This window comes from Bradyrhizobium jicamae (assembly GCF_018130695.1).
GTDB classification, from domain to species: Bacteria; Pseudomonadota; Alphaproteobacteria; order Rhizobiales; family Xanthobacteraceae; genus Bradyrhizobium; species Bradyrhizobium jicamae_B.
The window spans coordinates 113710-168790 of record NZ_JAFCJX010000010.1; the positions used below are offsets into that span (position 1 = coordinate 113710).

57 protein-coding genes and 2 tRNA genes (1 of these 59 cut by a window edge) are annotated in these 55081 nt (G+C 64.6%); 22 read left to right on the forward strand and 37 right to left on the reverse strand.

What is annotated here, in order from left to right:
- On the forward strand, nucleotides 1-3 hold the final stretch of the coding sequence (locus JQ604_RS16390; protein WP_212358447.1) for an AAA family ATPase. 1266 nt of this gene lie to the left of the window's left edge; only the last 3 of its 1269 coding nucleotides appear in the window; the start codon falls outside the window, past its left edge; the stop codon is at nucleotides 1-3.
- An 89-nt stretch (nucleotides 4-92) separates the two neighbouring features.
- On the opposite strand, the gene JQ604_RS16395 is transcribed toward JQ604_RS16390, so the two are convergent.
- Nucleotides 93-911 (reverse strand): tetratricopeptide repeat protein, encoded by an 819-nt coding sequence (locus JQ604_RS16395; RefSeq protein WP_212358448.1) that lies wholly within the window; start codon nucleotides 909-911, stop codon nucleotides 93-95.
- Nucleotides 912-1079: 168 nt separating this feature from the next.
- Nucleotides 1080-1328, reverse strand: coding sequence for a PilZ domain-containing protein (locus JQ604_RS16400; protein ID WP_212358449.1), 249 nt, complete (start codon nucleotides 1326-1328; stop codon nucleotides 1080-1082).
- A gap of 259 nt (nucleotides 1329-1587) precedes the next feature.
- Between JQ604_RS16400 and JQ604_RS16405 the strand changes: the two genes are divergently transcribed.
- Nucleotides 1588-3276 (forward strand): Na/Pi cotransporter family protein, encoded by a 1689-nt coding sequence (locus JQ604_RS16405; protein ID WP_212358450.1) that lies wholly within the window; start codon nucleotides 1588-1590, stop codon nucleotides 3274-3276.
- A 2-nt stretch (nucleotides 3277-3278) separates the two neighbouring features.
- On the opposite strand, the gene JQ604_RS16410 is transcribed toward JQ604_RS16405, so the two are convergent.
- The 11 genes from JQ604_RS16410 to JQ604_RS16460 all read right to left on the reverse strand — a co-directional run bounded on the left by JQ604_RS16410 (nucleotide 3279) and on the right by JQ604_RS16460 (nucleotide 19818).
- Entirely contained in the window at nucleotides 3279-4190 is a 912-nt protein-coding gene (locus JQ604_RS16410; RefSeq protein ID WP_212358650.1) for a carbohydrate ABC transporter permease, read from the reverse strand.
- 49 nt (nucleotides 4191-4239) lie between these two features.
- Nucleotides 4240-5358 (reverse strand): carbohydrate ABC transporter permease, encoded by a 1119-nt coding sequence (locus JQ604_RS16415; protein ID WP_212358451.1) that lies wholly within the window; start codon nucleotides 5356-5358, stop codon nucleotides 4240-4242.
- Nucleotides 5359-5451: 93 nt separating this feature from the next.
- On the reverse strand, nucleotides 5452-7098 hold the full coding sequence (locus JQ604_RS16420) for an extracellular solute-binding protein (protein WP_212358452.1): 1647 nt from the start codon (nucleotides 7096-7098) through the stop codon (nucleotides 5452-5454).
- A gap of 275 nt (nucleotides 7099-7373) precedes the next feature.
- The gene (locus JQ604_RS16425) at nucleotides 7374-7829 is read right to left on the reverse strand and encodes an RbsD/FucU family protein (protein ID WP_212358453.1); all 456 of its coding nucleotides are present in this window, start codon (nucleotides 7827-7829) and stop codon (nucleotides 7374-7376) included.
- A gap of 46 nt (nucleotides 7830-7875) precedes the next feature.
- Nucleotides 7876-8214 (reverse strand): lipid-A-disaccharide synthase N-terminal domain-containing protein, encoded by a 339-nt coding sequence (locus tag JQ604_RS16430; RefSeq protein ID WP_212358454.1) that lies wholly within the window; start codon nucleotides 8212-8214, stop codon nucleotides 7876-7878.
- Nucleotides 8214-9011, reverse strand: coding sequence for a glycosyltransferase family 2 protein (locus JQ604_RS16435; RefSeq protein WP_212358455.1), 798 nt, complete (start codon nucleotides 9009-9011; stop codon nucleotides 8214-8216). The genes JQ604_RS16430 and JQ604_RS16435 overlap by 1 nt, the downstream gene beginning before the upstream one ends.
- A 69-nt stretch (nucleotides 9012-9080) precedes the next feature.
- Complete coding sequence (locus tag JQ604_RS16440; protein WP_212358456.1) at nucleotides 9081-9926, reverse strand: phosphatase PAP2 family protein; 846 nt, start codon at nucleotides 9924-9926, stop codon at nucleotides 9081-9083.
- Complete coding sequence (locus tag JQ604_RS16445) at nucleotides 9926-11662, reverse strand: ArnT family glycosyltransferase (protein WP_212358457.1); 1737 nt, start codon at nucleotides 11660-11662, stop codon at nucleotides 9926-9928. The genes JQ604_RS16440 and JQ604_RS16445 overlap by 1 nt, the downstream gene beginning before the upstream one ends.
- A 64-nt stretch (nucleotides 11663-11726) precedes the next feature.
- Nucleotides 11727-13748 carry a penicillin-binding protein 1C gene (pbpC, locus tag JQ604_RS16450; protein ID WP_249158299.1) on the reverse strand — a complete coding sequence of 674 codons (2022 nt, stop codon included), beginning with the start codon at nucleotides 13746-13748 and terminating at the stop codon, nucleotides 11727-11729.
- Between the two features lie 89 nt (nucleotides 13749-13837).
- Nucleotides 13838-19057 (reverse strand): alpha-2-macroglobulin family protein, encoded by a 5220-nt coding sequence (locus JQ604_RS16455; protein ID WP_212358459.1) that lies wholly within the window; start codon nucleotides 19055-19057, stop codon nucleotides 13838-13840.
- Nucleotides 19058-19446: 389 nt separating this feature from the next.
- Nucleotides 19447-19818, reverse strand: coding sequence for a hypothetical protein (locus JQ604_RS16460; RefSeq protein WP_212358460.1), 372 nt, complete (start codon nucleotides 19816-19818; stop codon nucleotides 19447-19449).
- A 300-nt stretch (nucleotides 19819-20118) separates the two neighbouring features.
- On the opposite strand from JQ604_RS16460, the gene JQ604_RS16465 reads away from it, so the two are divergent.
- Nucleotides 20119-20195: transfer RNA gene (locus JQ604_RS16465), tRNA-Arg, on the forward strand.
- 454 nt (nucleotides 20196-20649) lie between these two features.
- On the opposite strand, the gene JQ604_RS41535 is transcribed toward JQ604_RS16465, so the two are convergent.
- Nucleotides 20650-21171 (reverse strand): hypothetical protein, encoded by a 522-nt coding sequence (locus tag JQ604_RS41535; RefSeq protein WP_249158300.1) that lies wholly within the window; start codon nucleotides 21169-21171, stop codon nucleotides 20650-20652.
- A gap of 617 nt (nucleotides 21172-21788) precedes the next feature.
- Between JQ604_RS41535 and JQ604_RS16475 the strand changes: the two genes are divergently transcribed.
- Both JQ604_RS16475 and JQ604_RS16480 read left to right on the forward strand, forming a co-directional pair.
- Nucleotides 21789-22094 carry a hypothetical protein gene (locus JQ604_RS16475; protein WP_212358461.1) on the forward strand — a complete coding sequence of 102 codons (306 nt, stop codon included), beginning with the start codon at nucleotides 21789-21791 and terminating at the stop codon, nucleotides 22092-22094.
- 150 nt (nucleotides 22095-22244) lie between these two features.
- Nucleotides 22245-22454 (forward strand): hypothetical protein, encoded by a 210-nt coding sequence (locus tag JQ604_RS16480; protein ID WP_212358462.1) that lies wholly within the window; start codon nucleotides 22245-22247, stop codon nucleotides 22452-22454.
- Nucleotides 22455-22495: 41 nt separating this feature from the next.
- Here the strand turns inward: JQ604_RS16480 and JQ604_RS16485 are convergent, their stop codons facing one another.
- Complete coding sequence (locus JQ604_RS16485; RefSeq protein ID WP_212358463.1) at nucleotides 22496-23131, reverse strand: 2-dehydro-3-deoxy-6-phosphogalactonate aldolase; 636 nt, start codon at nucleotides 23129-23131, stop codon at nucleotides 22496-22498.
- 12 nt (nucleotides 23132-23143) lie between these two features.
- Entirely contained in the window at nucleotides 23144-24055 is a 912-nt protein-coding gene (locus JQ604_RS16490; protein WP_212358464.1) for a 2-dehydro-3-deoxygalactonokinase, read from the reverse strand.
- Nucleotides 24056-24169: 114 nt separating this feature from the next.
- Here JQ604_RS16490 and JQ604_RS16495 point away from each other — a divergent pair, with 114 nt between their 5' ends.
- Entirely contained in the window at nucleotides 24170-24556 is a 387-nt protein-coding gene (locus JQ604_RS16495; RefSeq protein WP_212358465.1) for a hypothetical protein, read from the forward strand.
- 115 nt (nucleotides 24557-24671) lie between these two features.
- Here JQ604_RS16495 and puuE read toward each other — a convergent pair whose 3' ends face one another.
- Nucleotides 24672-25610 carry an allantoinase PuuE gene (puuE, locus tag JQ604_RS16500; protein ID WP_212358466.1) on the reverse strand — a complete coding sequence of 313 codons (939 nt, stop codon included), beginning with the start codon at nucleotides 25608-25610 and terminating at the stop codon, nucleotides 24672-24674.
- 170 nt (nucleotides 25611-25780) lie between these two features.
- On the opposite strand from puuE, the gene JQ604_RS42015 reads away from it, so the two are divergent.
- The gene (locus JQ604_RS42015; protein WP_212358467.1) at nucleotides 25781-26932 is read left to right on the forward strand and encodes a DUF418 domain-containing protein; all 1152 of its coding nucleotides are present in this window, start codon (nucleotides 25781-25783) and stop codon (nucleotides 26930-26932) included.
- 2 nt (nucleotides 26933-26934) lie between these two features.
- Here JQ604_RS42015 and JQ604_RS16510 read toward each other — a convergent pair whose 3' ends face one another.
- Together JQ604_RS16510 and JQ604_RS16515 are read right to left on the reverse strand one after the other, a co-directional pair.
- Nucleotides 26935-27714: a transglycosylase SLT domain-containing protein gene (locus JQ604_RS16510; RefSeq protein ID WP_249158301.1), complete on the reverse strand. Its 780-nt coding sequence runs from the start codon at nucleotides 27712-27714 to the stop codon at nucleotides 26935-26937.
- Between the two features lie 113 nt (nucleotides 27715-27827).
- Complete coding sequence (locus JQ604_RS16515; RefSeq protein ID WP_212358469.1) at nucleotides 27828-28055, reverse strand: hypothetical protein; 228 nt, start codon at nucleotides 28053-28055, stop codon at nucleotides 27828-27830.
- Between the two features lie 169 nt (nucleotides 28056-28224).
- Here JQ604_RS16515 and JQ604_RS16520 point away from each other — a divergent pair, with 169 nt between their 5' ends.
- Nucleotides 28225-28437, forward strand: a complete 213-nt coding sequence (locus JQ604_RS16520; RefSeq protein ID WP_212358665.1) for a hypothetical protein — start codon at nucleotides 28225-28227, stop codon at nucleotides 28435-28437.
- A gap of 47 nt (nucleotides 28438-28484) precedes the next feature.
- On the opposite strand, the gene JQ604_RS16525 is transcribed toward JQ604_RS16520, so the two are convergent.
- On the reverse strand, nucleotides 28485-28733 hold the full coding sequence (locus JQ604_RS16525) for a hypothetical protein (protein WP_212358470.1): 249 nt from the start codon (nucleotides 28731-28733) through the stop codon (nucleotides 28485-28487).
- 144 nt (nucleotides 28734-28877) lie between these two features.
- Entirely contained in the window at nucleotides 28878-29054 is a 177-nt protein-coding gene (locus JQ604_RS16530) for a hypothetical protein (protein WP_212358471.1), read from the reverse strand.
- A 184-nt stretch (nucleotides 29055-29238) separates the two neighbouring features.
- On the opposite strand from JQ604_RS16530, the gene JQ604_RS16535 reads away from it, so the two are divergent.
- Complete coding sequence (locus JQ604_RS16535) at nucleotides 29239-29460, forward strand: hypothetical protein (RefSeq protein WP_212358472.1); 222 nt, start codon at nucleotides 29239-29241, stop codon at nucleotides 29458-29460.
- Between the two features lie 26 nt (nucleotides 29461-29486).
- Here JQ604_RS16535 and JQ604_RS16540 read toward each other — a convergent pair whose 3' ends face one another.
- Nucleotides 29487-29669 (reverse strand): hypothetical protein, encoded by a 183-nt coding sequence (locus JQ604_RS16540; RefSeq protein WP_212358473.1) that lies wholly within the window; start codon nucleotides 29667-29669, stop codon nucleotides 29487-29489.
- A gap of 113 nt (nucleotides 29670-29782) precedes the next feature.
- Here JQ604_RS16540 and JQ604_RS16545 point away from each other — a divergent pair, with 113 nt between their 5' ends.
- Entirely contained in the window at nucleotides 29783-30139 is a 357-nt protein-coding gene (locus tag JQ604_RS16545; protein ID WP_212358474.1) for a DUF6481 family protein, read from the forward strand.
- A gap of 60 nt (nucleotides 30140-30199) precedes the next feature.
- Here JQ604_RS16545 and JQ604_RS16550 read toward each other — a convergent pair whose 3' ends face one another.
- Nucleotides 30200-30427, reverse strand: a complete 228-nt coding sequence (locus tag JQ604_RS16550; RefSeq protein ID WP_212358475.1) for a pentapeptide MXKDX repeat protein — start codon at nucleotides 30425-30427, stop codon at nucleotides 30200-30202.
- Between the two features lie 277 nt (nucleotides 30428-30704).
- Here JQ604_RS16550 and dctP point away from each other — a divergent pair, with 277 nt between their 5' ends.
- Genes dctP through JQ604_RS16570 form a run of 4 tightly spaced genes read left to right on the forward strand, consistent with a single transcriptional unit; the run spans nucleotide 30705 to nucleotide 34106 of the window.
- Nucleotides 30705-31727 (forward strand): TRAP transporter substrate-binding protein, encoded by a 1023-nt coding sequence (gene dctP / locus JQ604_RS16555; protein ID WP_212358476.1) that lies wholly within the window; start codon nucleotides 30705-30707, stop codon nucleotides 31725-31727.
- Nucleotides 31724-32278, forward strand: coding sequence for a TRAP transporter small permease (locus tag JQ604_RS16560; RefSeq protein ID WP_212358477.1), 555 nt, complete (start codon nucleotides 31724-31726; stop codon nucleotides 32276-32278). Before dctP ends, JQ604_RS16560 begins: the two co-directional genes overlap by 4 nt.
- On the forward strand, nucleotides 32275-33633 hold the full coding sequence (locus tag JQ604_RS16565) for a TRAP transporter large permease (RefSeq protein WP_212358478.1): 1359 nt from the start codon (nucleotides 32275-32277) through the stop codon (nucleotides 33631-33633). The genes JQ604_RS16560 and JQ604_RS16565 overlap by 4 nt, the downstream gene beginning before the upstream one ends.
- Complete coding sequence (locus tag JQ604_RS16570) at nucleotides 33633-34106, forward strand: hypothetical protein (RefSeq protein ID WP_212358479.1); 474 nt, start codon at nucleotides 33633-33635, stop codon at nucleotides 34104-34106. Before JQ604_RS16565 ends, JQ604_RS16570 begins: the two co-directional genes overlap by 1 nt.
- 138 nt (nucleotides 34107-34244) lie before the next feature.
- Here the strand turns inward: JQ604_RS16570 and JQ604_RS16575 are convergent, their stop codons facing one another.
- The 5 genes from JQ604_RS16575 to JQ604_RS16595 all read right to left on the reverse strand — a co-directional run bounded on the left by JQ604_RS16575 (nucleotide 34245) and on the right by JQ604_RS16595 (nucleotide 40533).
- Entirely contained in the window at nucleotides 34245-34670 is a 426-nt protein-coding gene (locus tag JQ604_RS16575) for a zinc-ribbon domain containing protein (RefSeq protein ID WP_212358480.1), read from the reverse strand.
- Nucleotides 34671-34777: 107 nt separating this feature from the next.
- Nucleotides 34778-35686 carry a hydroxymethylglutaryl-CoA lyase gene (locus JQ604_RS16580; protein ID WP_212358481.1) on the reverse strand — a complete coding sequence of 303 codons (909 nt, stop codon included), beginning with the start codon at nucleotides 35684-35686 and terminating at the stop codon, nucleotides 34778-34780.
- Entirely contained in the window at nucleotides 35683-37692 is a 2010-nt protein-coding gene (locus JQ604_RS16585) for an acetyl/propionyl/methylcrotonyl-CoA carboxylase subunit alpha (protein ID WP_212358482.1), read from the reverse strand. Before JQ604_RS16585 ends, JQ604_RS16580 begins: the two co-directional genes overlap by 4 nt.
- A gap of 5 nt (nucleotides 37693-37697) precedes the next feature.
- Complete coding sequence (locus tag JQ604_RS16590) at nucleotides 37698-39302, reverse strand: carboxyl transferase domain-containing protein (protein WP_212358483.1); 1605 nt, start codon at nucleotides 39300-39302, stop codon at nucleotides 37698-37700.
- Between the two features lie 58 nt (nucleotides 39303-39360).
- Complete coding sequence (locus JQ604_RS16595; protein ID WP_212358484.1) at nucleotides 39361-40533, reverse strand: isovaleryl-CoA dehydrogenase; 1173 nt, start codon at nucleotides 40531-40533, stop codon at nucleotides 39361-39363.
- Between the two features lie 196 nt (nucleotides 40534-40729).
- On the opposite strand from JQ604_RS16595, the gene JQ604_RS16600 reads away from it, so the two are divergent.
- Both JQ604_RS16600 and JQ604_RS16605 read left to right on the forward strand, forming a co-directional pair.
- Nucleotides 40730-41380, forward strand: coding sequence for a TetR/AcrR family transcriptional regulator (locus JQ604_RS16600; protein WP_212358485.1), 651 nt, complete (start codon nucleotides 40730-40732; stop codon nucleotides 41378-41380).
- Between the two features lie 4 nt (nucleotides 41381-41384).
- A complete protein-coding gene (locus tag JQ604_RS16605; protein WP_212358486.1) occupies nucleotides 41385-41882 on the forward strand; it encodes an Lrp/AsnC family transcriptional regulator in 498 nt (165 codons plus the stop codon).
- 67 nt (nucleotides 41883-41949) lie between these two features.
- Here the strand turns inward: JQ604_RS16605 and JQ604_RS16610 are convergent, their stop codons facing one another.
- Nucleotides 41950-42255: an ETC complex I subunit gene (locus JQ604_RS16610; RefSeq protein WP_212358487.1), complete on the reverse strand. Its 306-nt coding sequence runs from the start codon at nucleotides 42253-42255 to the stop codon at nucleotides 41950-41952.
- A gap of 234 nt (nucleotides 42256-42489) precedes the next feature.
- On the opposite strand from JQ604_RS16610, the gene JQ604_RS16615 reads away from it, so the two are divergent.
- Nucleotides 42490-43653, forward strand: coding sequence for an OpgC domain-containing protein (locus JQ604_RS16615; protein WP_212358488.1), 1164 nt, complete (start codon nucleotides 42490-42492; stop codon nucleotides 43651-43653).
- A gap of 68 nt (nucleotides 43654-43721) precedes the next feature.
- Here the strand turns inward: JQ604_RS16615 and JQ604_RS16620 are convergent, their stop codons facing one another.
- Entirely contained in the window at nucleotides 43722-45536 is a 1815-nt protein-coding gene (locus tag JQ604_RS16620; RefSeq protein ID WP_212358489.1) for a carbamoyltransferase family protein, read from the reverse strand.
- A 451-nt stretch (nucleotides 45537-45987) separates the two neighbouring features.
- Here JQ604_RS16620 and JQ604_RS16625 point away from each other — a divergent pair, with 451 nt between their 5' ends.
- Nucleotides 45988-46266: a hypothetical protein gene (locus JQ604_RS16625; RefSeq protein WP_212358490.1), complete on the forward strand. Its 279-nt coding sequence runs from the start codon at nucleotides 45988-45990 to the stop codon at nucleotides 46264-46266.
- 92 nt (nucleotides 46267-46358) lie between these two features.
- On the opposite strand, the gene JQ604_RS16630 is transcribed toward JQ604_RS16625, so the two are convergent.
- The 5 genes from JQ604_RS16630 to JQ604_RS16650 form a co-directional block, all read right to left on the reverse strand.
- Complete coding sequence (locus tag JQ604_RS16630) at nucleotides 46359-47135, reverse strand: cyclase family protein (RefSeq protein ID WP_212358491.1); 777 nt, start codon at nucleotides 47133-47135, stop codon at nucleotides 46359-46361.
- Between the two features lie 106 nt (nucleotides 47136-47241).
- On the reverse strand, nucleotides 47242-48855 hold the full coding sequence (locus tag JQ604_RS16635; protein WP_212358492.1) for a glycosyltransferase family 2 protein: 1614 nt from the start codon (nucleotides 48853-48855) through the stop codon (nucleotides 47242-47244).
- 1 nt (nucleotide 48856) lies between these two features.
- Nucleotides 48857-49618 carry a cephalosporin hydroxylase family protein gene (locus JQ604_RS16640; protein ID WP_249158302.1) on the reverse strand — a complete coding sequence of 254 codons (762 nt, stop codon included), beginning with the start codon at nucleotides 49616-49618 and terminating at the stop codon, nucleotides 48857-48859.
- Nucleotides 49618-50535, reverse strand: a complete 918-nt coding sequence (locus JQ604_RS16645; RefSeq protein WP_212358493.1) for an NAD-dependent epimerase/dehydratase family protein — start codon at nucleotides 50533-50535, stop codon at nucleotides 49618-49620. Before JQ604_RS16645 ends, JQ604_RS16640 begins: the two co-directional genes overlap by 1 nt.
- Nucleotides 50532-51053, reverse strand: coding sequence for a dTDP-4-dehydrorhamnose 3,5-epimerase family protein (locus JQ604_RS16650; protein WP_212358494.1), 522 nt, complete (start codon nucleotides 51051-51053; stop codon nucleotides 50532-50534). Before JQ604_RS16650 ends, JQ604_RS16645 begins: the two co-directional genes overlap by 4 nt.
- A gap of 131 nt (nucleotides 51054-51184) precedes the next feature.
- On the opposite strand from JQ604_RS16650, the gene JQ604_RS16655 reads away from it, so the two are divergent.
- The 4 genes from JQ604_RS16655 (at nucleotide 51185) to JQ604_RS16670 (ending at nucleotide 54442) form a co-directional block, all read left to right on the forward strand.
- A complete protein-coding gene (locus JQ604_RS16655) occupies nucleotides 51185-52417 on the forward strand; it encodes a class I SAM-dependent methyltransferase (RefSeq protein WP_212358655.1) in 1233 nt (410 codons plus the stop codon).
- A gap of 91 nt (nucleotides 52418-52508) precedes the next feature.
- Nucleotides 52509-52751 (forward strand): hypothetical protein, encoded by a 243-nt coding sequence (locus JQ604_RS16660; RefSeq protein ID WP_212358495.1) that lies wholly within the window; start codon nucleotides 52509-52511, stop codon nucleotides 52749-52751.
- Between the two features lie 538 nt (nucleotides 52752-53289).
- Nucleotides 53290-53637 carry a hypothetical protein gene (locus JQ604_RS16665; RefSeq protein WP_212358496.1) on the forward strand — a complete coding sequence of 116 codons (348 nt, stop codon included), beginning with the start codon at nucleotides 53290-53292 and terminating at the stop codon, nucleotides 53635-53637.
- A complete protein-coding gene (locus JQ604_RS16670) occupies nucleotides 53624-54442 on the forward strand; it encodes a hypothetical protein (protein WP_212358497.1) in 819 nt (272 codons plus the stop codon). The genes JQ604_RS16665 and JQ604_RS16670 overlap by 14 nt, the downstream gene beginning before the upstream one ends.
- A gap of 54 nt (nucleotides 54443-54496) precedes the next feature.
- On the opposite strand, the gene JQ604_RS16675 is transcribed toward JQ604_RS16670, so the two are convergent.
- Both JQ604_RS16675 and JQ604_RS16680 read right to left on the reverse strand, forming a co-directional pair.
- Nucleotides 54497-54573: transfer RNA gene (locus tag JQ604_RS16675), tRNA-Pro, on the reverse strand.
- A 66-nt stretch (nucleotides 54574-54639) separates the two neighbouring features.
- A complete protein-coding gene (locus JQ604_RS16680; RefSeq protein ID WP_249158309.1) occupies nucleotides 54640-55059 on the reverse strand; it encodes a DUF192 domain-containing protein in 420 nt (139 codons plus the stop codon).
- Between the last annotated feature and the right edge of the window lie 22 nt (nucleotides 55060-55081).

The following is a 55081-nucleotide window of genomic DNA, read 5'->3' on the forward strand; positions in this document are numbered from 1 at the left end:
TGAGCGCATTCGGGAAACGCAGCGCGGTTCCCGAAAAGATCAATTTCTGACAATGAGATAGAGCGTGATCCTGTGATCGCGCTCTAATTTGTTCAGTCGGCGCGTTTGCTGGCGGCGACTGGAATCTTCTCGGAGCGGGCCGCTTCCTTGCGCGCGAGCAACCGCTTCAGCGCTGCAACATTGGCCGTGCCCTCTTCCGGCGGCAGATCGGCCTTCATGATGGTCTCCGCCTCGGACTGACGGCCCTCTAGGCCGACGACGACGGCGAGATTGGTTCGCACCCGCATGTCGCTCGGGGCGCGCTCGCGCGCCCTGCGCAGCGTCTCCTCGGCGAGCGGCAAATCCTTCGACAGCAGATAGGACAGACCGAGATTGGACAGCACCTGCGGCTCGTCGGGCACGATCTTGAGCGCGCTCGCATAATACTGCCGCGCCTCGTCATGCCGATCCATCTGGTCGAGCACCGCGCCCTGGGCCGACAGGATCCGCCAATCCGGATCTTCCGGCGTGTGCGCGCGGCCGAGCACGTCGAAGGCCTGCTGGAAATTGCCGTTGTCGGCCAGCGCACGGCCATACCCGGCGAGCAGCGCCTTGTTGCCGGGCTGGGCGAGCGTCGCCTGCTCCATGACGGCCGCGGCTTGCGCCCGCTGTCCGGTGGCGCGTAGCGCCTTGGCGTATTGCAGCGCCGCGTCAGCGTCCTTCGGATTGGCGCGGACGCGCTCGCGATAGGTCTCCATGTCGCGCCGCGGATCGGCGGACGCCTTGGCCTCGGCCTTGTCTCCGAGCGCACCCGTGATGTCTGACGGACCTGATGTCTGGCAGGCGCCCAGCCCCAACAGCAGGACGACAGACGAGGCAGCGCCTGCAAGACGTCCTACGCGGCTAAATTGTCGGGGTGATTTCTGGAACATGAACGCGACTCGTGACTGCGGCAGTTCCAAAACAGTCACAGCTTAACCCTAAATTCGGGTTAAGGATCACATTACAGCGGTGTCACGAAACCGCTGAGCGGGGATCGCGCGGACACCAGCGGCGCAGGATAAAACCCTGTCGCCGCTCACTTTATTCGAAATCGCGGCTTAATCGACGAATTGCGCGCCGAATTCGTGGCCGATCCGCCAGGCCAGCCGGCACTGCCGCGGACGGGTGTCGGCGGAGAATATGATCGTGAATTCAGGGGGGACTTCCAGATATTCGGCGATCACCTTGACGCCGCCCGACGAGATGTCGGTGATCATGCAGTCACGCGGCAGCGTGCCCGTCCCCATCTGAATCTTCGCGACGTTCCGGCACGGACGACGTTCGCTCTTGCGGCGATTGGTAAACATTCGCATCCCCAAGCTTGGATCGATGACTGTTGGTTCGTCGGACCTTAGCGAGGAAAAATTGGGAACAGCCTAGCGGAACCGCTCGCAATTGAGACGTTGTTTCCCTTTTGCGTTTACCCGCGCCGACCGCCACGCGCGGCTCGGACAAGCCGCCCGCTTACCCGTTTTGCTAGTTTCCTGAGGGAATAAAAGGGGTTGATCCCCACTCTTTTGGGGTTAGCCTGACTGGTCGACTCGATTTGCCGGGAAGCGAACGAGCATGGGAACAATGGTCTTACTTGATCTCCTGGGTGGCGTGGCGCTGCTGCTGTGGGGCCTGCATATGGTCCACAGCGGGATTTTGCGCGCTTTTGGTCCTGATTTGCGGCGCCTGCTCGGCAAGGCGCTGAACAACCGTTTCACGGCCTTTGGCGCCGGCCTCGGCTTGACTGCCCTGCTGCAGAGTTCCACCGCCACCGGCCTGATCACCAGTTCCTTCACCGCCGAGGGGCTGGTGAGCCTGGTTCCCGCGCTCGCGATCATGCTCGGCGCCAATGTCGGTACCACGCTGATCGTCCAGGTGCTGTCGTTCAACATCGCCGCGGTTGCGCCGGTGCTGTTCGTGATCGGCCTCGTCGCGTTCCGGACCGGGCCGCGCTCGCGGATCAAGGATCTCGGCCGGGTCTCGATCGGGCTCGGCCTGATGCTGCTGTCGCTGCACATCCTGCTCGACACGCTGGCGCCGGCCGAGAATGCGCCCGGCGTCCGCGTCTTCCTGAGCGCGATCACCGGCGATCCCATCCTCTGCATCCTGATCGGCGCGGTCGTGACCTGGCTGGTGCATTCCAGCGTCGCCAGCGTGCTCTTGGTGATGTCTCTGGCCTATTCGCAGTTCATCACGCCCTATGCCGCATTCGCGCTGGTGCTCGGCGCCAATCTCGGCAGCGCCATCAACCCCCTGGTCGAAGGCGCGCGGCGCGACGATCCCGCCAGCTACCGCCTGCCGCTCGGCAATCTCATCAACCGCATCGTCGGCATCCTGCTGGTCGCGCCGTTCCTGCGGGTGATCACCGACCATCTCCCGGCCTGGCAGCCGGACCTCGCCAAGGCGACGGCGCTGTTCCACATCGCCTTCAACGTCGCGACCGCGCTGCTGTTCATCGGCGTGCTCGACAGCCTCGCGAAGGTCCTGAAGAAGGCCTTGCCACAGCGCGTCCAGGAGACCGATCCGTCACGGCCGCGCTATCTTGACGAGAGCGCGCTGGAGACGCCGTCGCTCGCGCTCGCTGACGCCGCGCGCGAGGTGCTGCACATGGGCGACCATGTCGAGGTCATGCTGCGCAAGGTGATGGCGGCGATGATGACCAACGACCGCGCATTGGTCTACGAGGCCTCGCAGCGGGACAACAGCGTCGACAGCCTCGACGAGGCGATCAAGCTCTATGTGACGAAGCTGACCCGCGGCAGCCTCGACGAGCGCGAGGGCAAGCGCGCGATGGAGATCGTCGCCTTTGCGATCAATCTCGAGCATATCGGCGACATCATCGACAAGAATCTGAGCGAGCTCGCCACCAAGAAGATCAAGCGGCGGCTGCAATTCTCGCTCGAGGGCGCCGAGGAGCTGTCGGCGTTCCACAAGCGGACCATCGACTCGCTGCGGCTCGCCTTCGGCATCTTCATGTCGGGTGACGTCAACGAGGCGCGTAAGCTGCTTGGCGAGAAGGCCGCGCTGCGTGCCGCCGAGCTTGCCGCCACCGAGCGCCATCTCGATCGGCTGCGCGAGGGACGCCCCGAGACCATTGAGACGACGTCGCTGCATCTCGACGTGCTGCGCGACCTCCGTCGCATCCACTCGCATATCTGCTCGGTCGCCTACCCCGTGCTGGATGCCGCCGGCGAGCTGGAAGCCTATCGCGCCAGCACCGCGGAGACCGATCTCGCGGCGCTGCCGGCGCCGGGCCGGCCGTAGCGCTACTTTCCTGCGCCCGCGGTCAGGCCGCTGACGATGAAGCGCTCGAGGAAGACGCCGACGATCACCAGCGGCGCGATCGCAGCACTCGACAGCGCCGCCATCGACCACCAGTTGATGCCCTGCGAGCCGGTCTGGCTCGCCACCATGACCGGCAGGGTCTTCGCGTCGGTGCTGGTCAGCAGCGCCGCGAAGAAATATTCGTTCCAGCACAGCACCAGCGACAGGATGAAGGCCGCGACCATGCCGGGAATGGCGAGGGGCAGGATGATCCGCAGGAACGCGCCCCAGGTCGAGAGGCCGTCGACGAAAGCGGCCTCATCGAGCTCGATCGGGATCGAGTTGAACTGATCGCGCATGATCCAGATCACGATCGGCAGCACGGTCAGCGTGTAGAGCAGGATCAGGCCGAAGCGCGTGTCAAGCAGCGCCAGCGCCTTGTAGAGCACCAGGAACGGCAGCGCGAGCACCACCGGCGGCAGGATCAGCTGCGACATGAAGAAGAACAGGATGTCGTCATTGCGCATCCAGGCGAATTTGTAGCGAAATCGGCTGAGGCCATAGGCGGCGAGCGAGCCCAGGATCAGCGCCAGGAACGAGGCGCCGACCGAGGTGATGATGCTGTTGACGAACCGGTTGACGAATTCGGATCGCGCTGTCGAGGTCGCAAACAGCGTATCCGGCGACAGCCCGATCGAGCGCCAGCCCTTCCAGTCCGGCTGAAAGTCCAGCCAGGGCACGAGGTGGGCCTGCGTCACGTCGACCGCCGATTTGAAGGACGTCGTGATGGTCCAGTAGATCGGAAACAGGCAGATGAAGGTCCAGAGCAGCAGCGCGGCGTAGATCAGCGCGCGGCCGAGCGATCGCTTGGCGCGCGGCCCTACGGGGTGCCTTCTCGCTGATGTCGATGTCACTCTCGTTAGGGCCAATCTGGCAACTCCGGTCGGAACCTATCCTGTCCTCTCACACCACCTTCTGCGTCCATCGCTTCGACAGCCGCAGCAGCACGGTCAGCAGCACGATGATCATCAGGAGATAGACCATGGCGAGCGCGGTGCCGTAGCCGACATTCGAGCGGTCGCGGTAGACGCGGTAGATAAAGCTGGAAATCGTATCGGTGGCGCCGCCCGGCCCGCCCGCGGTGACGTTGATCACGATGTCGGCGAGCTTCAGCTTGAAGATCAGGCGGATGATCAGCACGGTGATGCTGACCGGCAGCATGATCGGAAAGGTCACGTGCCAGAACGACTGCCAGCCATTGGCGCCGTCGACCTTCGCCGCCTCCTGCACCTCCCGCGGCATCGCCTGCAGGCCTGCCAGCAGGATGATCATGATGAAGGGGATCGAGACCCAGGCGTCCATCGCCTGGATGCTCAAGCGTGCCATCCAGGGCGATGCAAAGAAGGCCGGGTTCTCCCAGCCGAGATAGCGCGCCAGCGTCGCCGCCGGGCCGAAGCGATATTCCAGCAGCGACTTGCCGATCATCCAGCTCACCGCAACCGGACTGAGCATCATCGGCAGCAGGAACACGACGCGAAAGAACTTTCGCCCGCGGATCTCGGCACTCAAGAGCAACGCCAGGCCGAATGCGATGGCGTATTCGCCGAGCACGGCGACGCCGTAGAAGATCATGTTGCCGAGTGCATTCCAGTAATAGGCGTCGTTCAGCATGCCCCTGATATTGTCGAAGCCGCTGAAGCGCGGCCCCTCGATCGAACTCAGGTTCCAGTCCAGCGACGCGATATAGATCCCGAAAATCGTCGGGAAGATCACGACAGCCACAGTGAAGAACACCGCCGGCAGCAGGAACAGCGCGCGCTGCCCGCGCTCGCCGCGGGTCAGCACCTGCCCGATCCCGAACGCGATGGCCCAGAGCAGATAGGCGATCAGGATCGGACGCCAGTCGGAAAACCCTGTCGCGATCGTGCCGGTCGCGTGCAGCAGCTGGATCAGCAGCACGAGCAGGAAACCGAGCGAGGCCAGCATAACCAGCGCCCGGCCCGCGGCCTTTCGGCCGGCGGACGCAGGCGGGGACGCCGGCTTGTGATGACGATCGTCGCTGACGGGGATCGAATTCTGCATGGAGACGAGACTGTGCCGGAATGCGATTCCGGGCAAGTTTTCGGCTGGCGCGGAAGCGCCAGCCGAGGATGGTCGGTTCCGCGAGCCGCGCGACTACGCGCCGAGCGAGGCCTTGTAGAGCCCGATCTGCCGCTCGCGGCCGATCTGGTCGGTCAGCTTCTCCCAGGCCGCCGCGATATTGTTCGCACCGGTCTGCGCGTCGACCTTGCCGGCGAAGATCTTGGTCAGCTCGTCTTCGGCAATGCTGTAGTACTGGAAGATGCCGGGGATGCGCGGCTCGACCGCGCGGTTCGGGTGATTGTAGGAGGCGAGTTGCGAGTTCAGGTACGAGGTGATGTACTTCTTGTCGTAGCCCGCGGCCGTCCACTCATCGAACTGGAAGTGGCTGAGCCGGTGGGCCTGGAAGCCCGACGGATACATCACCATCCACAGCGACAGGTCCTTGCCGCCGAGATGCGCGGCCGCGCTCCAGGCCGCCTTGTGCTTCTTCTCGTCGCCATTGACGCGTGCCATCACATAGACGCCCCAGCCGAGATAGGCGCAGTTCGGCGCAAAGTTGGGACCGCTGCCGAGCTTGTCCCATTTGCCGGTCTTGGAGTTATAGACATCCTCCGATCCCGGCAGGATGTCGAAGCCGACGATATCGCCGATCACGGAGGTGTCGCTGGCTTTTGCGACCTGGCCGATGTCGCCCCACCACGGGATCATCGAGCCGATGCCGGCCAGGAATTGCTGGAAGCCTGTCGTGTTGGGATCGGCGTTGAGCTGATCGGCCGGCTCGAACGGCAGCGCGTCGATGACGTCCTGGATGGCGCGAACCCAGGCCGGATTGTTGATGCGCGGCTTCATCGTGTCGACGTCGAACAACCAGGCCTTGTCCTCGGGATGCTTGGCATAGGCCGAGGCACGGCTGGCCAGGAAATAGAAGCCGAACCCGCCCCAGGGTTTTGGCGCGTCGAGATAGCCGAACGCGTTCTGGTTCTTGATCTTCTTGCCCTTGAGGAATTTCGTGACCGCCTGCACCTGCTGCCAGGTTCGCGGCACGCCCCATTCGCCGCTGTTGCCGGCGTCCTTCCAGGCCTTGGCGAGCGCCGCATCGGCGAACACGTCGGTGCGATAATTGAAATTGTGGCAGTCGCCGTCGATCGTGACGCGATAGGTCTTGCCGCCCCAGGTTCCCACCGGCGGCTTCAGGTAATCGACATAGTCGTCGTAATCGATCTGCTTCTTGACCCAGTCCGGCATCTCCGACGCCAGACCCTTGCCACACACATCGCCCTCGAACGGTGCGCCCATTTCCAGGATATCGAAGTCGACCGTGCCGGTTGCGATCGCCTGCTGCAGCCGCGGGTTGTAGTCGGCCTGCGCGAGGTCGATCCAGGAGATCTTTGCACCCGTGTAGGCCTCCCATGGCTTGAGGAAGCCGCGGAACAGCAGGTTGTGCAGGTTCTGATTGTTCAATCCCATGAAGGAGAGCTCGACGCCCTTGAACTCGCCTTCCTTGACGCTTGCCTTGGTTGGACCGAGACACAATTCACCGACCTTCTGCCAGTCCGCGTCGGTCGGCGCGCCCTTTCCGATCCCGGGAATCTGGGTGATCTGCGCGCGCAGATTGGCCTGCGCGAATGCGGCGTCGGAGAACGTGCCGAGCGCGCCTGACGTGCCCAGTGCGGCGGCGCTTGCTGCGCCTTTCAGCACCGTGCGGCGGTTCGGTCGCAATTGATGATCATGTTGCTTCATCACGAAACCCTCCCATTTTTTGACATTCGTCAAGGTCAAGCATTGGGCCGCCTGACACGTGATGATGCGCCGCTCGCGGACATGGCTGTCGCAAGGCGGTGGTGACGGAGGCCGTTTCGAGTATGCAACGGCAACATTCAAAGTCAACGAATGCACGCGGAGTTGAGACTCCACGTGCAATCAAGGACGAACGCCGCCGCGAACGCGCGAGGTCATGTAATGAAACATGTCTGTCTTATTTGCGCCGCACGCGTCGTGCAGCCGAGCGCAATGGATTAGACCGCGTCGGGCGGGATGACGCCCTTCTTGAAGATGAAGCAGCCGTAGAAGCGGCGCTCGCCGGTCTGGATCACGCAATAGGCCTTCTTCGCCAGGTCGTAGAAGGCAAATCGCTCGGTCGATGCCATCGGCAGCGAACGTCCCTCGGCCGCGTCGATCTCGCGCTGCACCTCGGCCTGCACGGGCGGGAGCTCGTCAGGCTTGCCGACGATTTCCATTCGCAAGGCCGGCTTGTCGACAAAGGAGTCCAGCGGCAGGACCGACAGGATCGCGCGGGCCGCCCGGCCGCAGGTGACGTTGTCGATGCGCAGCAGCCGGCCGAGCACGGTTTGGCGCGCCACCGCATCGGCCGGGAAATTGGTGTCGCAGATCACCAAATCGTCGCCGTGTCCCATGGCGCGCAACGCATAGAGGACATCCGCATTCAGGATTGGATCGATCCACTTCAGCATCCTTGCCTCCCTTGATCGCGGGATTCTCTGTCCCGATGTTCCCTGCTCAGCGGTCCAAGGTCTTCGACGCCCTGCCGCGATTCTTCACGATCAGCATGATGTTGCGGACATAGATGATCGTGGCAAGCCCCTGCCCGAGGATGATGACCGGCTCTCGCTTGGCGATGCCGTAGATCAGCGTCATGAAGCCGCCGCCCATCGAGAAGAACCAGAACGCCATCGGCACCACGCTCTGCCCGGCGCGCTCGCTGGAGATCCACTGCACCAGGAAGCGCGCGGTGAACAGCAATTGCGCGACCAGGCCGAAGGCCAGCCAGAAGTCGAACTTGGCGACGAACACGTCGTAGAAATAGGCGTTCAGCGCCTGCCCGAATTGAATCAACATCAGTGCACCTCGGTGGCGTCTGTCGCTCGAGTGACACCAGTCACCTCAGTGACGTCTTTCACTTCAGTGACATCAGGCGTCGGCTTCTTGCGGCGGATCAGCCACCACACGCCGGCGAGATCCATGATCCCGATCCAGAGCCGGTCAAAGAAGCCATAGTTCGACACGCCCGAATGGCGGGGGCGATCGATCACGTCGACATAGGCGATCTCAAGACCCTCGCGGCGCACCAGCGCCGGCAGGAAGCGATGCAGCCCATCGAAGTAAGGCATCGACAGGAACACCTCGCGCGGGAACGCCTTCAGCCCGCAGCCGGTGTCGCGGGTGCCGTCGCGCAGGATCATGCCGCGCACGCCGTTGGCGACCCGCGACTGCATCTTCTTGAAGCCGGTGTCCTTGCGACCGACGCGCTGGCCGGCGGCGAGTCCGACGCGGCCTTGACCTTTCTCGATCGCCGCGATCAGGTCCGGCAGGAATGCCGGATTGTTCTGCCCGTCGCCATCCAGTGTCGCGACGATGGCGCCACGCGCATGGCGGACGCCGCTGCGCACGGCCGCGGATTGTCCGGTCGATGTGGCATGGCGGAGCTGCCGCACATTGGAGCGCTGTTTCATGATCGCGGCGAGCCGGTCGCCGGTCGCATCGGTCGAACCGTCATTGACGTAGACGATCTCATAGGCCCAGCGGCCGTCGAGCGCCGTGGCGATCTCCGCGATCAGCGGCGCAATATTGTCGGCCTCGTTGCGAACCGGCACGACAATGGAGACGGCGACCGCGGTCTGGTCGGATTCAGGCAATTCGGCACTCGTGTTTTGCTTGCGGTCCGTCTATGGAACCCGCCCGATCCGGCCATCGGGCGACCGCTTTTATGGGGCGGACGCCCTCCCCGCAACCCTTTTGAGCCGCTCCGGCGAGGGCCCGGCCAGGGACACGATGGTGCCGTCCTGCTGGATGGCGAAACCAAGGCGGCGGGCGGCAAACCAGTAGCGCACGGCCATCGCACCGACGATGCCGACCAGCGCGCCGGCGACGACGTCGCTCGGGTGATGGGCGAGCAGCACCAGGCGCGTGGCGATGATCACGATCGCATAGACGAACATCGGAACGCGCATCTGCGGCCAGACCGCGGAAACCGCAAACGCCAGCGCAAACGCCGTGGTCGCATGTCCCGACGGCAGGCTCGCATAGGCCTCGGTGCCGGCGAAATGCTGGAAGTTGAAGGCGTTTGCCTTGCCGCCGACGAAGGGCCGGCCGCGGCCGACCACGAACTTGAGGATGTCGGCGATGATGTTGGCCAGCGCAACAGACAGAAACAAATACTGCAGCCGTGTGCCGAGGCCTGCGAGCACGATGCGGGAGGTGCCGCGCATCGCGGGCGCCGCGATCACGACGGCAATCAGCAGGACACCGAGCGCAATCAGCACGTAGGTGTCCTTGCCGAAGTCGGTCAGGATCCGCACCCACCACAGGCTCGGCGTGCCCCGCGCCGGCATCAGGCTGATCTCGGCGACGTCGACCATGTACATCAGCGTGACGACGCTCGCGCCGATGATCACCGTGAGCCACAGCGCGTGACGCGCCGCGCGGCGTGCGGCTTCGGCGCGCCGCGAATGCGAGGGTGCGCGGACCAGTTGCGCAAAGGACGCCCACGTCAGGGCGAAAAAGCGTCCGGCGTAATTGTGCTGCTCGATCGTCGGCGGATGCGCGGTCATTATTCCGTGCCCTCGGAGCGGAAGATCGCGATCGAGATCGCGCGGCCCTGCGAGATGTTGTAGCCCTCGATGCGGACGGGCGCGTTGTAGCGCAGCCCGATCGCCTCGGCGCGCTGGATGAAGGCGCGCTCCGAACGCGACTCGACCAGCGCGAAGCGGCAGGTGCCCTGCCCGAGGAAGTCGGCAGCGCCCGAGCCGTCCGTCAGCAAGGTCGAAGTATCGGTCATGAACACGAGGCTCGGCTCGTGGAAGCCGGCAGCCGCCGACCTCGGGCCCACACAGGTGACGTTGCGCAGCGCGCGCGCCACCTCCTGGCTCGGGAACATCGTGGTCAGCCGCGGCAGCACCACGCCGTAGGTGGCAGCCGCCATCAGCGCCGCCGCGATCACGGCGTTGAGCAGCGATCGCTCGGCGCGGCTGTCCTCGAACAGCCACCACGCGATCAGTCCGGCCACCATGGCACCCGCATACAACGGCCAGGCCGGAAACACCGGCTGATGGATCGCCTTGATCGCGCCGACGATCACCAGCACCGCGCCGAACGCCGGAATGACGAACCACCAGGCTGCGCCGCGCGTCAGCCAGGAGCGCGACAGCACGCGCCGCTCGACGGCACCGATCGTCAGGATCGCGATCGCCGGATAGAGCGGCAGCACGTAATGCGGCAGCTTGGTCAGCGCGACCTCGAACACGATCCAGGACGGGATCAGCCAGGCCAGCAGGAACTGGGCGCCGGGCTCGCGCCGCGCCCGCCACACCGCGGGCGCCGCCATGCCGGCGAGCGGTGCGCCCGGCCAGAACGTCACCCAGAACAGCAGCAGATAGAGCCCGGGCGGCGCGCCATGGGATTCCTGGGCGCCGAGCTTGGCCAGCATGTCGCCGCCGACGGCATCGGCAAAGAAGGCATCGCCGGCGCGCAGGAAGATCAGCACGAACCACGGCAGCACCAGCACCAGCACCCACATCAGGCCCCAGACCGGACGCAGCCGCCACAGCCAGGCCGCCGAGCGGTCGAGAATGGCCAGCACCAAAATGGTGAGGCCGACGAACATCAGGATCAGCCCCTTCAGCAGGATGCCGACGGCGAGCGCGGTCCAGAAGATCGCCGGCCACGACCATGGCGGCCGCGCCGGATCCTCGCCGCGCTGCCAGGACAGATAGACCCGCGCCATCGCGCCCATCGCGGCGACCACGGTGAGCAGCTGCATCGCGTCGGTTTTTGCCAGGCGCGCCTCGACACCCAAAAGAATCGAGCTTGCGATCATCAGCGCCGCCAGCACCGCGCCCTGCCGCGACAGGAACGCCAGTGCCGCCCAGTAGGTCAGCAGCACCGCGCCGATCGCGCCGAGCAGCGACGGCACCCGGTAGACCCAGATGCGCAGCTGTGCCTTCGGCACCCCGAGCGCCGAGATGGTCTTCAGGCTCGCCGCCTGCAGCCAGTAGATGCCGACCGGCTTCTTGTAGCGGACGTCATCCTGGAAGCGGATGTCGACATAATCGCCGCTCTCGACCATCTGCTTGGTGGCCTGGGCAAAGCGGACCTCGTCGCGGTCGATCGGCGGGATGGTGAAGAAGCCCGGCAGGAACAGCACCAGGCAGGTCAGCAGCAGGAACAGAATCGCGCGCGGCTGGCTGGCCGTCGCAAACTCGAACGCCATGAACAGCCTGCGGCTGGAATGCGCAGGTTTTACAGACTGTTGCCCTGCGCCGAAGCGGGGTTGGAGGGTCTCCACCATGGGCTTCGCATACGATGAAACCGGTGCCCAAACAACTGCGCAGTTCCGCCCGTCCCGGATGGTGTCATTGCACCCGGATCACGACCGTGTCAGCGGCGCCCGTGGCGTCGATCACGGTGACGCGGGCAAAGCCCGGCCCGGGCGGATCGATCAGGCGCTGGCGGCGGCTATCGATGTCGCCGGCCGAGATGCCGTTGACCAGCACGGTCAGCGGCAGCACGCCGCCGGCGACCTTGACCGGCATCGCCGCGTTACGGCCGCCTTCGGAGCGGTCGACGTCGATGCGCGAGCCGTTCAGCGGGAACTGGATGTGTGGCGCCTGGTCCGAGCCGGTGCGGACGAGCTCGCCGAGCGGCCGGAACCGCCGCAGCGGCAGCGGCAGTTTGGCGTTGCTGGCGAGCAGGACGCTCTTCGGCGGCTTCGGCAGCGCCGCCGGGATCTTTCCGGTGCGCGCGAAGGCATCGAACAGGATCGGAGCCGCCGCGGTGCGGCCAACCAGGCCTGGCACCGGTGCGCCATCGGGACGGCCGACCCAGACGCCGATCGTGATGCGGCCGTCGAAGCCGACCGACCAGGCGTCGCGATAGCCATAGCTGGTGCCGGTCTTGAAGGCGATGCGGTTGTGCACGCCGTTCTCCGGCGGCGGAGTGCCGAGCAGGACGTTGCCGACCTGCCAGGCCGAGGCCTGATCCATCAGCCGCATCGTCTCCCGGTCGTCGCTCGCCAGCATGATCTCGCGCAGCGGCTTTGTCGCACCAAGCCGCGCCAGCCCGGCATAGAGCTGTGCGAGGTCCTGCAAGGTCACACCGACGCCGCCGAGGCCCATCGCAAGACCGGGTGTCTCCTCCTTCGGCAGGACCAGGCTGGTGCCGGCCTGCTTCAGCCGCGACGACAGCCGGCTGGCGCCGACGCGGTCGAGCAGCGCAATCGCCGGGACATTCAACGACAGCTGCAGCGCCTTGCGCACGGGCACGGTGCCCTGGAACGTCATGTCGAAGTTTTCCGGCGCGTAGGAGCCGAACCGGATCGGCCGGTCGTCGATCAGGCTGTCCGGATGGACAAAGCCGTCCTCGAAGGCGAGGCCATAAATGAACGGTTTGAGCGTCGAGCCGGGCGAGCGCACCGCGCGGGTCATGTCGACCTGCCCTGCCCGTCGCTCGTCGAAATAATCCGGCGAGCCGACGCGGGCGAGGACGTCGCCGCTCTCATTGTCGACCGCGATGATCGCGACCGAGATTTCTGGTCCCTGTGCAATCGCGCGGTCGTGCGCCAGCGCTTCCAGATTCTTCTGCAAGGCTGCATCGAGCGTCAGCTTGATGACGGGCGCATCCTTCATGGTCGCGACCGCCTGATCGGCGGAATGCGGCGCCAGGATCGGGATCTGCTTGCGCATCTTCGGCACGGCGGTCGCTTTCGCCTGCGCCGCGTCGTCGTTCGACACAGTGCCGTCCTCGACCATGCGGTCGAGCACGCGATCGCGCGCGGCCAGCGCCGCTTCCGGATAGCGGTCGAGACGGCGTCGCTCCGGCGACTGCGGCAAGGCCACCAGAAGTGCTGCTTCGGCGAGCGACAGCCGCTTCGGCTCCTTGCCGAAATAGGCGATCGACGCCGAGCGGATGCCTTCGAGATTGCCGCCGAACGGCGCCAGCGCGAGATAGAGATCGAGGATCTCGTCCTTCGACAACTGCCGCTCCAGCTGAACCGCGCGCACCATCTGGCGCAGTTTTGCGTATAGCGACCGCTCGTGCCGCGGCTCGATCAGCCGCGCCAGCTGCATCGTGATGGTCGATCCGCCCGAGACGATATGCCCGCTTGTGCCGAGCTGGAACGCCGCGCGCGCCAGCGCCAGCGGATCGATGCCGTGATGCCCGTAGAACCGCTTGTCCTCATAGGCGAACAGCAGCTTGAGGTAACCGGGATCGACAGCCGTCTTGGCATCCACCGGCAGCCGCCAGCGTCCGTCCGCCATCGCGTAGGCACGCAGCAGCTTGCCGTTGCGATCGACCACAGTCGTGGAGACCTGTTTTGCTTTCTCCAGCGGCAGCGGCCCGAGCGAGACGACCCACGCCGAGAAGGCGCCAGTCATAACGAGACCAGCGACGGCGCAAGCCGCCGCCGCTTTTCTGACGCGCCGCCAGCGCTGATGTCGCGCTGGCACTATCGTCACACTCTCGCTCATTTCGCCGGCCGCACCTCGACGCTGCCGGTGCCGCTGCGGCCGTAGCGCGAGGGATTGTACATGTCCTCGACATAGGCCTGCGGCAGCACGTATTTGCCTGGCGACACCGCCCGTACGATATAGGCAGCCGTAAACACAGCCTTGTCGTTGGCGGCACGGTCGATTGCCGCGGTGAAGCGGTCGTCGCGGAACTCAGTATTTTGCGCCTCCACGCCGTCCTCGATCCAGTCCAGCTTGCCGGAGTCACCCGACGACACCAGACGCGGATTGTCGATCTCGAGACCGGCCGGCAGATAGTCGGCGACCATGATGTGACCGAACTCCGGTTTGGCTTCCGTGATCTTCAGGACAACGGCGAAGCGGTCGTTCTGTTTCGCCTTGGTGACGTCGGCCGGCTTGCCGTCGAGCGTGAAGTAATTGCGTTCGATCTTGAAGCCGTTCGCGGCCGCTGGCTCCGGCGTGACCGGCGAGCCCGACACCGAGACCACCGCCTGCACCGGAGCATCACCGGTGTTGGTGATCCGGATCGGCTTGCCGGACATCGCCTCGGCCTTGTAGCTGCGATAGACCGCCGTCTTGACCGGCTGGCCGTCGATGTCGAGGGTCAGCGTCTCCTTGGCGAGCGCGCGCGCCGCCAGCACCATCCACGCATTCTCCTGCGTCGAGGTGTAGGGCGTGAGCCCGCGTGCCGCTTCGACCCGGGCAACCGCCTGCGTCAGCGTCGCCCGCGGCGCATTGCCCTCGCCCGCGAGCGAGACCAGTGCGGCCGCATCGCGCAGCGACGAGCCGTAGTCGACCCGGCCGAACTCGATCACCGGCTTCGGGTTCAACGCATCGAGCGCGGCACTGTAGACGCGATCGGCCCGGCCCTTGTCGCCCACCAGCGCGAGCGCCGCTGCGAGTTGCGCCTTCGAGATCGGCGTTGCCAGATTGCCGAGCTTGGTGTCGGCGAGATAGCGGAGATCGCCAATCGGTGCGGCACCATTGCGCGCGAGCACGTAGAGGCCGTAGGCCAGGTTGCGGCCGCCGTCCTTCTCCGGCTCCTGAGCGTTGACGACCGAGTTCCTGATCCGGTCGAGCGCGTTCTTGAACAGCACGTCCGGCACCGCAAACCCCTTCTCGCGGGCGCGGGTCAGGAAGTCCGTGACGTAGGCATCGAGCCAGGCGTCGTCGCCGCCGGCCGACCACAGGCCGAACGAGCCGTTCGAGCCCTGCCGTGCCAGCAGCCGATCGATCGCGTCGCGGATGCGCTGGTCGATGGCGGTGTCCATCGCCAGATGCGCGCCGGCGGCGAGATCGTTGACATAGAGCAGCGGCATCGCGCGGCTGGTGATCTGCTCGGAGCAGCCATAGGGGTAGCGATCGAGCGCCTTCAGGATCGTCGCGGCGTCGAGCGCAGTCGAAAGACTGGCTGAGATCGAGACGCTGCCGGTGCCCGAGACCAGATCGGAGAACATGTCCGAGGTCAGCGTCAGGCTCTCGCCCTTCGCCAGCGTGCGGACCGAGCGCCGTGCCAGCACCTGCGTTGCCGGCTTGACGTCGAGCGCATAGTGCCGCGCCAGGGTCAGGCCGTTCGGGCCGGAGATATCGACGTCGAAGTTCGCCTGCCCTGCGCCGCCGGCCTCGAGACCGAGCGTCAGCGAGGTCCGCTGTTTGGCGGCGAGCTTCACCTTGGTGACCGGGTTGCCCGACATCTTCACCGGACCTGATGTCTTGACGTTGATCGCGTAGTCGCCGGCGGCGCCTTCGACATTGTCGATGTCCATGCTCATGGTGCCCTTGTCGCCATTGAGCAGGAAGCGCGGCAGGGTCGCGGTCAGCACCACGGGATCGCGCACGATCACGTCGGTGGTCGCGCGACCGAGCTTTGTGGCGCTCCACGCCACCGCCATCACCCGCGCGGTGCCGGCGAACTCGGGGATCTCGAAACTAACTTCGGCAGTGCCGTCGGGCCCGACGGTGACGATGCCCGAATACAGCGCCAGCGGCTTTTGCGTGGGCGGCGAGCCCTGCAGCTCGGCACCGGCTGAGTCGCCACCGCTCCTGATCTGACCGCGGCTGCCCTGCATGCCGTCGATCAACTGCCCATAGAGGTCGCGGATCTCCGCCGTCAGGCGGCGCTGGCCGAGATAGTAATCGTCAGGCGCCGGCGGCTTGTAGTTGGTGAGGTTGAGGATGCCGACATCGACGGCCGCGATCACCACCTTCGCATCCTCGCCGGGATTGAGCCCGCCGAGCTTGACCGGGATCTTCAGCGTCGAACCGGGCCGCACCAGAGCGGGCGGCGAGAGCTCGACCGCGAGCGTGCGGGCCTTCTTGTCGATGCTGACCCATTTCAGCCCGATCGCGCGGCCGGGCATGCGCCCAGCGGCGGCATCGAGCGGACGGCGCAGCGTCGTCATGATGTAGGCGCCGGTGCCCCAGTCCTTGCCGACCGTGAGCTTGACCTGCTGCGTGCCCTCCTTGACGTCCACACTCTGCGTCGCCAGCAGGCGGTCGCCGAGCACATAGACCGAGAGCTTGCCGGCCGAGCGCGCGTTGACGGAGACCGTCAGCGTCTCGCCGGAGGCGTATTCGGGCTTGTCGATCGAGGTCTCCAGAAGGTCCGGCGTGTCGGCCGAGCCGTCGGAGTACCAGCCGACATCGAACTGCACCGAGGTCACCGGACCATCGGTATCATTCGACTTGACGTCGAGGCGATAGCGGCCGGGCTCGGGCTGGAACGTCAGCCGCTGCGGCTTGTCGGCGGTGAGCTTCACATCGCCATCGGCGACGCGGCGGCTCGACTTGACAGGCTCATAGTCCCAGTACGAGCTGTGGCGGTACCACTGGTAACGCGACTCCAGCTTCAAAAGCTCATAGCGCAGCCCGTCGCGCGGCAATTGCTTGCCGTCGGGGGCGACGAACACGACGTCGAAATCGGCCTTGTCGCCCTCGGCGACGCTCTTGTTGGCAAAGGCCGGCTTGATGCCGATCAAATTGGTGGCGGGCGCCACCGGCAGCACGATCTTGCGCTCGACCGAGCGGCCGCCGCTCTCCGCCATGCGGATGAATATCTGCGCTTCCTGCGGCCTGGTCGAGGTCGGCGCCTTCTCCAGCTTGACCGGGAAGTTCGCCTCGCCCTTGGCATCAGCCTCGGGCAAGCCTTCGATCGGGGTCCGCTCATTGCTGGCGGTCTCTTCATCGGCAACGCCGAACTGGTAGCCGGGATAGCCGGGCCGCCCGGACGCGCTAGGTGCAACCAGCATGTCGCCTTCGAGCTGCAGGCCCGACGCCGGCACTCCGTACAGGAAATGGCCAGCGACCTTAAGTTCCACTGGAACTTCAGCTTTGATCACCTTGTCCTTGGCTGTCAGGTCGAATTCGATCCGTTCGGGGATGTAGTCCTCGACCATGAAGGTGGTTTCGCCGACTGACGCGCCCTTCGGGTCGGTGAAAACGCGCGCCCGCCAGGTGCCGGTCGGCACCGCCGAGTTCAGCGCGAGCGACAGCGAACGCCCGCCGGCGCCCCCGTCCGGCAGCACGGCACGGCGGAATTCGACGCCGTCGGGACGTTCGACCACCATGGTGAGCGGCGTGCCGGTCAGCGCATTGCCCTGCCCGTCGCGCAGCAGCGCGGTGAGATAGACGGTCTCGTTGGAGCGATACACGCCGCGCTCGGCATAGACGAAGGCGTCGGCACCAACAGGCGTGACGCGTCCGGCCACGCCGCGATCGCTGAGGTCGAACGGGTTGGACTTCAGGCTCAGGAAGGCATAGTCGGCCTTGTCGCTCATGACGGTCAGCATGGCCGGCGACAGCCCGCCCTCGCCCTTTGCCAGGCCGGACTCGAACAGCACGTGGCCGGCCGCATCGGTCTTGCGGGTCGCCAGGATCTCGTTGTTGCGGGCGACCAGCTTGATCTCGGCATTGGCGACCGGCTCGGTCGACGCCAGCGAATTCAGGAAGACATGGATGCCGTCATTGCCGGAGAACGCCGACAGGCCCATGTCGGAGACGATGAACCATTGGGTCGCGAGCGAACTATCCTCGTCATTGGTCGGCCCCTTCGGCGAGGCCGTCATGACATAGACACCTGGCTGCAGATCGCCGAGCGCCTGGTCGACCGGGAATGCGGTGACGACGTCCTGGTTCAGCGTGGTCGCGGTCGCAAGCTCACCGGACCAGACCTTCATGCCGCGCTCGCCGCCGAGGCTTTCAAGCTGGTAGCGGCTCAGCGCGCGCTGGAAGTCGGAGTCGATGACGGTGTTGATCAGATTGCGGTCGCCGATCCGGTAGACCTCGACATTGGCCGCCGGGGTGTTGACGGTGGCCAGCGGGATGCCGCGCTGGCCGGTCCGCGGCAGCACATAGGCCCGGCCCGTGAAGCGGACGAAGGCTTTTCGGTCGCGGACATAGATGTTGAACTCGGCGGACTTCGGCAGCGTCTCCTTCACGGTCGACGGCAGGCCGGCGCGCAGATTGATGTTGTAGCGCTCGCCATGCTTGAGCCCGTCGACGCAGAGCTGCTTGCCCTCGGCCGACAGCGCCGGCTTGTCGGTGCCGGCCAGCGCCAGATACGGCGCGAAGTCGACGCGCTTTGCCAATTCCTCCGAGAACTGGAAGCAGGCCCGCGGCGAGGCCGAGTCGGAATCGACGGTATAGTCGAGCAGGCGGAAGCCGTGCTCGTCGCGCATCGTCTCATACTGGCGGCGGACATCGGCGACCTCGCGCATCTCCAGCGACAGCCGCAAGCTATCGAGTGCCGGCCGCCACATGCTGCGCGCCGACAGCGCCTTGCCGAGTGTGGCCAGCGCATCCGCCTCCTCGCCCGGGTTGCCGGCACGCTGATAGGCGATGTAGGCCGCGGTCGAGGCGCGCTCCATCAGGAAGGTCCGCTCGCTCGAGCTCGCGGTCCAGATCTGGAAGATGGTTTTCGACAGCCGCAGCCAGTTGGCGCCGTCCTCCGGCGAGGTGGCGGCGATCTGGCCGAGGATCTGCAAGCCGGTGCGGAAATCACCGCGCTTGAAGGCGGCATCGGCGTCGGTGCGCAGCGTCGCGCTCGTTTTGTTGACGGCGCCCGCTTCGGTCTTGATCTGCGCCTGGAGCTTGATCGCGGAATCGGCGAGATCGTCGCGCTTGAATGCCTTGTCGGCGGCATGGGCTGTGCCAAAGCCAAGCGAAAGGCCAAGCGCCAGCGTGGCGCAAAATGCGGCGGCACGAACCAGAGCGGTCATGATGGATCTCCCAAAGGGCACGCGGACGGGCGCCGCGTGGGAATCAGAAAGTGCGCGAAAAGGTGACGGAGTGAAGGCGCGGAGATGAACAGGAAAAAACGTCACAGCCGGCATGGCGAAAGGCAGTCCTTCTCCCATCGCCGGTCCGTCCAAACCAGCGTCATGGGCGGCAGACAGGTCGCCCCCTAGGCAGACCCCTGCGGGCTCTTTGTCGCGCGAGGACAAGAGGTGGTTCGAAGGAACTTGGAAGAGAAGTGAATCTTTTTTGCCGGGCGGAGATGGCCACTGCGACAAATCCAAGAAGTGTGCGGATTACCTCCGCAATTTCTTTGCCTCTCCCGCTTGCGGGCCGCAGCGGGAGAGGAGCGCAGCATCGGATCCGCGTCCGCTCAGCTCGGCGGCCCCATCGTGATGGTCCGCACCCGGTTGCGGGCATCGCCGGCCGCGTTGCCATTGAGGCTCGCGCCGGTGACCTCGATGAAGGTCCGCGCGCCCTCCTGCACGCAGGTGACGAGCACCGCCACGCCCGCCCCGTCCAGCGTCCCGGCGCCGCCGATGTGCGGACCGGAGGTGAAGGTGACGGCGAGCCCGGTCTCGGTGATGGCGAACTTGCCATCCCTCAGACATTCGGCCGCCGACTTCGCCCGCGTATCCGATCCGACCTGGATCGACGGCGCCTGCTGCGCCAGCGCGGGAACAGCCGATGCCGTCAGGGCGAAACACAGGAGTGGTAATGCTGCACGCGAAAATTTATCGAACATGATCGTCTCCTTTGATCGTGCGTTGCGACCGCCAAATCGCCGGGAGTTTCCCGGCCTGGCAATCACCCGCTTAAGGAGTTTAATATTACGACGCTCGCTTTGAGCGAGATGTGGCGCCATTCACAGGAAGCGCATCATGGCGAAGATGTCGCACCTCAAGAGGGACCGCGCTCCTCCTGCCGGCACGGAGAATGCCACGTCGATCCCGGCCGGCTTATTCGCCCGATCACAAAAAATCGGTCTGAATGGGCTTGGCGGAGAGCCGAATTTTTCATATTGGCGGTGCTACAAGGCGGCCACGGTCCCGTAGCTCAACTGGATAGAGTAGCGGATTTCTACTCCGCGGGTTGCAGGTTCGAATCCTGCCGGGATCGCCAGCACCCCGTGCGAACGACATCTTGCACTGGAGCCGAAGGACTGAACGCGCCACTTAATTCAGTGGAGCTGCTTCAGGCCCTCTTCAATCGCTCTCAAATCATCATAGACCTGATCCAGAGCATCGCGCGACGGAGGGGTCGAAGAGGACTGGAGACCTCGAAGCAACTCGTTGCGGAGCTCCCTCATCCTCTCCAGCGCTTGACGGTTCTTCGCGAGCACGTAAACGGATACGAGCGTGTGAACGGCAGACTGCATTATCAAACCTATGAAATATAAGAGCTAATATGAGTCGCAGGTTACCGGATTTCTGACCTGCGGTCGAGCGGGCGCGCGTTGCAACGTCCGCGAGTTCCCCAAACCCACCGGCGGCGGTAACGAGGTGCGCGCGAGAACCACCCTGGCCAACCATGGCGGGGCCTTGGGCGGCCCTCGCGGAGGCCCGGGCGCATCGGGTCAGGAGGCGTGGGGATTGACGATGCTGTAGCCGCGCAGCGAACGCGCATGAATTCGCGTGGCCCGACCGCCGGAATTGGCATCATACGCCATCCAGGTATCACCGCCGACATGCTGCTCCAGCACGAAGACGTGGCCGCGCCGGGCTGCAACCATGCCCGGTGCCGGCGCCGTCCGGGGGAAGCGGAGCCAGTTTGCGGCAAGATTCAATTCCGGCACGATACGGCCAAACACACGTATCGCCGCACCACAGCCGCAGAACGACCGAGGGCAACCGGCGGGGCGGCCACCGACGGTCTGGCCCGGCGTGGCGCTCGCGTCAGCAATGGCGCGACGCGGACTGCTTGCCAGCGCAATTCGTTCGGAACGTTGGGTCTGGATTTGACGGCTCGGCGAGGACGAAAGGTCGCAAGGTATGGTCACATTGCATTCCGGACTATGGCCGGTGTGGAAAGGACGCGCTTCCGAAACGACGGATGCGGATACGCAAAACATAAACGCAACACATACTCGGGCGAACATGCAGGACTCCTGTTTGGGATACCTGCCCCGGGTCAACAATGACGCGGATCAGTTTGGCGAAAGTGGGTTCAAAGCAAGGCCGGTCAGCCCGATTTCAGTTTGAAAGAATGTCAGGAGGCGCTGCCGTACTTCGATATTTCACAATCAATAGCACAACAGACACCCCCTGCGGAGAACATATTCGCCTCGTCAGAACTTCCGATCTGTGCCAATCATCCGCCCATCCCGCCCGGCATGTCGCGAGAATGCGAAGCCGTCCTTATACTCACCTGTCATCGCCTACTCACCTGTCATCGCCCGGCCGTGCGCAATTGCGCACAAGGACCGGGCGACCCAGCACGCCGCGGCTTCTCGGCTGAATCACGACCGCCTCTGGAATACTGGGATCGCCCGGACAAGCCGGCCGACGCCCCCGAGGGGGTAGCGCGGATTGCGAACTCACACCCGATGGTCATCGCGGTGCCAGCCATCTCAGATAAAATTGTTGCAGCCGCGCTTATGCTTCCAATACCAGTTGCCGCCCACACAACGAAGCGAGCCATCGAACGGCTCGCGCGGATCGCGCATTCCCTGTATGTCGGTGGTCGCTCCCTCCTGCCCCGCCATACGAGACAAGCATGCGCAACCTGAACGACGCCCTGAACCGACTGAACGATCGCCTGCTGCGGCTGGAGGGCGAGTTGTTCGTGCTGCGATCGATCGCGCGGGCGTCGCTGACATCGGGCGACGAGGGTGCAGCGCGGACCCGCAAGCTGCTGGAGGGCGCGAGGCTGGCGCTATCAGACGAAACCAAGCGGCCGCTCGACACGCCGACCACGAAATATGTCGCAGCGGCGATCGCCATGGTCGACGAGCTGCTGGAGCCGCCGCGCGAGGCCGCCCCGCTGTTCCGGGTGATCGACGGCGGGCGGCGGGATGATTAGCGTAGCCTGACAAAGATCGGCCCGAGTTCGGGCTTTCGGATCACGAAGTCGTCACTGACAGATTGCCGCGCCGGCAGATTAACCGGGCCTTAAATTTCAACCGACATTTTTCAGAGAGGATAGCCCTTCGACGTTGTGAGAATTTCCAGCATGCCGGTCACTTTGGAAGTGCGAGACAGTCTGAACCAGTTGCTTCCCGATTACGGCTTCACCCTCGACCCAAGTGGGCTCGAGGATTACTCGGACCTCGCAAGGCTCCTCCTTCAGACCGTCCGCGATGGCGACTTCCGGGCTCACAAGGTCCAGTTTACGGTTGGCGGGCGATCCGTCGGCACGGCCATCCACGCCGAAGCCGCATAAGCCAGCCGGACAACGGCCAACCGCCGGCCATTCCGGGCGCTTTACAAAGCGCCCTGCACCGCCGCGTCATACGCCTCGACCGTCACCTTCGCACGCTCCGCGACGTTAGCCGCGCTCATGCCGGGCTTGTAGAGGCTGCTGCCCATACCGAAGGCACGGATGCCGGCCTTGATGTATTCGGCAAAATTTTTCTCGGAGACGCCGCCGACCGCTGCGATCAGCGCATCCGGCGGCAGCACGGCGCGGATCGCGGTGATGCCGGCAGCGCCGAGCACGCTGGCCGGGAAGAATTTCAGGCCCGACGCGCCCGACTTCAGCGCGAGCAACGCTTCCGTCGGCGAGAACACGCCGGGCAGCGTAACCATGCCGTGATGGCCCGCACGCGCCAGCACCTCGGCGTCGACATTCGGCGACACCATCAGCCGGCCTCCAACGCCATGCAGGCGATCGACGTCGGCCGTGGTCAGCACGGTCCCTGCCCCGATCAGCACGTCGCGCGGTGCCTGCTTTGCCGCGAGCTCGATCGAGCGGAACGGCTCCGGCGAGTTCAGCGGGATCTCGATCGCGGTCATGCCGGCCTCGATCAGCCTGCCCACGATCGCCTCGGTCTCCGCCGGCTTGATGCCGCGCAGGATCGCAACCAGCGGACGCCGCATCGGCGGGAACAGAACGGGCATGGTCGAACTCCTCTATCGCTTCCAGATCGCGGACGCGGCCATGGTGAGGCCGCGGCGCACCGCTTCGTCCGCATCGATCGAACGGACCGGGATCGACAATGCTTCGAACGCGATCAGATACAGCCGCGCGAGCCGCCCGGAGGCGATCAGCGTAACCGGTTCGGTCAGCTGACGCGCAAGGCCTCCGGCAATTTCAAGTCCGATCAGCGTGCCGGAGATCGCTTCGCGTGCCGCAGCCGCACTTCCACCAAACAGCAACTGGCCCGATCGCACCTGGAACAGCAGACTCGACGCCAGCGCAGGCTGGTCGTGCGCCACCTCCACCGCACGCTTGAACGCATCGATGTCCTCGGCCGCCTCCGCGCCGGCCACGGCATGCGTCAGGATGGTATCGCGCACCACGATACTGAACAGCTCGCCGGTCATGAAGGTCCCAAACCCTTCCACCATCCCCCCGCGCATGGTCACCCATTTCGAATGCGTGCCGGGCATGCAGACGACGGCGTCGCCGACGCTATTGAGGCCGACGGCGCCGAGCAATTGGGTCTCCTCGCCGCGCATCACGTCAGGCGCCGTGGCATCGCGCTGCGCGATGCCAGGCAGGATGCGGATGTCGCGCGATTGCAGCGGAACCGGAACCGCGCGGTCGAGGATATCAGTGAGACGCGCAGGCGTATCGACATAGCCGGCCTCGACCCAGCCCTGCCGCGCGCCGGCCATGCCGCAGATCACGACCGGACAATCGGCGGCCACACCGAGCGCCTCGAGATGCGACTGCAGCACGTTCGCAAAGCCGGGCTTGGCCGCGGCCATCATACCCTGATCGCTGCGGCGCTCGCCCAAAATGCCGCCGGCAGAATCCAGCAGCCACAGCCGAAAACTGCTGGTGCCCCAATCCACGGCGACGGTGGCAGCCTGGCTCATGTTATCATCGGTCCCACAATCTGCGATTCATTCGGCGCAGCGCGCGACAACAGCGGCGCCAGCCATCGAGGTCTGCTATAGCCGCTTCATCGCCGCGACGATAGGAGGCCGACCATGTTGATGAGCATCGCCGCCCTGGCCATGGCCCTGCACGGCGTGCCCGCAGTTGCGCCAGATGACAGGTCCGCGTTGCAGCGCGAGATTCGCTACCGCCGCCACGAGAGCCATCCGCCGCCCTGCGGCAGGGGCTGGGATCTCGATGACCGCGACAACCTCTGCTACCGGAACGGCGTCGTACCGCGCGCGCATCAGGCCGGCCGCTACTATCCGCTGGAGCCGATGCGGCCGCCGCAAATGACGCGGCAACAGATGCGCGAGCAGATGATGCAGCAGGCGGTGCCGTGCGCCGACCGGATGGACCTCGATATCCGCGACGGCCAGTGCCACCCGACCGGTACCGTGCCGCGCCGCTATCAGGCGGCACGCCAGCGGCGGTGGTGAGCTCGTGCATGATCCGGACCCGAAGGGCCGCGTTAGCGCAAAGTGTGAAGCGGTTTTCCCTCGCGACAAACGCCGAAGGCGTTTGCGCGGAGATCATGCGCAAAACAAAGAGCTATCAACCGATGTCGAACGCCTCGTCGGCGAGATGCTTGAAGTTGGCCTGCCAGTGCTCGGCGATCGCAAGCCGCGTCGGCACCCAGACGTGATCATGTTTCTGGATGTAGTCCAGGAACCGCATCAGCGCAGCGGCGCGGCCGGGCCGGCCGACGACGCGACAATGCAAGCCGATCGACATCATCTTCGGCGCCGTCGCGCCCTCGGCATAGAGCACGTCAAAACTGTCCTTGAGATAGGTGTAGAAGGCATCGCCGCCCGGAAAACCCTGCGCGTTGATGAAGCGCATGTCGTTGGCATCGAGCGTATAGGGGATCACGACATGCGGCTCGCCGCCGCGCGCGCGGATCCAGTACGGTAGATCGTCGGCATAGGAATCGCAGAGATAGCTCAGGCCGCCGGTCTCCATCAGCAGCCGCAGCGTGTTGATCGAGGAGCGGCCGGTGTACCAGCCGCGCGGCGGCGCGCCGGTCGCCTCGGTATGGACGCGGATCGCCTCCGCAATCTCCTGGCGTTCCTCGGCCTCCGTCATCTCCTTGTGCTCGACCCAGCGCAGGCTGTGGCTCGCGATGTCCCAGCCTGCCTCGTGCATCGCGGCGACCACCTCCGGATTGCGCTTGAGCGCCATCGCGACGCCGAACACGGTGGTGGACATTTTTCGTTCGGTGAACATCCGCCACAGCCGCCAGAAGCCGGCGCGCGAGCCATACTCGAACATCGATTCGATATTGGCGTGGCGCTGGCCGGGCCAGGGCTGCGCGCCGAGCACGTCGGAGAGAAACGCCTCGGAGGCCTTGTCGCCGTGCAGGATGTTGTTCTCGCCGCCCTCCTCGAAATTGACCACGAACTGCACGGCGACGCGCGCCTGGCCCGGCCATTTCGGGTCGGGCGGATTGCGGCCATAGCCGCGAAGATCGCGGGGATAGCGGGGGTCGGTCAAGGCAGGTCTCCTCGCAGCAAATTCGCGCGGGTTCGTAGCATGGCCGGTTGCCGGCGTCGCGCCCAGCGATCATTCTATTGGCAAATCGCAGGGTGCCACCGTCCATTTGGCGCAACAGAGCCGACGGCCTATATTCTGTATCCATTTCCGTGCACCCGAGCGCGCAACGCGTGTCCCTCTCCCCGGATCAACCTGCGTCGGCGCCTGTCGCGCCTTCCGCCCGCCTCGGCGCAATCGACGCGCTGCGCGGGCTGGCGCTGCTCGGCGTGCTCACGATCAATCTCGAGACCGAATTCCGGGTCTCGATCTTCGCGCAATTCCTGGAGTATGCGCAGGGCCGCCCCGGCGTCATCGACCGCCTGCTCGCGATCTTCATCGACCTCAAGGCCTTCGCGCTGTTCTCGCTGTTGTTCGGTGTGGGCCTCGCGATCCAGTTCGACCGGCTGGCGAAGAACCCGCGGCGGACGCAACTGTTGCTACGACGCCTGCTGGTGCTGCTCGGCTTCGGCCTGATCCATCTGGTCCTGATCTGGAATGGCGACATCCTGACCGAATATGCCCTCGCCGGCCTCGTCGTGCTGCCGTTCCTGTTTGCGCCGACCTCCGTGATCGCGGGCGCAAGCCTCGTGTTCCTGGCGCTGTATGTGATGCAGCCGGTTCTGCCGACCGTCTTTCCCTTCCCGACGCTCGGCTGGCTTGCCGCCGACGTCGCGGAGGCCAACCGCATCTATGCGACCGGCGGCTTTGTCGATATCCTCAGCTTTCGGATCCGGGAGATCGCGGGCTTCGTGCCGCTGCACAGCTACATCTTCCCCCGCACGCTCGGCCTGTTCCTGCTGGGCGCCTTGAGCTGGCGCGCCGGCTTGTTCGAGGCCGTACCGCGGTCGCCGCGATGGTTCTGGCTCGCGGCCGCCATCGCCATCGCGATCGGGCTTGCGCTGACGCTGTCACCGATCGCGCGCGCCTATTGCGGCTCAGCGGGCACGATCGCGCTGGCGATTGGTTACGCCCTGCTCCTGCTCTCGGCGGAGACGACGACAGCGGGCCGGAGGTTGCTGGGCTGGGCCGAGCCGGTCGGACGCATGGCTTTCACCAACTACATCCTGCAGTCGGTGATCCTCAGCTTCATTTTCTACGGATTCGGCTTCGGCCTGTTCGGCAAGCTCGATTCCGCGACCGGCCTTGCGATTGTGCTCACCATCTACATCGCACAAGTATTTGCCAACCGCTGGTGGCTTGATCGTTTCCGCTTTGGTCCGATCGAATGGCTGTGGCGCGCCTTGATGTACGGACGCGCACCGCCGTTTCTGATGACGCGGTGAACTTACCGGGACGCCACCCGGTGCCACTTCGCCTCAAGCCGCGCCTTGATCGCGCGGACGCGCGCTTCGTGGGCGGCCCAGAAGGCCTGGCTCGCGGCCGTAGTGCCCTGCCTGTATCGAGCATAGACCGCAGTCGGCGCAGCCAATACAGGCTGGGATGGCTTTGCTTTTGCCTCGGGCTTGGCCACGGTCTTCTTGTCCGCCTTCGGCGCCGGTGCTGCGGGCTCGACGGCCGGCGGCAGCGCGGCGACGGCGCCGGGTGCGGCGAAGGGCGAGTTCAGCGCGACCAGACGGTTGCGGGCGCGGTTGCAGTAGATCACCGAACGCGGCGTCATGGTCTCCTCGCCGTGTCCGGCGCGGTATTTCATCAGCGCACGGCACAGATCGCCCTGCGCCAGCCGCCATGCCTTGGCGAGATAGAGCACGCCGTAGTGAACGTTGATCTCGGGCCGCGCCAGCTCGGCATTGCTGCCGCGGAAGCCGAGCATCGCCGCGGTCTCCGGCCGCACCTGCATCGCGCCGACCTCGCCGACGCCGCCGATCACGCTGGAATCGTAGCGACTCTCGACGAAGGCGACAGCGTCCGCAATGTCGGCCGGCAGGCCTGTACCCGCGGCCTCCTTGTCGATCAGCGCGCGGATCTCAGCCCGTGCGGGATAGGCGGGGGTCACGGCCGGTGCCGGTTCGATCGCAGACGTTGCGTCATCGGCGGACGGCGTGTCCGTGCCGGCGTGCAGCGCAGTCGAAGCGAGCATCAAGGCCGCAGCGATGCCGATCCGCATCGCACGCCCCCGCCACCTGCACTCTGCTCCCCCAAGCGTCATGCCGCTTGGTAGACGAGCGCAGTTAAATTTTGATGGCGGCTGTCCTTACCATGGCGGCGCCGAGGCTGCCCTTATCGCGCGCCCTTTAGGGTACAGGAGGTGGTGCAGGTGGTGACGTTACCGCGGTCACACTTGATGCAGGCGTTGACGCACTGCTCCATGACCTTCGGATTGAAGCGGCTGTAGAGATTGGATGTGCAGCTGTTGGTTGCCGTCGAGCCTGTCACCTCCGGCTCGGACGACGGCCAACATCCCGCCAGCGCGAGCGTCGTGACAACGAGAATGGCGACCTTCCACATCAAGGCCTCCTGGACCTGGTTCCCCCTACTTTAGTTCCACCAGTAACCTTGCTTGGTTAGGTTAAGTTCCGGTTTCCATTGTGGACTTAGCCGGAAGCAGTATTGCTTATCCACCGGACATTTCCCCAAGGTCCGGCCCACACCAGCAAAGCCGTCAGGCAGTCCCAGCTTGGCGGCTTTGTCTTATCAAAGCGAGGATCTGGATACGATGGCCCGAACGCCGCGTTGGTCGTTCAAGGAAGACCGCAAACTGATGGAACTGGCTCGCGCCTCAAAGTCGCTGGAAGACGTGGTCAGGGTGACCGGACGCTCCCCGGACCGCATCAAGAAAATGGCGATGCGTCTCGGCCTCTCGATCAAATCCCGGTCGACCAAGCGTTAGCCTTCGGACCTGCCGGCCGCCGGCTCAAATCGGCCAATGACGCAGATTCAAGTCCCCGGCGGCGGACAGGGTTCCTTCTTCCGCACGCGGATGGTGGCTGCCTCGACCTCGCCGATCCGGCTGCAGCTCGTGAACACGAAGGCCAGCCGGCTGCATTGCCATTCCGGGCCCAGCGCCGCGCTCGCCACCGGCTCGGGCGACGTCAGGTTGAGCGTCACAAGCACGGCCACACAGGCGAACACCACGAACGCTGCGGCCAACGCCACGCCCTTGCGGGTCCACGTACTGGACATCATGGCTTTGGTTTCCTGTTCGACCGCCGGAATCTAGAATCCGCCCACCCGACTCCGTGTGATCGGCATCACAATTTGATTTGAACTTTCCGCGAGCGGTCGCCTTGCCCAGGATGTGGAGGCGATATTGCACTGCCGCAAGAACGGTCAGCGCGCAGGCTCGATCACATTACAGTTGGTGCGGCCGGACATCAGGCAGTCCTGCAGCTTGCTCGCCGCCGTCAGGTCGTGGGCCAGCCACAGGCCGACCGCGAGCATGACAGCCGCCACCAGCAGGCCGACCATCGCGCCGCGGCGGCTGCCGCCCTCGTCAGGTTCACGCATGTGACAATCACTTCCAGATCACGCAAGACGGCATCATGCCCGGCTTGCGCTGCGGCATGCGATCAATTCTGCAACAGTCGCGCACTTAAAATGCGCGGATAGCGCGAAACGCCGGCAATCCGGTTGCGAAGGTGCGACGCTTGCGAAACACTCCACGCGTCTGGGCAAGCGCGTGTGCGGGGCGATGAGCAATCAAGACCAGGAAGAACCGGGCTACGACTACAACCGTTATCGTCGGTTGCTAGCCGAAGCGACCGATGAGACGAGCCGACTCGAGCTGATCGAGCTCCTGATCAAGGAGAAGGCCCGCGACCGGCTGGAGGCGCAGCGGACATCCGACCGGGAGGCCATGACGGCCCAGACGGTCGCCAAAGTATTGGGCAACGGCCGGCGCGACCATCAGTAGCAATTTGCAGTGGCAATATGCAGTGGCTACTTGCCCGCCGCGAGCATCGCGATCGCGCCCATCAGCCCGATCAATGCGCAGGCCAGCAGGAAATATTGTAATACCGCAAGCCCTTGGCTCGGCGCCTCGGTGGCCGTGGCCATCTGGTAGATCAGGACCGCCGACGTCACGCCGCTGATCAGCATCGTTTTCGGCCATTTGCGCTGCATGAATATCTCCCCTGCTGCCCTCGTTGGACGCTGGCATTTTCGCCGGGGTTCACTTATTGAAACGGCCGAATCCCATTCCCATCACCAACAACGAAAGCAGCAAGGCTTCCTCTATGAGTGGCTTCAAGGAACCGGGTTTTGCCGACCGCCAAAAGGCGGCCATGCAGGCGCGGCAGAACATCCTGAACAAGTTTCGCGCCCAGCCGGGCGCTGACGACCCGACGGTGCAGGCCCGCGCCGCCGAACGCGCCGAGATCGCCGAGCGTCGCACCAAGGCGAAGGAAGCCCGTGAAGCCGAGAAGGCCGAGCAGAAGCGCCGCGAGGAAGAAGCCGCTGCCGCCGAAGCCGCACGGATCGCCCGCGAGAAGGAAGAGGAAGCCGAACGCGCGGCTGCGCTGGAGGCCGAGCAGAAGGCCAAGCGCGACGCGCGCTACGCCGCGCGCAAGGAGCGCGGCAAGAAGAAGCGCTGACGTTTGACAGGCTCGCCACGTCGTGACGCGGCGAGCCTGCGAAGCGACGAAGAACGGCGATCAGTTCTTCTTCATCATGCCGTCGTCTTTCTTCATGCCATCCTTCTTCATGCCGTCGTCCTTCTTCATCATGCCGCCGCCATCGTCCTTCTTCATGGCGTCCTTGGACATGGTGTCCTTCTTCATGCCGTCATCCTTGCCCATCTTGTCCTGAGCGAAGGCAGCGGGAGCGAAAGCGAGGCTGAGCGAGAGCAGCGCGGCAGTGAGGCCGATACGGGTGGTGGTCATGGATTGGTCATCCTTTGCAACGTGAGAAGTGGATCGCGACATCTGCCGCTCTCCCCTCGACGCAGGCAGGACCGCCCGTGTTACGCGATAACAAACTCTTGAGCCCGGCAGCGTGAGTGTGCAGCGCAACAATACCGGCCCTTGCCGTGACACTCTGCCTCGCACTATCAGGGCGCCTCGAACTATCGGACGAGAGTAAAGTCACGCAAAGACCGGCTAAGCTGCGCTCAATGCCGGCCTCAACAGCCATTCAAGAAGCTCATCAGGGGAAGAAACCATGCTTACGCGCCGCCACATCATCGCATCCGCGCTCGCCGCGCCCGCCGTCCTGCGGATGGGCATCGGGACCGCACACGCCGCCACCACCCTGAAGATCTCGCATCAATTCCCAGGCGGCACCATCGACAAGGGCGACTTCCGCGACCGGCTCTGCCGGATGTTCGCTGCCGAAGTCGCCAAACGCTCGGGCGGCGAACTTGCCCCCGAAGTCTATCCGAACTCCTCGCTGATCAAGACCAACGCGCAGTTCTCCGCGATGCGCAAGGGCGCGCTCGATCTCAGCCTCTATCCGATGCCCTATGCCGGCGGCGAACTGCCGGAGACCAATATCGGCCTGATGCCGGGCCTGGTGACGACCTACGACCAGGGCATGCGCTGGAAGAAGGAGCCGGTCGGCAAGGCTTTGAGCGACTTCCTCGCCGACAAGGGCATTCTGCTGATCTCCTGGGTCTGGCAGGCGGGCGGCGTCGCCAGCCGCTCCAAGCCGATCGTGGCGCCTGAAGACGCCAAGGGCATGAAGGTGCGCGGCGGCTCGCGGGAGATGGACATGGTGCTGCAGACTGCCGGCGCCGCCGTGCTCTCTGTGCCCTCCAACGAGCTTTACGCCGCGATGCAGACCGGCGCCTGCGATGCCGGCATCACCTCCTCGACCAGCCTGATCTCGTTCCGCCTCGAGGAAGTCGCGAAATCGCTGACCTCGGGCGCCGGCGCCTCCTACTGGTTCATGCTGGAGCCGCTGATGATGTCGAAGGCGATCTTCGACAAGCTGCCGAAGAACCAGCAGGACGTCATCCTGGCCGTCGGCGCCGAGCTCGAAGCGTTCGGCCGCAAGGGCGCGCAGGACGACGACATCGAGGTCGCCAAGGTCTACGAGAAGGCTGGCGCCAAGGTCAGCGTGCTCGATGCCGCCACCGTCGGCAAGTGGCGCGACATTGCGCGCGATACCGCCTGGAAGGACTACAGTGCCAAGACGGCCACCTCAGCCAATCTCTTGAAGCTCGCAACCGACGTCGCCGCATGATGCATGGTCCGATCGCGGATCAAGGAGACAGCGTAACCACGGCCACGGGCAACACGCCCGTCGCCGGGCTCGCCCGTGTGCTTGCTCTGTGCAACAACATCATTGTGGTCTTCGCCGCGATCGCACTGATCGCGGCCTGCGTGATCCTGAGCTACAGCGTGCTCGGTCGCGCCCTGTTCCACAGCCCGAACTACTGGCAGGACGAGGCCGCCGTGTTCCTGCTGGTCGGCGCCACCTTCATGACCGCGGCCTATGTGCAGAGCCAGCGCGGCCATGTCAGCATCGAGGCGTTTGTCGGCCTGCTCTCGGCGCGCGCCAATGCGATCCGTCTATGGCTGGTGGATGTTGCAAGCTTTGCGTTCTGCGCCTTCTTCGCCTGGAAGTCCTGGACGCTGACGCACGAGGCCTATGTCGACGGCCAGGTCTCGAACTCGATGTGGTCGCCGCCGCTCGCGATCCCCTACGTGCTGATGGCTGTTGGCATGACCCTGCTCTGCCTGCAGCTGCTGCTGCAGATCATCATTCCCCTGACTGGTGGCGCACGCCGATGACCGTGCTTGGTATCGGCGTCTCCTATGGGCTCGCCACCCTGTTTGCGATGTTCTCGGGCATGCCGATTGCGTTCGCGCTCGGCGCGGTCGCCGTCGTGTTCATGGCGATCTTCATGCCGTCGGCCTCCCTCGATACGGTGACGCAGAACGTCTACGAGGAGATGGCCTCGATCACGCTATTGTCGATCCCGCTGTTCATCCTCAAGGGTGCGGCGATCGGCAAATCCCGCGCCGGCCAGGATCTCTATTCGGCGCTGCACGCCTGGCTGCATCGGGTGCCGGGCGGGCTCGGCGTCGCCAACGTGTTCGCCTGCGCGCTGTTCGCGGCGATGGCGGGCTCCTCGCCCGCGACCTGCTCGGCGATCGGCTCGGCCGGCATTCCCGAGATGCGCAAGCGCGGCTATTCCGGCGGCTTCGCGGCAGGCATCATCGCCGCCGGCGGCACGCTCGGCATCCTGCTGCCGCCCTCGATCACCATGATCCTGTTCGCGGTCGCGGCCGAGAAGTCGCTGGGCCGGCTGTTCCTCGCGGGCATCGGGCCGGGTCTGCTGCTGGTGACGCTGTTCGGCATCTACGCTGTGTTCCGCTTCCGGAAAGAGTATGCGACGGCCAAGGCCGTCTATGAGGCGACCGGCAAGGATTCCGCGATTCTGCAGCACGACGAATTCACCATGGCCGAACGCTTCACCATGCTGCCACGGGTGATCCCGTTCGTGCTGTTGCTGACGGGCGTGATGATCGCCCTCTATGGCGGCTACGCGACGCCGTCGGAGACTGCCGGCCTCGGCGGCCTCTTGGCACTCGCGCTGATCGCCGTGATCTACAGCGTGTGGAAGCCGAGCGATCTGTCGCCGATCCTGAAGTCAACGATCCGCGAATCCACCATGCTGATGATGATCATCGGCATGTCGCTGCTCTATTCCTACGTGATGAGCTATCTGCACATCTCGCAGTCGGCAGCGGAAGCCATCGTCGCGATGCATCTGCCGCGCTGGGAGCTGTTGTTTGCGATCCTGATCATGGTGATCGTGCTCGGCTTCTTCCTGCCGCCGGTCTCGATCATCCTGATGACCGCCCCGATCATCCTGCCGCCGCTCCGCGCCGCCAATTTCGACATCATCTGGTTCGGCGTCGTCATGACCATCGTGATGGAGATGGGCCTGATCCACCCGCCGGTCGGCCTCAACATCTTCGTCATCCGCAACGTCGCGCCCGATATCCCGCTCAGCGAGGTAATCTGGGGCACGCTGCCATTCGTGCTGCTGATGATGCTCGCGGTGCTCTTGCTGTGCTTCTTCCCGGGGATCTCGACCTGGCTGCCGGATCTGGTGATGGGCCCTGACGGGGGGCGGTGATGCGGATCACGATCTATGAGCCGGCGCCTATCGACCCCGACAGTCAAAGCTGGATCTTTTATGCGACGACCCAGGCCGAGAAATGGATGCCCTTGCTTCTGTGGCTAGTACCGTTCGTCGTCGGCTTTCTTGCAGGCGTCGCGTTCACATGGCTGATCAAACGACGCGGCTGGCGGACCCAGATCATTCCCGCTTGGGTGATCCCGCTGATGTTCGGAACGCTGGCCTACGCCGTCGCGCCAATCATCGTCTACTTCGCGACCTTCGGTTTCTGGCCACGCGCGATCCTCGCGGGACTGACGGCATCCTTAATCTATACGTGGCCCATTTGGCTGGTGATGGGGCCCGTTCTGTATTTCTACCTAGCCTATCTCAACAAGCGTCAAAAATGGCTGAGGGACTCGACAGTAGTTTACCTCTCGGCCCTGTCCCTGACATCTGAATGTGCCTTCGTCTTTTGGCTTTCGCATTGAGCGCGATCGCGCCACGAGCCGCGTCGTAGGGTGGGCAAAGGCGCGCTTGCGCCGTGCCCACCCTCACGAGCACGCTCAAGACGGTGGGCACGTCGCTGCGCTCCTTTGCCCACCCTACCGAATTGCTTCGGCTTGTCCTCACCCCTTCGGCACACGCGCCTTCCGTGCCACGCCTTCCAGGTGTGTGCGACGCGCCTCATCCCGGCGCGCGCGTTCCCTACGGCGGCAGGGACGGCACATGATCGCAGTCGTGAAGACGTCTCCCTTGGCGATCTCGTACCACCACTTCTGCTGCCCGGCCGTCCACGTTTCGACCTTTCCGCATGCCTTGCAGGCAAACTCGATCGAAGCGTAGGTGCCGCGCTCCACGAATACGGGAATGCTGTAGCTGTTGTTCTTGCTGAGCTTGGCCGCGTCGACCGGGAGTTCGTCACGCGGGCGGGCCGGGCGAAGCTGCGCCTGCCGCGCTTCGCGAGCAGCTTGCGCGGCGAGACTCTCCGCCTTTTCGCGCTTCGCCTCCTTGCGGGCGCGGATCTCGGACCGCTTCTGCTTGTTGCTCTTCATTTTGAAGGCTTCGTAGGGTGGGCAAAGGCGCACTTGCGCCGTGCCCACCATCGAGAGCAATGCAAGAAATGGTGGGCACGCTTCGCTTTGCCCACCCTACGCATTCGCTATGAGTTCCGTATCTTTTTCGCGTTCAGCGCGGATGCTACGCGGCTCACAGGTGGCTTGCCGAGCACGACGCTCATCGCGTTCGTCGTCACCAGCAGCTTCTCCATGTCTACGCCGGTCTTCATGCCCATGCCTTCGAGCATATAGACCACATCCTCGGTCGCGACGTTGCCCGTCGCGCCCGGCGCATAGGGGCAGCCGCCGAGACCGCCGGCGGCGGAGTCGATGACGCGGACGCCCTCCTCCATGCCGGCATAGAGATTGGCGAGCGCCTGGCCGTAGGTGTCGTGGAAATGCATCGCGAGCCTGTCGGCGGCGACCTCCGCCTTGACCGCGCGCAGCATCTCGCGGGCCTTCAGCGGCGTGCCGACGCCGATCGTGTCGCCCAGCGAGATCTCATAGCAGCCGAGATCCCACAAGGTCCGCGCGAGATCGGCGACCGCCTTCGGCTTGATCTCGCCATCGAACGGGCAGCCGAGCACGCAGGAGATATAGCCGCGCACCTTGACGCCGTCGGCCTTGGCCCGCGCCAGCACCGGCTTGAAGCGCTCGATCGAGTCCGCGATCGAGCAATTGATATTCGCCCGCGAAAACCCTTCGGACGCAGCGGCGAACACCGACACCACCTGGGCGCCGGCGGCACGCGCGGCGTCGTAGCCCTTCTCGTTCGGCACCAGCACATGGAATTCGGCACCCGTGACGTGGCTGACACCGCGCAGCACCTGATCGGAGCTTGCCATCTGCGGGATTGCCTTGGGCGAGACGAACGCGCCGACCTCGACAGTCGAAAGTCCCACGGCGACCAGCGCCTCGACGAAGGCGATGCGCGCCTCGACGCTGACCGGAATCTTCTCATTCTGCAGGCCGTCGCGCGGCCCCATTTCGATGATGCGGACCGTGTCGCTCATGATGCCGCCGCCGGCTCGACTTCGGCGAGCTCGACGCCTTCACCGACGATGTCGCCGACCTTGCATTTGAGCTTCTTCAACACGCCCGCATAGGGCGCGCGCAGGGTCTGCTCCATCTTCATCACTTCCAGGGTGAGGATCGGCGCGCCCTTCTCCAGCGTCGCGCCCTCCTCGGCGAGCAACGCCACCACAGTGCCCGGCAAGGGCGCCACGATCTTGTCCTCGCCGACCTGCTCCTCGGTCTCGCCGCCGAACGGATCGACCCAGTGCAGGTCGAAGCGCCCGTTGCGGGTGCGCAGATAAAGCTCGTGGCCCTCGATCACCGCCGCGACACGGGACTTGGTGCCATCCAGCGTCAGGTCAAAGCCAGCCTCGTCGCTCGCCGAGGTCGCCAGCGCATAGTCGCGATCGCCGACCGACACGGTCGGCACCCCACCGCCATAGCGCAGCGTCACCTTCTGCTCGGCGCCATGGCCTTGCCGGAACGACAGCACCCGCTGGCGCCGGCCGACCGGCATCCAGCCAAAGGTCTGCCAGGGTGAATGCGCCTCGGCGCGCGCGGCCCTCTGCTCGTCGTTGACGATCGCGGCGATCGCCGCACACAGCTCGAACGCGCCGGCTTCGCCCTTCTCGGCGGTCAGCTTCGTCAGCTCGCGCTCGATGAAGCCGGTGTCGATCGCATTTGATCGCGTGCTCGGATGCGTCACCAGCGCCGACAGGAACGGGATGTTGGTGACGATGCCACGGACATCCGTCTCCTCGAGCCCGCGGTTGAGCTTCTCGATCGCTCCCTCGCGGGTCGGTGCCCAGGCGATCACCTTGGCGAGCATCGCGTCGTAATATGGCGAGACCTGATCGCCGCTGCGGTAGCCGGCATCGATCCGCAGGCCGTCGCCTTCCGGCGGCGTGCGCCAGGTCTTGATCTTGCCGACCGACGGCATGAAATTCTTCTGCGGATTTTCCGCGTAGACGCGCGCCTCGATGGCGTGACCGTTGAGCTTGATCTCATCCTGCTTCAGCGGCAGCGCCTCGCCGAAGGCTGTGCGAAGCTGCCACTCGACGAGATCGACGCCCGTGATCAGCTCGGTGACGGGATGCTCGACCTGCAGGCGGGTGTTCATCTCGATGAAGAACACGTCCTTGCCGTCGGAGACGAACTCGATGGTGCCGGCACCGACATAGCTCACCGCCGCGGCTGCCTTGCGCGCGGCGGCACAGACCGCCTCGCGCTGGGTCGCGTTCAGCGTTGGCGACGGCGCCTCCTCGATCACCTTCTGGTGCCGGCGCTGCAGCGTACATTCGCGCTCCCACAGCGACAGCAGATTGCCGTGGCTGTCGCCGATGATCTGCACCTCGATGTGCCTGGGGTTCTGGACGTATTTCTCGATCAGCATGCGGTCGTCGCCGAACGCAGCCTTCGCCTCGCGCTTGGCGCTGACGATCGCGTCGGACAATTCGCTCGCCGACTTGACCACGCGCATGCCGCGGCCGCCGCCGCCGGCGGACGCCTTGACCAGCACCGGGAAGCCGATCCGGTTGGCGGCCTCGGCCAAAGTCGCATCGTCCTGTGCCTCGCCGTGATAGCCGGGCACCAGCGGAACGCCGGCCGTCTCCATCAGCGCCTTCGAGCCGGACTTCGAGCCCATCGCCGTCATCATCGCAGCCGTCGGACCGACGAAGACGAGACCAGCCTCGAAGCAGGCGTTCGCGAACTCGGCATTCTCTGAGAGGAAGCCGTAGCCGGGATGCACGGCCTCGGCGCCGGTCTCCCTGGCCGCCGCGATCACGCGCTCGATGTTGAGGTAGCTGTCGCGCGCCCGCGCAGGTCCGAGCAGCACGGCTTCATCAGCCAGCGCGACATGCATGGCGTCGCGGTCGGCCTCGGAGTAGACGGCGACAGTGCGCAGGCCCATCGCGCGGGCGGAGCGGATCACGCGGCAGGCAATCTCGCCGCGGTTGGCAATCAGCAGCGTACGGAAACGCCGGTAGAGTTTTGCGCGGTCCATCTGCGTCACATCCTGAACAGGCCGAACTTCGTCGGTTCGATCGGGGCATTGGCGGCGGCCGACAGGCCGAGGCCGAGTACAAGGCGGGTGTCGGCGGGATCGATCACGCCGTCGTCCCACAGCCTCGCCGTCGCATAGTACGGATTACCCTGGCTCTCATACTGGGCGCGGATGGGAGCGCGGAACTTGTCCTCCTCCTCGGCCGACCAGCTGTCGCCCTTGGCCTCGATGTTGTCGCGGCGAACCTGGCTGAGCACCATCGACGCCTGCTCGCCGCCCATCACGGAGATGCGGGCGTTCGGCCACAGCCAGAGGAAGCGCGGCGAGTAGGCGCGCCCGCACATGCCGTAATTGCCGGCGCCGTAGGAGCCGCCGATCACGACGGTGAATTTCGGCACGCCGGCGGTCGCGACCGCCGTCACCAGCTTGGCGCCGTCGCGCGCGATGCCGCCAGCCTCATATTTCTTGCCGACCATGAAGCCGGTGATGTTCTGCAGGAACACCAGGGGAATGCCGCGCTGGCAGCACAGCTCGATGAAATGTGCGCCCTTCAACGAGCTCTCGCTGAACAGGATGCCGTTGTTGGCGATGATGCCGACCGGATGGCCCCAGATGTGGGCAAAGCCGCAGATCAGCGTGGTGCCGTAGAGCTTCTTGAACTCGTCGAATTCGGAGCCGTCGACGATGCGGGCGATGATGTCGTGAACGTCGAACGGTTTGCGGCCGTCAGCGGAGACGACGCCGTAGATTTCCTCGGCCGGGAAGAGCGGCTCCCTAGGCGGACGCATGTTGAGATTGGCGCGCGTCGGCGGCTTCAGCGTTCCAACGATGCGCCGCGCGATCCCGATCGCATGCGCATCGTTCTGCGCATAGTGGTCGGTGACACCGGACTGCCGGGAATGGACGTCGGCACCGCCGAGCTCTTCGGCGGTGACGACCTCGCCGGTCGCGGCCTTCACCAGCGGCGGACCGCCGAGGAAGATGGTGCCCTGGTTGCGCACGATGATGCTCTCGTCCGACATCGCCGGCACATAGGCGCCGCCGGCGGTGCAGGAGCCCATCACGATCGCGATCTGCGGAATGCCCTGTGAGGACATCTGCGCCTGGTTGTAGAAGATGCGGCCGAAGTGCCGCTCATCCGGAAAGATCTCGTCCTGCATCGGCAGGAAGGCGCCGCCGGAATCGACCATGTAGACGCAGGGCAGATTGTTCTGCCGCGCGATGTCCTGTGCGCGCAGATGCTTCTTCACGGTCAGCGGGTAGTAAGTGCCGCCCTTGATGGTGGCGTCATTGGCGACGATCACGCATTCGCGGCCGGAGATGCGCCCCACTCCCGTGATGACGCTCGCCGAATGCACGTCGCCGCCATAGAGGCCGTTGGCGGCGAGCGGCGACAGCTCCAGGAAAGCGGTGCCGGGATCGACCAGCAGGTCGACGCGGTCACGCGCCAGCATCTTGCCGCGCGAGGTGTGGCGGTTGCGCGAGGCCTCGCCGCCGCCGCCCGCCACCTGGTTGAGCTTGTCGCGGAGCTCGTCGACAAGGCCGCGCATCACCTCGGCATTGCCTGCAAATTCCTGGGATTTGGGATCGATCGTCGAATGAAGCGGCATGGGGTTCTTGCGCGTTTCGCTGGAGGGATCGGGGATCGAAGTCGGATTTGGCGCGAGCTTAGGCGGTCTTGTCGAACAGCTCGCGGCCGATCAGCATGCGGCGGATCTCGCTGGTGCCGGCGCCGATCTCGTAGAGCTTGGCGTCGCGCAGCAAGCGACCGGTCGGATAATCGTTGATGTAGCCGTTGCCGCCCAGGAGCTGCATCGCGTCCAGCGCGCATTGCGTGGCCTTCTCCGCGGCGTAGAGGATCGCACCGGCGGCGTCCTCGCGCGTGGTCTCGCCGCGGTCGCAGGCTTTCGCCACGGCGTAGACATAGGCACGCGAGGCGTTCATCGTGGTGTACATGTCCGCGATCTTGCCCTGCACCAGCTGGAAGGTGCCGATCGGCTGGCCGAACTGCTTGCGCTCGTGGACGTATGGCAGCACCACGTCCATGCAGGCCTGCATGATGCCGATGGGGCCGGCCGCCAGCACCGCCCGCTCATAGTCGAGACCGCTCATCAGCACGTTGACGCCGCGGCCGACCTCGCCGAGCACGTTCTCCTCCGGCACCTCGCAATCCTCGAACACGAGCTCGCAGGTGTCGGAGCCGCGCATGCCGATCTTGTCGAGCTTCTGCGCGGTGGAAAATCCCTTCATGCCTTTCTCGATCAGGAAGGCGGTGATGCCGCGCGGGCCGGCCTGCGGATCGGTCTTGGCGTAGACCACCAGCGTATCGGCGACCGGGCCGTTGGTGATCCACATCTTGTTGCCGTTGACGACGAAGCGGTCGCCCTTCTTCTCCGCGCGGGTCTTCATCGAGACCACGTCGGAACCTGCCGAGGGCTCCGACATCGCGAGCGAGCCGACGTGATCGCCGGAGATCAACTTGGGCAGATATTTGCGCTTCTGCGCCTCATTGCCGTTGCGGCGGATCTGGTTGACGCAGAGGTTGGAATGCGCGCCGTAGGACAGCCCGACCGCCGCCGAGGCACGCGAGATCTCCTCGACCGCGATGCAGTGTTCGAGATAGCCGAGGCCGCTGCCGCCATACTCTTCCTCGACGGTGATGCCGTGCAGGCCCAGCGCGCCGATCTTGGGCCAGAGGTCGCGCGGAAACTGGTTGCTGCGATCGATCTCGGCCGCGCGCGGCGCGATTTCGTTGGTCGAGAACGCATGCACGGTCTCGCGGATCGCGTCCGCGGTTTCCCCGAGGTCGAAATTGAAGATTGCCGCCCGGTTCGTGGCCATGGATCCCTCCCTTGAGATTCATCTTGCAATTAAACGATCATACGTTTTTTTATTCCGATCGCAAGCCTTTGTGCTAGAGTCCGTGCAGGCAAAATCGCAGCGCATTGAATTTGCTGCGATTTCAGGTTATAAACTTACGGTCGTTCGCTTGTTTCCTTCACTTTGGGGCAAGCCCAATCCGACCCCGAGGCTCCCGATGGCACGCACGATCGGCTCACATGGCCCCACGACGCTCGAGGCGATCCGCAAGGCCGGTGTGCGCCTGATCTTCGAGCACGGCTATGAGGCGATGAGCCTGCGCCAGCTCGCGGCCGAGGTCGGCATCCAGGCCGGCTCGCTCTACAATCATATCTCAACCAAGCAGGAATTGCTGTTCGATCTGGTGCAGGATCACATGAATGATCTCCTGCGCGAGCTCGACGTCGCGCTCGCGGGCAAGACCGATCCGGCCGACAGGCTGCGCGCCTTCGTCGCCTTCCATGTCACCTACCACATGACCCGCAAGCGCGAGGTCTTCATCGTCAATTCCGAGCTGCGCAGCCTGGAGCCGAAGCATTATGAGGCGATGGTGACGCTGCGCGGCGTCTATGAGCAGCGGCTGGCCCAGATCCTGTCTGATGGCGTTGCCGAAGGCGTGTTCGAGGTGGTTGACATCCAGGTTGCGACATTTGCGATCCTGGCGCTCCTCACCGGGCTCTGCAGCTGGTATCGGCCGGGCGGACGGCTGACCAGGGAAGCGATCATTGCGGCGCACGAAAAGCTGGTGCTGTCAGGCGTCGCACCTCACGCTGCCGCAGCCGCGCCCCGCAAGACCGCCAAACGCGCCCGCAACCTCGTCGCCGGCTAATTTCATGACGGATCAGCAACCGCTTGATGACATCGACCTGCGGATCCTGTCGGAGCTGCAGACCGACGGCCGCATCCGGATCAACGAGCTGGCGGCCCGGGTCGGCATCACCGCCCCACCCTGCCTGCGCCGGGTCAGGATGCTGCGCAGCCGCGGCTTCATCCGGGCGATCCGCGCCACGCTCGACGAGCGGCTGCTCGGCTACGAGGTGACGACCTTCGTCCTGATCCAGCTCGAAAGCCAGAACCTCGCCGCCATCGAAGCCTTCGAGGCGGCGATCGCCGCCATCCCGCGCTTCCTGCAGTGCTGGCGGATTTCGGGCGATGCCGACTTCATGCTGAAATGCGTCGCCCCCAGCGTCGACGACATGCGCCAGCAATTGCTGCAGTTCGCCGGCCTGCCGAATGTGCGCAAGATTAGAAGCTATCCAGTGCTCGGCGTGTCCAAGGACGCAGCCCTGCCAATTCCGGATGCACCGGCCGCACGGAGCCCCGCGGCCTGAGCGGACGCCCTTTGGTTCGAGGCGTTTTCCTGACGCGAACCGGTCCCCACTTCGCGGGGGAAACGCGTTAATGCGTCCAGGGCTCGCCGCGGCGGAAGGCGAAATTGTCGGCATAGGCGACCTGGCGGTGCGCCGAGTTCTTCGGCTCGATCACCTGATAGGCGATGCCCTTGCGCTCGCAATAGGCGACCGCATCCTCTTTGGTGTCGAAGTGCAGCGTCAGCTGCTGCTTCATGTCGGTCGACGAGGTCCAACCCATCAGCGGCTCGACGGTGCGCGCCTGCTCGGGCTCGTAGTCCAGTTGCCATTCCCTGGTCTTGGCGCGTCCCGATTGCATCGCGTTTTTGGCGGGCTTAAAAATGCGTGCGGTCATGGATGGTCGGGCCTCGTGGAATGTGCGACATGAGAAGTTGCGACGTCGAAGCGAATGGAGGAAACCGCCGGGTTAGTATAGACACACCGTTCAGGAATTTGATCGGTGATTCCCTAGCCCCGGATATACCCTTCGCTGGACCGGTATAGTCATTCTACCGCGCTGTGACAATCTGGCCGAGGCGGCTGGCCGAGGCCCGGGGCGCGGCCCGAAAAGCATCACAAGCGGGACCCCATGCAAATCAACGCCACACTGCCCGACAAAGGACGTGACCTCCGGCTCGACCTGTTCCGCGGGGTCGCGAACTGGGCGATCTATCTCGACCACATCCCCGACAATGTCGTGAACTGGATCACGACCCGGAACTACGGCTTTTCCGACGCCGCCGACCTGTTCGTCTTCATCTCCGGCTATACCGCCTCCTTCGTCTATGCCCGCATGATGCTGGAGCGCGGCTTCATCGTCGGCGCCACGCGGCTGACCAAGCGCGTCTGGCAGCTCTATGTCGCCCATATCATCCTGTTCGTGATCTACATCGCCTCGATCAGCTACCTAGCGCTGCGGTTCGGCGACTCCGAGATGATCAACGAGTTCAACGTCGCCGGCCTCGTCGACAATGCGACCGAGACGCTGCGGCAGGGCCTGTTCCTGAAATTCAAGCCGCTCAATCTCGATGTGCTTCCGCTCTACATCGTGCTGATGGGCTTATTTCCCCCGGTGCTTTGGTTCATGCTGCGGCAGCCGAACATCACGATGGCGGCGTCGATCGTGCTGTGGCTGGCCGCACGCTGGTTCGGCTGGAACCTGCCCGCCTATCCGGCCGGCAGCTGGTACTTCAATCCGTACTGCTGGCAGGTGCTGTTCGTGTTCGGCTCCTGGTGCGCGCTCGGCGGCGCGCGCAAGAACATGAACATCATCATGTCGCCCTGGACGCTGTACTTCTGCATCTTCTACATGATCTTCGCGCTGATCATGACCTTCGCCGGCCGCTTCCCGGCGTTCGGCGAAATGTTCCCGCACTGGTTCTTCGCGTGGTTCAATCCGAACGACAAGACCAACCTCGCGCCCTACCGCTTCCTGCACTTCGTGGTGATCGTGCTGCTCGTGATCCGCTTCATCCCGAAGGACTGGCCGGCGCTGGAGTGGAGGGTGTTCGATCCCGTGATCGTGTGCGGCCAGCAGTCGCTGGCGGTGTTCTGCGTCGGCGTGTTCCTGTCCTTCGTCGGCCATTTCGAGCTGTCGATGAGCTCGGGCTCGCTGTTCGCGCAGATCTTCGTCAGCGTATCCGGCATCGCGATCATGACGATCGTGGCCTACTACATCTCCTGGTCGAAGCGGCAGGACAAGCCGGTCAAGCCGCCTGCACCGAAGGCTCCGGCTGCGGCAAAGGCGGCGTGACATCTCCTCACCGGAATGCATCTCACGATGCATTCCGACTTATCTCCGCAAGCGTGGCGAGGTGTAGATCAGCCCGGCCCCGCCTGCGAAGTCGAGGCGACGATGCCGGCGACGTCGCCGAAGGTCTTCATGACAGGCGCCACCACCTTGTGCATCCGGGTCTTCGTCACCAGCATGTCGTGCATGATCAGATGGTCGATGCCGGTATTGAGGAAGCAATTCACGGCATCCTCCGGCGTCTCGACGATCGGCTCGCCCTTGATGTTGAAGGACGTGTTGATCAGCACCGGGACGCCGGTCAGCGCCTCGAACTCCTTCAGCACCCGATAGAGCATCGGGCTGGTGGCCTCGCGCACGCTCTGCACCCGCGCGGTGCCGTCGACATGGACGATGCCTGGGATTTTGTCGCGCCATTCCGGCCGCACGGGTTTTGCGATCAGCATGTAGGGCGAATCCTCCTCGCCCTCGAAAATCTCCGTCATCCGCTCGGCCAGCACGATCGGCGCGAACGGGCGGAACGCCTGGCGGTGCTTGACCCGGCTGTTGAGGATGTCCTTCATCTCGGCCTTGCGGGGATCGCCGAGCAGGCTGCGATGGCCAAGCGCACGCGGGCCGAATTCGCTGCGGCCCTGGAACCAGCCGATCACCTTCTGCTCGGCCAAGAGCTTTGCGGTCTCGCGGCAGATGTCCTCGCTCTTCTTCGCCTCGATCTGGATGCGCACCAGGAATTTCTCCAGTGAGCGCGCCACCTCGCGGTCGGTATAGGGCCGGCCGACATAGGCGTGGTCCATCACGAAGTTTCGCTGTGCCTTAAGAATCTCCAGCCAGCCGTAATAGGCGCAGCCGATCGCAATGCCGTCGTCGCCGGCCGCGGGCTGGATCCAGACATTGTCGAAGCCGGCCTCGCGCGCGATCCGCCCGTTGGCCACGCAGTTCAGGGCCACGCCGCCGGCGATGCAGAGGTTCTTCGCCCCCGTCGTCTCGCGCAGCCAGCGCGCGCGGGCCAGCAGCACGTTCTCGGTGTCGTCCTGCACCCGCCAGGCGATGTCTTCCCAATGCCGCATCGCCGGGCTCTTCTCCCAGCTGCCGCTCTCGAACAGGTAGGGCTGCTTGTAGTCGGTCCCCCAGGCGGGCACGCTGAGCTTGCCGTCGGTCATGTCGAGGAGATGGCCGACCTTCTCGTGCCGGCCATAGGGCGCAAGCCCCATCAACTCGCCGCACTTGTTCCAGTCACCGAACACATAGGTCGAGACGCGGCTGTACAGCGCGCCGAGGCCCGGCATGTTGTAGAACTCGTCGCTCAGCATGCCGCGCGACTGCTCCATGAACACCTTCTTGAGGCATTCGAGCGTCTTGTCTTCAAATTTGTAGTAACTCTCGGACTCCCGAGCCAGGGGCGAAACCTTGTCGCTGTCCGGATAGGCCTCCATCGCGTCGGACTGATAGTTGCCGACGCCATCGACGATCATCACGACGCCCTCCTTGAAGGGCGACACGGCGAACGCGCTGTAGGCGTGCGCGAGGTGATGCGAGACCGTTATCACCTTGTCGGATTTGGAGCGGAACAGCGGATGGTTTTCGGCGATCTTGCGGTCGGCGGCCGGGAGGAAGCCCGGCATGTCCTGGTAGACCAGGCGGTCTTCCATCTCCGGTACCGGCAGGATGTAGCAATTGCGCACGACGAGATCGACGTCGTCGAGCGTGATGCCCTCGGCCTTCAGGCAATACTCGATCACCTCCTGGTGGAAGCCCGAGGCGTGCTTCTCGCGGGTGATCCGCTCCTTGGAGATCGCGAAAGCAATGGCGCCGTCGCGCAGCAGGCAGGCGCTGACGTCATGGTCATAGGTGTTGAGACCAAGGACATAGGTATGTTGTTTGGGCATATGCACTCTCTAGCGCATGATCCGGAAAAGTGTGAAGCGGTTTTCCGAAAAGATCATGCGCAAACGTGGAACGGCGGGACACTCGGATTAGCGACATTCGGGCAGTCGGAAGTGATGGTCGTATCGACCCGATCTTCGTGGCGTGACTTTGTCGCAGACAACGCGACCGACGTTTTCTCCGGCTTTGATTCCGCGGCGCACAATCAGTTGCCGCGGCAAGATGAACAAAGTGAACGCGGCATGAACGACAAGATGAATGGAGCAAATCTTATCATTGCCTCCGCGGGGCTGTGTAACTTGACCTTACCTGCCCACCTCAATAGAGTCGCTACGCCCGCAAGAACCTTAGTGAAAATATTGTCTTAGCTCGTCTGAACCATCCGGCTCTCTCGCGCGTCTAAGTGAGACAGCTCGTATCAGTCCAGATGTTCGAAGCGACCGGGAGATCTGTATGGCTAAACGCTACAATATTCTGACGCGCTGCCTCGCAGCGTTGGCCTTGTTTTTCGTCTATGTCGTCAGCTCGTCCGCCATTCTGGTAGGCGCGACCACCTCGCCGGCGCAAGCCTGGCGCGGCGGAGGTCGTGGCTACTATCGCGGCGGTGGCTGGGGTTATCGCGGCCGTGGCTATGGCTATCGCGGTTACGGCTTCGGCGGACCTGTCGTGGTCGCGCCTGGCCCGCGCTGCTGGTGGAATGCCTATCGCGGCGTCCGCGTTTGCCGCTGGTGATCCAGTCGGCCTAACGAACGACAATTTCAATCAAGACAGATCAGGTGCGTCGGCAACGGCGCACCTGATTTTTTTAACCGCGACGATATCGCTCACCCGTCGATGATCGCGACCGCCCGCGTCCAGCCCGCCGAGGCGCGCTCGATCTTCACCGGGAAGCACGACACCATGAAGCCGGTCGAGGGCAGCTGCTCCAGATTGTGCAGCTTCTCGATGTGGCAATAGCCGATGTGGCGGCCGGCCTTGTGGCCCTCCCAGATCAGGCTGGCATCCCCAGTCTCGGCGTATTTCTTCGCGGTGTAGACGAACGGCGCGTCCCAGCTCCAGCCGTCGATCCCGGTCAGCCGCACGCCGCGCTCCAGGAGATACATCGTCGCCTCATAGCCCATGCCGCAGCCCGAGGTGACGTAATCCTGGCGGCCGTATTTGGCGCCCGCGCTGGTGTTGACCACGACGATCTCTAGCGGCGACAGCGTATGCCCGATCCGCTTCAGCTCGGCTTCGACATCGGCGGCGGTGACGACATAGCCGTCCGGCAGGTGACGGAAGTCGAGCTTCACGCCGGGCTGAAAGCACCATTCCAGCGGCACCTCGTCGATGGTCCAGGCCCGCTCGCCGCGGTTCATCGTGGGGTGGTAGTGCCAGGGCGCGTCGAGATGCGTGCCATTATGGGTCGAGAGCGAGACCATCTCCATCGCCCAGCCCTGTCCGTCCGGCAGCTCCTCCGCCTTCAGCCCCTCGAAGAACTGCAGCATGCGCGGCAGGCCCTGCTGATGATCGCTGTAGTGGATGGTCGGATGCAGGCCAGGTGGATCGGCCGGCACGTCGTTTTGCAGGGGAACGGAGATGTCGATCAGCTTGCGCGCCATGGCGGCTCCTCCAAAGCATGATCCGGAAGATTGCGAAGCGGTTTTCCGAACAGATCATGCTCAAATCAAGATTGTTCTTGTGAGCGCTACCCTGCAATCCGTATCGTCAATCGGCAAGCCACATCCGCTCGATGCCGATCCCGAGCGGCCGCGTATCGGCGCCGAGGCCGAGATCGGCCGGCGAGCGCGGCTCATTCAGCGTGAGGGTGATGGATATCTCGCCGTCCGCCGAGACGTCGGCCGGATCGACCGTGAGCATGCGCGTCCCCGCAAACGACGCCGTCGAGAAGGACACTTCCTGCACGGCGCCCTCGCCGACCCGGCAGCTGACGCGCAGCTCCGGATTCTGCGCCGACACGAAGGCGCGACAGGCCAGGGCCAGCGTTCGCGGCTCCGCGGGGCGCGGCCGCATGGTCACGCGCAGCGTGCAGCGCTTGGCGATCGACCAGGTGCCCCAATCCTCCGGCGCGCTCCAGCCTTCGGAGAGCGCAGCCGCGCCCTGCCCGTCGCGGGTGAAGTCGAGACCGTCGGCGCCGAGCACCGCGCGTTGTCCGCGCGCCTCCCGCAGCATTAGCGCCTCGCTCCCCGGCACAAGCTGCGCGACCACCCGGGCGGCGTCCGCGATCGACTGCAGGCCGAGCGCATCGCCATCGAGATTGTATTGCACGCGATTGCGGCCGAGCACACGCACTCCGGGATCGATCCACGGCCGGTCGGGCTGGCGCGCGGCGATAGCGAGATCGGCGACGTCGAAACCATGCATCGCCGCCAGCGCTTCGATCGAGTGCAAGGTCCGGTCATAGGTCTCCGGCCGCTCGTTGATCTCGCTGGCCAGCGCCTGGCCCAGCGCCCGGAAATTGACGGCGATGCCGCCGTCGTCAGGAAACAGCTCCTGCTTCATCGTCAACATGTCCTGCGCCAGGAACAGCGCCAGCGCGTCAAGTCCGGGCAGCCTTGGATCGCAACGCATCTCGCCGAAATCGCGCCGGCCCTCTTCCGAGCCAAGCGCATCGGCGCTGGCGAAGAAATTGGTATGGCCGGTCGAATGCGCGGAGAATCCACTGATCGACAGCGGCCGCGACAGGCGGACATAGCTGTCAGTCAGCGCAGCATTGACAATACCCGAGGTCAGATCGGGCGACAGGCCGATGAAGTAACGGCCGCGCAGCGCCTGCATCCGCGCGATGACGTCGCGCCGGACGAAGGAATTGTAGATCATCGGCAGATCAGCATAATGCGCCTGGAACGCATAGACGCGCGCCAGCTCGTCGCGTGAGGCGACCGGCTCGCCGCTGAATTCGAAATCGATCTCGGCGATCAGGCGGTTGCGAAAGGCGTGGTGATAATAGCCCGGCCAGTAATAGGCATAGGGCCGCCAGCTCAGCAGCGCGATCCGCTGATCAGCCAGCAGACCCGATGCGATGCTGCACGCGTCCGGCAGCAGGCCATCATCATCGCCGATGAAGGTCAGATAGTCGCCCGTCGCATGCGCAAGCGCCTGCTCCCAATTCTCCGTCATCGGCAGCACCGTCGGCGTCGCAAAATGCTTCAGCCTGGGATCGCCGAGCGCTTCGGCCAGCGCCGCGATCTCGCCATTGCCGCCATTGTTCTGGACAATGAACTCGCAATCCGCGTCGCGCTGCGCCAGCAGCGTTGCCAGCGCATGCCGCAGCGTATCCGGCCGGTTGAGCGTTGGAATGACGACTGACAGCAGCGGCATGTCAGGCGATCCGCCGCAGATAGCCGCCGGGCCAATGGCTGCCGCCATCGGCTACACCGCGCTCGTTGAACAGCGACGGCGGAGATGCCTTTTCAAATTCGCGGTGGCGCTCGAGGAAATCTGCGATCGCCGCTTTCGGATTGTTCCAGCTCCAGTCGTCCTTCGCGCCGGGCAATTCCACCAGCCCGTCCATCAAGCCGTCGGCCACGATGATGGAGCCACCTGGCTTGATCAGCGGCGCATAGGCCTCGAGCTCGGCCAGCACATGCGCCTTGCTGTGGTTGGAATCCAGCATCAGCAGCACGCTTTCGGACGGCTTGATCAGCGCGCGCACGCGGTCGACGATGTGAGGCGCAACCGAGTCTCCTTCGATCATCGTGATCTCGGATGCAAAGTCGTGCGCTTCGATGGCTTGCCGGTTGTGCGCGCGGATCTCGATGTCGACGCCGATCACGCGGCCATGGCCGAGCAGCCGGCACAGCCCCGCCGAGAACACCAGGCTGCCGCCGTGGGCGATGCCGGTTTCCAGGATCACGTCGGGCCTGAGCTGCCAGACCAGCTCCTGCAGCCGCATCAGGTCCGACGGCAGCTGGATCACGGGGCGGCCGAACCAGGTGAAGGTGTAGCTGTGGCGGTTGGCCCAGCCCGATCGCACCCAGGCGTCCGACAGCACCGCGAACGCCTCCGGTGTATCAAGCGCCAGCCGCCGCTCGCCGTGCTCGTCCTCGACGACGATCTCCGAGTTTGCCAGATTGATCCGCATCACGATGTCCCCGACGACAGCCGCTCCTGCCACCACGCCAGTGTCCGCATAGCGCCCGCCTCGAAGCCGATCGTCGGCCGCCAGCCGGTCGCCTGCAACCGCGCGATATCGGCCACGATGACAGGCTCGGAGTCCACGCCGGACACCTCCCGCGCGCCGAACGCGACAAGATGTTCAGCATCGAGTCGGTGCGCAAAGAATTCGACCACGCTGCGCAGCGTGCGCGGCTCGCCCGCGCCGAGATTGACCACGCCGGTGACGTCGCTGTCGAGCACGGCGGCAATCGCCTGTGCGAGATCGCCAACGTGGATGAAATCACGGACCTGCGTGCCGAGCGAGCAGTTGAAGACCTCACCTGCGCGCAAGCTCCGGATCAGGCTCGGGATCAGGCGGCCTTCGGCCTCGCCCTCGCCGAATGGAAAGAACACCCTGGCCCAGGCCACGCCGGCGCCACGCGTTGCGGCCGCGACAAAACCCTCGGCCGCGGCGAGCTTGGCCTGACCGTACAGCGTCGTCGGCCGGCACGGCGTCACATCCTCCCGGCACGGCACGGCGGACGGGCCATATTCGAAGCAGGTGCCGATGCCCACGATGCGACCGGTGCCCGTCGCGCGCGCTTGCTCCAGCAAATCCAGGCTCGCCGCAATCCAGGCCGTATTGTCGGGGTGATCGCGATAGCGGCCCGGTCGCGCCTCCCACGCCAGATGCACCAGATGCGACGGCCGCGCCGCTGCCATCACCTGCGCGCGACCGCGCTCGGTCAGCAGGTCTGCCGTGTGCCACGCCGCAATCGCCGGCAGGCCTGATGGCGCCGCGCCGCGGCCGCAGCCATGCACCTCGAAGCCGCGCGCCCGCAGCACCGGCAGCAAGGCGCGGCCGATGAAGCCGGAGGCGCCGGTGACGAGCACGCGCGTCATGGCAGATACGGCAAGCTGCGATCCCGCTCCGACAGGATGGGCTCGGCCAGCGGCCAGGGGATCGCCAGCGTCGGATCATCCCAACGCACGCCCGCAGCAGCGCGCGCGTCGTAGGGCGTGTCGATCAGATAAAGCAGCTCGGTGCCATCGACGAGGCTCTGGAAGCCGTGTGCGCAGCCCGCCGGGACAAACACCGCATTGCGGCGCTCGCCCGACAGCGTCACGGCGCACCACTGGCCGTAGCCTGCTCCGGCGCGCAGATCGACGATCACGTCGAACGCCTCGCCTCTCACACAGCGCACGATCTTGGCCTCGCGCCGCTGCAGTTGATAATGCAGGCCGCGTAGCGTACCTGCGTGGCGGTTGAAGGACAGGCTGTGCTGCACGAAATGATCAGGCAATCCCTGCGCGCTGAATTCGTCGGCGCAGAAGGCGCGCGCAAAGGAGCCGCGGGCGTCCTCCTCGGGCTCGACCTCGATCTCCATGGCGCCTGTCACGGGCAGAGCCTTGAACCTCATCGCCGCGCTCTCTGCTCCCCGCCTGCGTCCCACACTGTGCCGACCTCACGCTTGTTATCATGCCGTCTTCAGGTGCGACAATTCAACGAGGCGTCACCATCGGCGGCGCGCCGGGCATGTGGGCACCGCCGATGACGTCAGGCGCCTGTCGGTTTTGCGCAGAGCCACTCACGGAGACGCTGGTCGATCTCGGCCCGTCCCCGCTCGCCAATTCGTTCGTCTCGCCGGCGAACGCGGCGGCGACCGAGACCGTCTATCCGCTGCGCGCACATGTCTGCAGCGCGTGCCGGCTGGTCCAGCTGCCGCAGTTCGAACCGCCCGAGCATATCTTCCACGACTATCTCTATTACTCCTCCTACTCCGACAGCTGGCTGCGCCACGCCGAACGCTATGCCGAGGCAATGGTTGCGCGGCTCGGTCTCGACAGCGGCTCCGAGGTCATCGAGATCGCCAGCAATGACGGCTATCTCCTGCAGTATTTTCACGCGCGCCAGATCCGCGTGCTCGGCGTCGAGCCCGCGCCCGGCCCCGCCGCCGTAGGGATCGCCAAGGGAATTCCGACCGAGACGTTTTATTTCGGGCGTGCCGCGGCGGCGCGGCTCAAGGCGGCGGGACATGCGCCGCAGCTCGTCATCGCCAACAACGTGCTGCCGCACGTCCCTGATCTCAACGACTTCGTCGCCGGTCTCGCCACGCTGCTCGCGCCCACGGGATGCCTCACGATCGAGCTTCCGCATCTGCTCGAGCTGATCGCACAGACCCAGTTCGACACGATCTATCACGAGCACCTGTCGTATTTTTCGCTGCTGACCGCCGAGCGCGTGTTCGCCCATCACGGCCTCGTCGTCGTCGATGTCGAGGAGTTGCCGACGCATGGCGGCTCGCTGCGTCTCTTCCTCGCGCATGCCGATCGCGGCATTCAGGTGACCCCCAATGTCGCGGCAGTGCGCCAGCGGGAGATCGCAGCCGGCCTCGACGGCCCGGACGCCTATCGCGGCTTCGCGGCCAGGACCGAAGCCAGGAAGCGCGCGGTCGTCGACTTCCTGCAGACCGCGCGGCGCGACGGCAAGACCGTGCTCGCCTATGGCGCGCCGGCCAAGGGCAATACGCTCTTGAACTATTGCGGCGTCACCACCGAGCTGATCCCGTTCACGGTCGATCGCAATCCGCACAAGCAGGGCCTGCTGCTGCCGGGAACGCATCTGCCGATCCGCGATCCCGCCGCCTTGCGTGCCGCGCGTCCCGACTACGTCTTCATCCTGCCCTGGAACCTGCGCGACGAGGTCATGGCCCAGCTTGCGGATATCAGGATCTGGGGCGGCGCCTTCGTGGTGTCCACGCCGGAGCTGCAGATCTTGCGTTAGGTCACCCGTTTACGATCCGCTAACCCTGTTGGCCCATCCGCAGGAACGCCTCCCCGCCGGTGCTCATTGGCCCGCAGAGGGAGTGCGGATGATGGACAGGCTGGCCAGGATCGACCGGGCGCTCGACGAGGTGCTGGTGAACCTCGGGGCCATGGTGCTGCGGCTCTCCGACCCCGCCGTGACCCGGACCGACGCCGAGCGGCGTGCGCTGGCCCGGTCGGTCCGGCAATATGCCCGCTGCGCCGACCAGTCAGGCGATCCCCGGGTGCGGCGGCTCCGGGACGAATTGCAGGAGACGGTAAGGCCGAAGCTCCGCATCGTCGCGACCCGATAAAAAGTTCCAGATTTTCCTGGCTTTTTCTCTAACCATTTGAAAAATCTCGAAAACTATTTTTGAACCTTTTCGCTATTGTGGAGACTTATGATCACTGGGGATTTAAGGGCCCAGTAATTAGCGCGGCGCCGCCTGACGAACATACTCCGTTAGGCGGCGCTGTTGCTTTGTGGAATTCCACCCTATCTCCAGGTTAGTCCCCGGCGGCGCACGCCCTTAGATCCCATTGCTGCCGGTCGAAAACCCCGCCCCCGTGAGCGGGGTTTTCCATTTGTGGAGCCACCGAGCGCTGCCCCCCTATTCGACTGCTTGCAGCGTGGCCCGCGGATCGATTCCCGCCTGCAACTCTCTATTCACCAATCGCACACGCGAGGTCCTAGGATCGACGGCTGAAGTCAAACAGATGTTGCCGAATTGCGACTCCATCGCGAATTTTATCGTGTGTCGGTGCCACAAATCTACTTTGGGTTGATTTCGTTCGAACGCGCGGATTAGCATCAAGCAGTTTTTCCTAACGTGTCAATTTTAGGAGAGCTGAATGAGAAGGGCTACGGCCGTTTTGGCGATCGCAGCCGGCACTCTGATTTGGTCATCGACCGCTTCAGCCGCTTGCCACAAGATCAAAGTCTGCGATTTCACCGAGTCTCCTCCCTGTCACTGGAGTTGCCCCGACCTCTTCATCGGCAGAGCCGGCGCAGCCTATTCGATGACATTCAAACGTCTCGACCCCAAAGCGGCTTCCGCAATCGTCAACGAGTTGAGCGGCATCGGTTCAGCCCAAATCAGTGGCTCCAGCGTTACCATCAAGGAATTGAACAAATCGGACATTCCGCAGGTACTCGACAAGCTGAACATTAGCCGGGGTGCCGTCCGTGTTCCACAGTAGCCAGCTATGCCGCTGGCGTGCCTTCGTGCTCGCCTCATGTCTCCTGCCGACGTTAGGCGGCTGCGGCACCTACGTTCCGCAGCAGCAGGAGGTCTGGGAGGGGCCCGACCTCACTGGCAACATGGCGGTAGATATCAAGAAGCACATCTTCTGCGAACTCGTTCATGCAATTAAGTTCGTCAACAAAAACCTCCGGATCAATGACGGGCCGAGCATTCCCGACTCCTACGGAGTGCAGATGCAGATCACACTCACGGTCGAGGAGAATAGCGCTTTGAGCGCGGGCCTTGTCCTTAACCAGGCGATTCGTGATGGCACTTTGGGACTCGGTGGCAACCTGTCCTCTACCGCAACACGCACCGACACTTCTTATTCGTTTTACAATGTTGGCAAGATAGCTGGGCCTGCAAAGAACAAATGGTGTGACGCCCTTGAGGTCAGTGGTAGTTCGCTGCTGATGTCAGATCTCGGAATAGGTCCGTATCTTCTCAAGGCAGTGAAAGCGCAGGCCGAACTTCATTCGTCTGCGCCGGTGAAATCAGACGGACTCAAGCTCGACGTGCTGTCCTACGACATCAAGTTCGTCGTGGTATCGAGCGGCAACGTCACGCCATCGTGGAAACTGGTTAGCCTATCCGCCAATTCGGGCGGATCGCCCTTCCTCTCGGCGGGACGGACTCGCACCCACGACCTAACGCTCACGTTCGGCCCTGGTGACCCCAGCAGTCCAACATACTACGCCGCGCTGCAAACCCATTTCACACAGCAAATCGTTCAGTCCAACAACCAGCGCAGAGGTAATTGAGGGATCAAAGGCCTCGACAAGTCACACGCTAAACTACTGACTATACTAATATTTTGGTCGGGGCAGCTGGATTCGAACCAACGACCTGCAGTACCCAAAACTGCCGCGCTACCAGGCTGCGCTATACCCCGAACTTTCCGAGAAGCGTTGTCGATACACGCTTCAGGGGGCGCCAGCAAGGCGCCGATCATGGGGGCTCACCGCCCCTTGAACAGCGGGTGTGCGACGCGGTCGCCGGGCTGGATGCCGTATTTCTGCGCGGTGCCGGCGACCACCTCGAGCACGCCCTTGGCGAGGCCGCGCGACGGGATGATCTTGGTCGACAGCGGCTCGGTGCTTTCGGCGATGCGCAGGATGCGGCCGTCGGCGCCGATGAAGATCATGTCGAGCGAGACATAGGTGTTCTTCATCCACATCGATACCTCCTGCTCCGGCGAGAAGTCGAACAGCATGCCTTTGCCGTCCGCGAGCTCCTTGCGGTACATCAGGCCGGTCTCCTTCTCCTGCTCCGTGGTCGCCATCTCGACCGAGAAGACATGGACGCCGGACTTGGTGACGATCTCGAGCGGCTGAAAACTCGCCGCCTGCGCCACGGGCGCTGCGAGCACGGCGAACATCAAAGCGAGCGACGCCAGCAGG

Coding starts and splice junctions, on each gene's coding strand:
- JQ604_RS16430 (WP_212358454.1), bottom strand. CDS start 8,214: ATGTTGATTCAATTCGGGCAGGCGCTGAACGCCTATTTCTACGACGTG.
- JQ604_RS41535 (WP_249158300.1), bottom strand. CDS start 21,171: ATGTTCGCCCGAGTATGTGTTGCGTTTATGTTTTGCGTATCCGCATCC.
- pbpC (WP_249158299.1), bottom strand. CDS start 13,748: ATGACTGGCGCCTTCTCGGCGTGGGTCGTCTCGCTCGGGCCGCTGCCG.
- JQ604_RS16580 (WP_212358481.1), bottom strand. CDS start 35,686: ATGAGCGACACGGTCCGCATCATCGAAATGGGGCCGCGCGACGGCCTG.
- JQ604_RS16480 (WP_212358462.1), top strand. CDS start 22,245: ATGCCGGTCACTTTGGAAGTGCGAGACAGTCTGAACCAGTTGCTTCCC.
- JQ604_RS16535 (WP_212358472.1), top strand. CDS start 29,239: ATGAGCAATCAAGACCAGGAAGAACCGGGCTACGACTACAACCGTTAT.
- JQ604_RS16440 (WP_212358456.1), bottom strand. CDS start 9,926: ATGACCGCGCATCCGCCGACGATCGAGCAGCACAATTACGCCGGACGC.
- JQ604_RS16515 (WP_212358469.1), bottom strand. CDS start 28,055: ATGTGGAAGGTCGCCATTCTCGTTGTCACGACGCTCGCGCTGGCGGGA.
- JQ604_RS16545 (WP_212358474.1), top strand. CDS start 29,783: ATGAGTGGCTTCAAGGAACCGGGTTTTGCCGACCGCCAAAAGGCGGCC.
- dctP (WP_212358476.1), top strand. CDS start 30,705: ATGCTTACGCGCCGCCACATCATCGCATCCGCGCTCGCCGCGCCCGCC.
- JQ604_RS16575 (WP_212358480.1), bottom strand. CDS start 34,670: ATGAAGAGCAACAAGCAGAAGCGGTCCGAGATCCGCGCCCGCAAGGAG.
- JQ604_RS16565 (WP_212358478.1), top strand. CDS start 32,275: ATGACCGTGCTTGGTATCGGCGTCTCCTATGGGCTCGCCACCCTGTTT.
- JQ604_RS16585 (WP_212358482.1), bottom strand. CDS start 37,692: ATGGACCGCGCAAAACTCTACCGGCGTTTCCGTACGCTGCTGATTGCC.
- JQ604_RS16680 (WP_249158309.1), bottom strand. CDS start 55,059: ATGTTCGCCGTGCTCGCAGCGCCCGTGGCGCAGGCGGCGAGTTTTCAG.
- JQ604_RS16415 (WP_212358451.1), bottom strand. CDS start 5,358: ATGCAGAATTCGATCCCCGTCAGCGACGATCGTCATCACAAGCCGGCG.
- JQ604_RS16495 (WP_212358465.1), top strand. CDS start 24,170: ATGTTGATGAGCATCGCCGCCCTGGCCATGGCCCTGCACGGCGTGCCC.
- JQ604_RS16605 (WP_212358486.1), top strand. CDS start 41,385: ATGACGGATCAGCAACCGCTTGATGACATCGACCTGCGGATCCTGTCG.
- JQ604_RS16630 (WP_212358491.1), bottom strand. CDS start 47,135: ATGGCGCGCAAGCTGATCGACATCTCCGTTCCCCTGCAAAACGACGTG.
- JQ604_RS16625 (WP_212358490.1), top strand. CDS start 45,988: ATGGCTAAACGCTACAATATTCTGACGCGCTGCCTCGCAGCGTTGGCC.
- JQ604_RS16600 (WP_212358485.1), top strand. CDS start 40,730: ATGGCACGCACGATCGGCTCACATGGCCCCACGACGCTCGAGGCGATC.
- JQ604_RS16570 (WP_212358479.1), top strand. CDS start 33,633: ATGCGGATCACGATCTATGAGCCGGCGCCTATCGACCCCGACAGTCAA.
- JQ604_RS16420 (WP_212358452.1), bottom strand. CDS start 7,098: ATGAAGCAACATGATCATCAATTGCGACCGAACCGCCGCACGGTGCTG.
- JQ604_RS16395 (WP_212358448.1), bottom strand. CDS start 911: ATGTTCCAGAAATCACCCCGACAATTTAGCCGCGTAGGACGTCTTGCA.
- JQ604_RS16510 (WP_249158301.1), bottom strand. CDS start 27,714: ATGCGGATCGGCATCGCTGCGGCCTTGATGCTCGCTTCGACTGCGCTG.
- JQ604_RS16400 (WP_212358449.1), bottom strand. CDS start 1,328: ATGTTTACCAATCGCCGCAAGAGCGAACGTCGTCCGTGCCGGAACGTC.
- JQ604_RS16590 (WP_212358483.1), bottom strand. CDS start 39,302: ATGCCGCTTCATTCGACGATCGATCCCAAATCCCAGGAATTTGCAGGC.
- JQ604_RS16660 (WP_212358495.1), top strand. CDS start 52,509: ATGGACAGGCTGGCCAGGATCGACCGGGCGCTCGACGAGGTGCTGGTG.
- JQ604_RS16595 (WP_212358484.1), bottom strand. CDS start 40,533: ATGGCCACGAACCGGGCGGCAATCTTCAATTTCGACCTCGGGGAAACC.
- JQ604_RS16540 (WP_212358473.1), bottom strand. CDS start 29,669: ATGCAGCGCAAATGGCCGAAAACGATGCTGATCAGCGGCGTGACGTCG.
- JQ604_RS16445 (WP_212358457.1), bottom strand. CDS start 11,662: ATGGTGGAGACCCTCCAACCCCGCTTCGGCGCAGGGCAACAGTCTGTA.
- JQ604_RS16640 (WP_249158302.1), bottom strand. CDS start 49,618: ATGCGGATCAATCTGGCAAACTCGGAGATCGTCGTCGAGGACGAGCAC.
- JQ604_RS16610 (WP_212358487.1), bottom strand. CDS start 42,255: ATGACCGCACGCATTTTTAAGCCCGCCAAAAACGCGATGCAATCGGGA.
- JQ604_RS16460 (WP_212358460.1), bottom strand. CDS start 19,818: ATGTTCGATAAATTTTCGCGTGCAGCATTACCACTCCTGTGTTTCGCC.
- JQ604_RS16635 (WP_212358492.1), bottom strand. CDS start 48,855: ATGCCGCTGCTGTCAGTCGTCATTCCAACGCTCAACCGGCCGGATACG.
- JQ604_RS16455 (WP_212358459.1), bottom strand. CDS start 19,057: ATGACCGCTCTGGTTCGTGCCGCCGCATTTTGCGCCACGCTGGCGCTT.
- JQ604_RS16485 (WP_212358463.1), bottom strand. CDS start 23,131: ATGCCCGTTCTGTTCCCGCCGATGCGGCGTCCGCTGGTTGCGATCCTG.
- JQ604_RS16655 (WP_212358655.1), top strand. CDS start 51,185: ATGACGTCAGGCGCCTGTCGGTTTTGCGCAGAGCCACTCACGGAGACG.
- JQ604_RS16650 (WP_212358494.1), bottom strand. CDS start 51,053: ATGAGGTTCAAGGCTCTGCCCGTGACAGGCGCCATGGAGATCGAGGTC.
- JQ604_RS16550 (WP_212358475.1), bottom strand. CDS start 30,427: ATGACCACCACCCGTATCGGCCTCACTGCCGCGCTGCTCTCGCTCAGC.
- JQ604_RS16530 (WP_212358471.1), bottom strand. CDS start 29,054: ATGCGTGAACCTGACGAGGGCGGCAGCCGCCGCGGCGCGATGGTCGGC.
- JQ604_RS16665 (WP_212358496.1), top strand. CDS start 53,290: ATGAGAAGGGCTACGGCCGTTTTGGCGATCGCAGCCGGCACTCTGATT.
- JQ604_RS16490 (WP_212358464.1), bottom strand. CDS start 24,055: ATGAGCCAGGCTGCCACCGTCGCCGTGGATTGGGGCACCAGCAGTTTT.
- JQ604_RS16620 (WP_212358489.1), bottom strand. CDS start 45,536: ATGCCCAAACAACATACCTATGTCCTTGGTCTCAACACCTATGACCAT.
- JQ604_RS16475 (WP_212358461.1), top strand. CDS start 21,789: ATGCGCAACCTGAACGACGCCCTGAACCGACTGAACGATCGCCTGCTG.
- JQ604_RS16615 (WP_212358488.1), top strand. CDS start 42,490: ATGCAAATCAACGCCACACTGCCCGACAAAGGACGTGACCTCCGGCTC.
- JQ604_RS16525 (WP_212358470.1), bottom strand. CDS start 28,733: ATGATGTCCAGTACGTGGACCCGCAAGGGCGTGGCGTTGGCCGCAGCG.
- JQ604_RS16645 (WP_212358493.1), bottom strand. CDS start 50,535: ATGACGCGCGTGCTCGTCACCGGCGCCTCCGGCTTCATCGGCCGCGCC.
- JQ604_RS16405 (WP_212358450.1), top strand. CDS start 1,588: ATGGGAACAATGGTCTTACTTGATCTCCTGGGTGGCGTGGCGCTGCTG.
- JQ604_RS16425 (WP_212358453.1), bottom strand. CDS start 7,829: ATGCTGAAGTGGATCGATCCAATCCTGAATGCGGATGTCCTCTATGCG.
- JQ604_RS16560 (WP_212358477.1), top strand. CDS start 31,724: ATGATGCATGGTCCGATCGCGGATCAAGGAGACAGCGTAACCACGGCC.